General features: G+C 63.3%; 52 protein-coding genes, 2 tRNA genes and 3 pseudogenes (1 of these 57 running past the window's edge). 26 read left to right on the top strand and 31 right to left on the bottom strand.

Annotation, left to right across the window (positions count from 1 at the left end; all coding sequences use genetic code 11):
* On the top strand, positions 1–3,332 hold the final stretch of the coding sequence (locus AC5Y5C_RS17900; RefSeq protein WP_499974810.1) for a fatty acid synthase subunit beta domain-containing protein. 5,926 nt of this gene lie to the left of the window's left edge; the window shows 3,332 of its 9,258 coding nt (coding positions 5,927–9,258); the start codon falls outside the window, past its left edge; it ends in the stop codon at positions 3,330–3,332.
* Complete coding sequence (gene acpS, locus AC5Y5C_RS17895) at positions 3,329–3,733, top strand: holo-ACP synthase AcpS (protein WP_499974808.1); 405 nt, start codon at positions 3,329–3,331, stop codon at positions 3,731–3,733. Before AC5Y5C_RS17900 ends, acpS begins: the two co-directional genes overlap by 4 nt.
* Before the next feature lie 84 nt (positions 3,734–3,817).
* Here the strand turns inward: acpS and AC5Y5C_RS17890 are convergent, their stop codons facing one another.
* Positions 3,818–4,237, bottom strand: a complete 420-nt coding sequence (locus AC5Y5C_RS17890) for a hypothetical protein (RefSeq protein WP_499974806.1) — start codon at positions 4,235–4,237, stop codon at positions 3,818–3,820.
* Between the two features lie 54 nt (positions 4,238–4,291).
* Entirely contained in the window at positions 4,292–4,765 is a 474-nt protein-coding gene (gene bcp / locus AC5Y5C_RS17885; protein ID WP_499974804.1) for a thioredoxin-dependent thiol peroxidase, read from the bottom strand.
* Positions 4,766–4,848: 83 nt separating this feature from the next.
* Here bcp and AC5Y5C_RS17880 point away from each other — a divergent pair, with 83 nt between their 5' ends.
* On the top strand, positions 4,849–5,085 hold the full coding sequence (locus AC5Y5C_RS17880; RefSeq protein WP_078289077.1) for a DUF3618 domain-containing protein: 237 nt from the start codon (positions 4,849–4,851) through the stop codon (positions 5,083–5,085).
* A 13-nt stretch (positions 5,086–5,098) separates the two neighbouring features.
* On the opposite strand, the gene AC5Y5C_RS17875 is transcribed toward AC5Y5C_RS17880, so the two are convergent.
* Together AC5Y5C_RS17875 and AC5Y5C_RS17870 are read right to left on the bottom strand one after the other, a co-directional pair.
* Entirely contained in the window at positions 5,099–6,154 is a 1,056-nt protein-coding gene (locus AC5Y5C_RS17875) for an NAD(P)-dependent alcohol dehydrogenase (RefSeq protein ID WP_499974802.1), read from the bottom strand.
* Positions 6,155–6,252: 98 nt separating this feature from the next.
* Positions 6,253–7,083 carry a class I SAM-dependent methyltransferase gene (locus tag AC5Y5C_RS17870; RefSeq protein ID WP_499974797.1) on the bottom strand — a complete coding sequence of 277 codons (831 nt, stop codon included), beginning with the start codon at positions 7,081–7,083 and terminating at the stop codon, positions 6,253–6,255.
* A 53-nt stretch (positions 7,084–7,136) separates the two neighbouring features.
* Here AC5Y5C_RS17870 and AC5Y5C_RS17865 point away from each other — a divergent pair, with 53 nt between their 5' ends.
* Both AC5Y5C_RS17865 and AC5Y5C_RS17860 read left to right on the top strand, forming a co-directional pair.
* The gene (locus AC5Y5C_RS17865) at positions 7,137–7,763 is read left to right on the top strand and encodes a TetR/AcrR family transcriptional regulator (RefSeq protein WP_499974793.1); all 627 of its coding nucleotides are present in this window, start codon (positions 7,137–7,139) and stop codon (positions 7,761–7,763) included.
* A 101-nt stretch (positions 7,764–7,864) separates the two neighbouring features.
* Positions 7,865–8,263, top strand: coding sequence for a hypothetical protein (locus tag AC5Y5C_RS17860; RefSeq protein WP_499974789.1), 399 nt, complete (start codon positions 7,865–7,867; stop codon positions 8,261–8,263).
* Here AC5Y5C_RS17860 and AC5Y5C_RS17855 read toward each other — a convergent pair.
* Positions 8,260–11,163, bottom strand: coding sequence for an MMPL/RND family transporter (locus AC5Y5C_RS17855; protein ID WP_499974786.1), 2,904 nt, complete (start codon positions 11,161–11,163; stop codon positions 8,260–8,262). The two genes, AC5Y5C_RS17860 and AC5Y5C_RS17855, sit on opposite strands and share 4 nt — an antisense overlap.
* A 134-nt stretch (positions 11,164–11,297) precedes the next feature.
* Here AC5Y5C_RS17855 and AC5Y5C_RS17850 point away from each other — a divergent pair, with 134 nt between their 5' ends.
* Together AC5Y5C_RS17850 and AC5Y5C_RS17845 are read left to right on the top strand one after the other, a co-directional pair.
* Positions 11,298–12,521, top strand: coding sequence for a sensor histidine kinase (locus AC5Y5C_RS17850; protein ID WP_499974782.1), 1,224 nt, complete (start codon positions 11,298–11,300; stop codon positions 12,519–12,521).
* Positions 12,514–13,170 carry a response regulator gene (locus tag AC5Y5C_RS17845; protein WP_499974778.1) on the top strand — a complete coding sequence of 219 codons (657 nt, stop codon included), beginning with the start codon at positions 12,514–12,516 and terminating at the stop codon, positions 13,168–13,170. Before AC5Y5C_RS17850 ends, AC5Y5C_RS17845 begins: the two co-directional genes overlap by 8 nt.
* A 12-nt stretch (positions 13,171–13,182) precedes the next feature.
* Here AC5Y5C_RS17845 and AC5Y5C_RS17840 read toward each other — a convergent pair whose 3' ends face one another.
* From AC5Y5C_RS17840 to AC5Y5C_RS17830, 3 genes are read right to left on the bottom strand one after another with little or no spacing between them, the layout of a single operon-like run.
* On the bottom strand, positions 13,183–13,662 hold the full coding sequence (locus AC5Y5C_RS17840) for a DUF1003 domain-containing protein (protein WP_499974775.1): 480 nt from the start codon (positions 13,660–13,662) through the stop codon (positions 13,183–13,185).
* Positions 13,659–14,948 (bottom strand): magnesium transporter MgtE N-terminal domain-containing protein, encoded by a 1,290-nt coding sequence (locus AC5Y5C_RS17835; RefSeq protein ID WP_499974773.1) that lies wholly within the window; start codon positions 14,946–14,948, stop codon positions 13,659–13,661. The genes AC5Y5C_RS17840 and AC5Y5C_RS17835 overlap by 4 nt, the downstream gene beginning before the upstream one ends.
* Positions 14,949–15,008: 60 nt before the next feature.
* Positions 15,009–15,635: a TetR/AcrR family transcriptional regulator gene (locus tag AC5Y5C_RS17830; RefSeq protein WP_499974771.1), complete on the bottom strand. Its 627-nt coding sequence runs from the start codon at positions 15,633–15,635 to the stop codon at positions 15,009–15,011.
* A gap of 83 nt (positions 15,636–15,718) precedes the next feature.
* Here AC5Y5C_RS17830 and AC5Y5C_RS17825 point away from each other — a divergent pair, with 83 nt between their 5' ends.
* Entirely contained in the window at positions 15,719–16,576 is an 858-nt protein-coding gene (locus AC5Y5C_RS17825; RefSeq protein WP_499974769.1) for an SDR family oxidoreductase, read from the top strand.
* Complete coding sequence (locus tag AC5Y5C_RS17820; RefSeq protein ID WP_499974768.1) at positions 16,573–18,021, top strand: flavin-containing monooxygenase; 1,449 nt, start codon at positions 16,573–16,575, stop codon at positions 18,019–18,021. The genes AC5Y5C_RS17825 and AC5Y5C_RS17820 overlap by 4 nt, the downstream gene beginning before the upstream one ends.
* A 6-nt stretch (positions 18,022–18,027) precedes the next feature.
* Here AC5Y5C_RS17820 and AC5Y5C_RS17815 read toward each other — a convergent pair whose 3' ends face one another.
* Both AC5Y5C_RS17815 and AC5Y5C_RS17810 read right to left on the bottom strand, forming a co-directional pair.
* Positions 18,028–18,843, bottom strand: coding sequence for an aldo/keto reductase (locus tag AC5Y5C_RS17815; RefSeq protein WP_499975997.1), 816 nt, complete (start codon positions 18,841–18,843; stop codon positions 18,028–18,030).
* A 121-nt stretch (positions 18,844–18,964) separates the two neighbouring features.
* Positions 18,965–19,040, bottom strand: a tRNA-Lys gene (locus AC5Y5C_RS17810).
* A gap of 161 nt (positions 19,041–19,201) precedes the next feature.
* Between AC5Y5C_RS17810 and AC5Y5C_RS17805 the strand changes: the two genes are divergently transcribed.
* Complete coding sequence (locus AC5Y5C_RS17805; protein ID WP_499974766.1) at positions 19,202–20,422, top strand: L,D-transpeptidase; 1,221 nt, start codon at positions 19,202–19,204, stop codon at positions 20,420–20,422.
* A gap of 9 nt (positions 20,423–20,431) precedes the next feature.
* Here the strand turns inward: AC5Y5C_RS17805 and AC5Y5C_RS17800 are convergent, their stop codons facing one another.
* The gene (locus tag AC5Y5C_RS17800) at positions 20,432–21,319 is read right to left on the bottom strand and encodes a DivIVA domain-containing protein (protein ID WP_499974764.1); all 888 of its coding nucleotides are present in this window, start codon (positions 21,317–21,319) and stop codon (positions 20,432–20,434) included.
* A gap of 560 nt (positions 21,320–21,879) precedes the next feature.
* Between AC5Y5C_RS17800 and AC5Y5C_RS17795 the strand changes: the two genes are divergently transcribed.
* Positions 21,880–23,283: an FAD-binding oxidoreductase gene (locus AC5Y5C_RS17795; protein ID WP_499974762.1), complete on the top strand. Its 1,404-nt coding sequence runs from the start codon at positions 21,880–21,882 to the stop codon at positions 23,281–23,283.
* Positions 23,284–23,309: 26 nt separating this feature from the next.
* Here AC5Y5C_RS17795 and AC5Y5C_RS17790 read toward each other — a convergent pair.
* Both AC5Y5C_RS17790 and orn read right to left on the bottom strand, forming a co-directional pair.
* A tRNA-His gene (locus AC5Y5C_RS17790) sits at positions 23,310–23,382 on the bottom strand.
* A gap of 47 nt (positions 23,383–23,429) precedes the next feature.
* On the bottom strand, positions 23,430–24,056 hold the full coding sequence (gene orn, locus AC5Y5C_RS17785; protein WP_499974759.1) for an oligoribonuclease: 627 nt from the start codon (positions 24,054–24,056) through the stop codon (positions 23,430–23,432).
* A 127-nt stretch (positions 24,057–24,183) separates the two neighbouring features.
* Here orn and AC5Y5C_RS17780 point away from each other — a divergent pair, with 127 nt between their 5' ends.
* On the top strand, positions 24,184–25,710 hold the full coding sequence (locus tag AC5Y5C_RS17780) for a helicase HerA-like domain-containing protein (protein WP_499974756.1): 1,527 nt from the start codon (positions 24,184–24,186) through the stop codon (positions 25,708–25,710).
* 25 nt (positions 25,711–25,735) lie between these two features.
* Here the strand turns inward: AC5Y5C_RS17780 and AC5Y5C_RS17775 are convergent, their stop codons facing one another.
* Positions 25,736–26,686 (bottom strand): AurF N-oxygenase family protein, encoded by a 951-nt coding sequence (locus AC5Y5C_RS17775; RefSeq protein ID WP_499974752.1) that lies wholly within the window; start codon positions 26,684–26,686, stop codon positions 25,736–25,738.
* Positions 26,687–26,814: 128 nt separating this feature from the next.
* Between AC5Y5C_RS17775 and AC5Y5C_RS17770 the strand changes: the two genes are divergently transcribed.
* Complete coding sequence (locus tag AC5Y5C_RS17770) at positions 26,815–27,474, top strand: TetR/AcrR family transcriptional regulator (RefSeq protein ID WP_499975992.1); 660 nt, start codon at positions 26,815–26,817, stop codon at positions 27,472–27,474.
* Here AC5Y5C_RS17770 and cmrA read toward each other — a convergent pair.
* The gene (cmrA, locus tag AC5Y5C_RS17765) at positions 27,471–28,274 is read right to left on the bottom strand and encodes a mycolate reductase (RefSeq protein ID WP_499974750.1); all 804 of its coding nucleotides are present in this window, start codon (positions 28,272–28,274) and stop codon (positions 27,471–27,473) included. The genes AC5Y5C_RS17770 and cmrA overlap by 4 nt on opposite strands.
* Positions 28,275–28,416: 142 nt before the next feature.
* Between cmrA and AC5Y5C_RS17760 the strand changes: the two genes are divergently transcribed.
* Positions 28,417–29,736, top strand: a complete 1,320-nt coding sequence (locus AC5Y5C_RS17760; RefSeq protein ID WP_499975989.1) for an MFS transporter — start codon at positions 28,417–28,419, stop codon at positions 29,734–29,736.
* Here the strand turns inward: AC5Y5C_RS17760 and AC5Y5C_RS17755 are convergent.
* Positions 29,733–30,464 (bottom strand): MmpS family transport accessory protein, encoded by a 732-nt coding sequence (locus AC5Y5C_RS17755; protein WP_499974747.1) that lies wholly within the window; start codon positions 30,462–30,464, stop codon positions 29,733–29,735. The two genes, AC5Y5C_RS17760 and AC5Y5C_RS17755, sit on opposite strands and share 4 nt — an antisense overlap.
* Before the next feature lie 135 nt (positions 30,465–30,599).
* Here AC5Y5C_RS17755 and AC5Y5C_RS17750 point away from each other — a divergent pair, with 135 nt between their 5' ends.
* The gene (locus AC5Y5C_RS17750; RefSeq protein WP_499974746.1) at positions 30,600–31,979 is read left to right on the top strand and encodes a cation:dicarboxylate symporter family transporter; all 1,380 of its coding nucleotides are present in this window, start codon (positions 30,600–30,602) and stop codon (positions 31,977–31,979) included.
* A gap of 15 nt (positions 31,980–31,994) precedes the next feature.
* On the opposite strand, the gene AC5Y5C_RS17745 is transcribed toward AC5Y5C_RS17750, so the two are convergent.
* Complete coding sequence (locus tag AC5Y5C_RS17745; RefSeq protein ID WP_499974743.1) at positions 31,995–33,830, bottom strand: amino acid permease; 1,836 nt, start codon at positions 33,828–33,830, stop codon at positions 31,995–31,997.
* Between the two features lie 133 nt (positions 33,831–33,963).
* Between AC5Y5C_RS17745 and AC5Y5C_RS17740 the strand changes: the two genes are divergently transcribed.
* Positions 33,964–34,305 (top strand): DUF732 domain-containing protein, encoded by a 342-nt coding sequence (locus AC5Y5C_RS17740; RefSeq protein ID WP_078309429.1) that lies wholly within the window; start codon positions 33,964–33,966, stop codon positions 34,303–34,305.
* A gap of 37 nt (positions 34,306–34,342) precedes the next feature.
* Here the strand turns inward: AC5Y5C_RS17740 and cysC are convergent, their stop codons facing one another.
* From cysC to AC5Y5C_RS17705, 7 genes are all read right to left on the bottom strand, one after another.
* On the bottom strand, positions 34,343–36,220 hold the full coding sequence (gene cysC / locus AC5Y5C_RS17735; RefSeq protein ID WP_499974741.1) for an adenylyl-sulfate kinase: 1,878 nt from the start codon (positions 36,218–36,220) through the stop codon (positions 34,343–34,345).
* Positions 36,220–37,149: a sulfate adenylyltransferase subunit CysD gene (cysD, locus tag AC5Y5C_RS17730; RefSeq protein WP_499974739.1), complete on the bottom strand. Its 930-nt coding sequence runs from the start codon at positions 37,147–37,149 to the stop codon at positions 36,220–36,222. Before cysD ends, cysC begins: the two co-directional genes overlap by 1 nt.
* On the bottom strand, positions 37,146–37,949 hold the full coding sequence (gene stf0 / locus AC5Y5C_RS17725) for a trehalose 2-sulfotransferase (RefSeq protein ID WP_499974735.1): 804 nt from the start codon (positions 37,947–37,949) through the stop codon (positions 37,146–37,148). The genes cysD and stf0 overlap by 4 nt, the downstream gene beginning before the upstream one ends.
* A gap of 76 nt (positions 37,950–38,025) precedes the next feature.
* The gene (locus AC5Y5C_RS17720; RefSeq protein WP_499974732.1) at positions 38,026–39,387 is read right to left on the bottom strand and encodes a sulfatase family protein; all 1,362 of its coding nucleotides are present in this window, start codon (positions 39,385–39,387) and stop codon (positions 38,026–38,028) included.
* Between the two features lie 138 nt (positions 39,388–39,525).
* On the bottom strand, positions 39,526–40,725 hold the full coding sequence (locus AC5Y5C_RS17715) for an AAA family ATPase (protein WP_499974729.1): 1,200 nt from the start codon (positions 40,723–40,725) through the stop codon (positions 39,526–39,528).
* A 41-nt stretch (positions 40,726–40,766) separates the two neighbouring features.
* The gene (locus tag AC5Y5C_RS17710; RefSeq protein ID WP_499974727.1) at positions 40,767–43,121 is read right to left on the bottom strand and encodes a Tex family protein; all 2,355 of its coding nucleotides are present in this window, start codon (positions 43,119–43,121) and stop codon (positions 40,767–40,769) included.
* Between the two features lie 82 nt (positions 43,122–43,203).
* Positions 43,204–44,106 (bottom strand): hypothetical protein, encoded by a 903-nt coding sequence (locus AC5Y5C_RS17705; RefSeq protein WP_499974725.1) that lies wholly within the window; start codon positions 44,104–44,106, stop codon positions 43,204–43,206.
* A 95-nt stretch (positions 44,107–44,201) separates the two neighbouring features.
* On the opposite strand from AC5Y5C_RS17705, the gene AC5Y5C_RS17700 reads away from it, so the two are divergent.
* On the top strand, positions 44,202–44,795 hold the full coding sequence (locus AC5Y5C_RS17700) for a TetR/AcrR family transcriptional regulator (protein WP_499974723.1): 594 nt from the start codon (positions 44,202–44,204) through the stop codon (positions 44,793–44,795).
* 21 nt (positions 44,796–44,816) lie between these two features.
* Here AC5Y5C_RS17700 and AC5Y5C_RS17695 read toward each other — a convergent pair whose 3' ends face one another.
* Complete coding sequence (locus AC5Y5C_RS17695) at positions 44,817–45,161, bottom strand: DUF732 domain-containing protein (protein WP_078358951.1); 345 nt, start codon at positions 45,159–45,161, stop codon at positions 44,817–44,819.
* Between the two features lie 88 nt (positions 45,162–45,249).
* Positions 45,250–45,995, bottom strand: a pseudogene (locus AC5Y5C_RS17690) (SDR family NAD(P)-dependent oxidoreductase).
* Between the two features lie 192 nt (positions 45,996–46,187).
* Here AC5Y5C_RS17690 and AC5Y5C_RS17685 point away from each other — a divergent pair.
* The 5 genes and pseudogenes from AC5Y5C_RS17685 to AC5Y5C_RS17665 form a co-directional block, all read left to right on the top strand.
* The gene (locus tag AC5Y5C_RS17685) at positions 46,188–47,018 is read left to right on the top strand and encodes a helix-turn-helix domain-containing protein (protein WP_499974720.1); all 831 of its coding nucleotides are present in this window, start codon (positions 46,188–46,190) and stop codon (positions 47,016–47,018) included.
* Positions 47,019–47,091: 73 nt separating this feature from the next.
* A complete protein-coding gene (locus tag AC5Y5C_RS17680; RefSeq protein WP_499975986.1) occupies positions 47,092–47,985 on the top strand; it encodes an aldo/keto reductase in 894 nt (297 codons plus the stop codon).
* Between the two features lie 4 nt (positions 47,986–47,989).
* Positions 47,990–48,826 (top strand): LLM class F420-dependent oxidoreductase, encoded by an 837-nt coding sequence (locus AC5Y5C_RS17675; protein WP_499974717.1) that lies wholly within the window; start codon positions 47,990–47,992, stop codon positions 48,824–48,826.
* Positions 48,827–48,895: 69 nt separating this feature from the next.
* Positions 48,896–49,852 (top strand): GNAT family N-acetyltransferase, encoded by a 957-nt coding sequence (locus AC5Y5C_RS17670; protein ID WP_499974714.1) that lies wholly within the window; start codon positions 48,896–48,898, stop codon positions 49,850–49,852.
* A 201-nt stretch (positions 49,853–50,053) separates the two neighbouring features.
* Positions 50,054–50,250: pseudogene (locus tag AC5Y5C_RS17665) on the top strand (helix-turn-helix domain-containing protein); the annotation flags it as partial.
* A 519-nt stretch (positions 50,251–50,769) separates the two neighbouring features.
* Here AC5Y5C_RS17665 and AC5Y5C_RS17660 read toward each other — a convergent pair.
* Positions 50,770–51,414: a hypothetical protein gene (locus tag AC5Y5C_RS17660; protein ID WP_499974712.1), complete on the bottom strand. Its 645-nt coding sequence runs from the start codon at positions 51,412–51,414 to the stop codon at positions 50,770–50,772.
* Between the two features lie 85 nt (positions 51,415–51,499).
* Between AC5Y5C_RS17660 and AC5Y5C_RS17655 the strand changes: the two genes are divergently transcribed.
* Positions 51,500–51,922: an SMI1/KNR4 family protein gene (locus AC5Y5C_RS17655; protein ID WP_499974710.1), complete on the top strand. Its 423-nt coding sequence runs from the start codon at positions 51,500–51,502 to the stop codon at positions 51,920–51,922.
* Between the two features lie 194 nt (positions 51,923–52,116).
* Positions 52,117–52,290 (top strand): annotated as a pseudogene (locus AC5Y5C_RS17650) (helix-turn-helix domain-containing protein); the annotation flags it as partial.
* A gap of 59 nt (positions 52,291–52,349) precedes the next feature.
* Here AC5Y5C_RS17650 and AC5Y5C_RS17645 read toward each other — a convergent pair.
* The gene (locus tag AC5Y5C_RS17645; protein ID WP_499976122.1) at positions 52,350–52,700 is read right to left on the bottom strand and encodes a chymotrypsin family serine protease; all 351 of its coding nucleotides are present in this window, start codon (positions 52,698–52,700) and stop codon (positions 52,350–52,352) included.
* 198 nt (positions 52,701–52,898) lie between these two features.
* Here AC5Y5C_RS17645 and AC5Y5C_RS17640 point away from each other — a divergent pair, with 198 nt between their 5' ends.
* On the top strand, positions 52,899–53,639 hold the full coding sequence (locus AC5Y5C_RS17640) for a hypothetical protein (protein ID WP_499974706.1): 741 nt from the start codon (positions 52,899–52,901) through the stop codon (positions 53,637–53,639).
* A gap of 168 nt (positions 53,640–53,807) precedes the next feature.
* Here AC5Y5C_RS17640 and AC5Y5C_RS17635 read toward each other — a convergent pair whose 3' ends face one another.
* Positions 53,808–54,356, bottom strand: a complete 549-nt coding sequence (locus tag AC5Y5C_RS17635) for an LppU/SCO3897 family protein (RefSeq protein ID WP_499974705.1) — start codon at positions 54,354–54,356, stop codon at positions 53,808–53,810.
* A 376-nt stretch (positions 54,357–54,732) separates the two neighbouring features.
* Positions 54,733–55,833, bottom strand: a complete 1,101-nt coding sequence (locus tag AC5Y5C_RS17630; protein WP_499974702.1) for a phospholipase A2 — start codon at positions 55,831–55,833, stop codon at positions 54,733–54,735.
* 222 nt (positions 55,834–56,055) lie between these two features.
* On the opposite strand from AC5Y5C_RS17630, the gene AC5Y5C_RS17625 reads away from it, so the two are divergent.
* A complete protein-coding gene (locus AC5Y5C_RS17625; RefSeq protein WP_499974700.1) occupies positions 56,056–56,154 on the top strand; it encodes a helix-turn-helix domain-containing protein in 99 nt (32 codons plus the stop codon).
* Here AC5Y5C_RS17625 and AC5Y5C_RS17620 read toward each other — a convergent pair.
* Entirely contained in the window at positions 56,120–56,428 is a 309-nt protein-coding gene (locus tag AC5Y5C_RS17620) for a hypothetical protein (RefSeq protein WP_499976119.1), read from the bottom strand. The genes AC5Y5C_RS17625 and AC5Y5C_RS17620 overlap by 35 nt on opposite strands.
* Positions 56,429–56,618: the final 190 nt, after the last annotated feature.

Genomic DNA, 56,618 nt, shown 5'->3' with positions numbered 1-56,618 from the left:
GCGAATTCACCGACCAGATCACCGGGCGGGAAGGCGTTCTCGCCTCGGCCGCGCGTCTGGTGCTCGACCAGCTGGGTCTGTCGGCCCCGATCGTCACCCCGGACGGTGCTGCCGACACCGAGCTCGTCGAGCTGGTTTCCGCCGAATTGGGTTCGGACTGGCCGCGTTTGGTGGCGCCGACATTCGACGGCAAGAAGGCAGTGGTCTTCGACGACCGCTGGGCCAGCGCACGCGAGGATCTGGCGCGGTTGTGGATCACCGAGGAAGACGAGATCGACAGCCAGTGGGCACAGTTGGCAGGCCAGTTCGAGGGCGCCGGTCATGCCGTTGCCACGCAGGCCAATTGGTGGCAGGGCAAGTCGTTGGCGCAGGGCCGCAATGTGCATGCCTCGCTGTTCGGGCGGATCGCCGCCGGCGCCGAGAGCCCCGATCAGGGCAAGTGGGGCGACGAGGTCGCGGTGGTGACGGGTGCTTCCAAGGGCTCAATCGCCGCGGCGGTGGTCGCCGAGCTGCTGTCCGGTGGTGCGACGGTTGTCGCCACCACCTCGCGTCTTGACGAGGACCGGTTGGCGTTCTACCGCAACCTGTACCGGGAGAGCGCGCGGTTCGGCGCCAAGCTGTGGGTAGTGCCGGCCAACATGGCCTCGTACGCCGATATCGATGCACTGGTGCAGTGGGTGGGCACCGAGCAGTCGGAAAGCCTTGGGCCGATGTCGATCCACCTCAAGGACGCGCAGACCCCGACGCTGCTGTTCCCATTCGCCGCACCGAAGGTGGTCGGAGATCTGTCGGAGGCCGGTTCGCGCGCCGAGATGGAGATGAAGGTGCTGTTGTGGGCCGTGCAGCGGCTCATCGGCGGGCTGTCGGCGATCGGTGCCGAGCGCGATATCGCCTCACGTCTGCATGTGGTGCTGCCCGGTTCACCGAACCGCGGCATGTTCGGCGGTGACGGTGCGTACGGCGAGTCCAAGGCGGCTCTCGATGCGCTGGTCACACGCTGGAAGGCCGAGTCGTCGTGGGCATCGCGAGTCAGCCTGGCGCACGCACTGATCGGCTGGACCCGCGGCACCGGGCTGATGGGTCACAACGACGCCATCGTCACCGCCGTCGAGGAAGCGGGAGTCACCACGTACTCCACCGCGGACATGGCGTCCATGCTGTTGGCGCTGTGCTCGCCCGAAGCACGCGTGCAGGCCGCGCAGGCACCGGTCGAGAAGGATCTCACCGGGGGGCTGGCCGAGGTCGAACTCGACATGGCCGAGCTGGCCGCCAAGGCCCGCGAGGACATGGAGGCGAAGGCAAAGGCGGAGGCTGCCGCCGCCACCGATGAGGAGGACGATCCGAACCTCATCGCGGCACTGCCGTCTCCGCCACGCGGATACACCTCGTCGCTGCCTCCGGAATGGGCCGATCTCGACGTCGACCCGGCAGACCTGGTGGTCATCGTCGGCGGTGGTGAGCTGGGTCCCTTGGGCTCCTCGCGTACCCGCTACGAGATGGAGGTCGACGACGAACTGTCGGCGGCCGGCGTGCTCGAGCTCGCCTGGACCACCGGTCTGGTCAAGTGGGAGAACGATCCCGAAGCCGGCTGGTACGACACCGAATCCGGCGAACTGGTGCCGGAATCGGAGTTGGTGGAGCGGTACCACGACAAGGTGGTCGGCAACATCGGCGTCCGTGAGTTCGTCGACGATGGCGCGATCGACCCCGATCACGCCTCGCCGCTGCTGGTGTCGGTGTTCCTGGACAAGGACTTCACCTTCACGGTGTCTACCGAGGCCGAAGCCCGGCAGTTTGTGAAGTGGGACCCCGAGCACACCGTCATCGCGCCGGTGGCCGAGGGCAGCGACTGGCAGGTGACCCGCAGGGCGGGCACCGAGGTTCGCGTGCCGCGCAAGACCAAGCTGTCGCGGACGGTGGGTGCGCAGATCCCGACCGGTTTCGACCCGACCGTATGGGGCATCACCCCGGACATGGTCGGCTCCATCGACCGGGTGGCGCTGTGGAACATGATCGCGACGGTGGATGCGTTCCTGTCGGCGGGCTTCACCCCGACCGAATTGATGCGTTGGGTGCACCCGAGCCTGGTGGCCAACACACAGGGCACCGGCATGGGCGGCATGACATCGATGCAGACCATGTATCACGGAAACCTGTTGGGCCGTAACAAGCCGAACGACATCCTGCAGGAAGTGCTGCCGAACGTCGTCGCCGCGCACGTGGTTCAGTCATACGTCGGCTCTTACGGCTCGATGATCCACCCGGTGGCGGCATGCGCCACCGCGGCGGTCTCCGTTGAGGAAGGTGTCGACAAGATCCGCCTCGGCAAGGCGCATCTGGCGTTGGCCGGTGGTTTCGATGACCTGACGCTGGAGGCCATCATCGGCTTCGGTGACATGGCGGCGACCGCCGACACCGAGATGATGCGGGCCAAGGGCATTGCGGATAAGCGGTTCTCGCGTGCCAACGACCGTCGCCGCCTCGGCTTCGTCGAGGCCCAGGGTGGTGGCAGCCTGCTGTTGGCACGCGGTGACCTGGCGCTCAAGATGGGTCTGCCGGTGCTCGCGGTGGTCGCGTACGCACAGTCGTTCGGTGACGGTGTGCACACCTCGATCCCGGCTCCGGGCCTGGGGGCGCTGGCGGCCGGACGTGGTGGCAAGGATTCGGATCTGGCGCGTTCGCTGAACAAGCTGGGTGTCACCGCCGATGACATCGCCGTCATCTCCAAGCACGACACGTCCACGCTCGCCAACGATCCCAACGAGACCGAGCTGCATGAGCGGCTCGCATCCTCGCTGGGGCGCTCGGACGGTGCGCCGCTGTTCGTCATCTCGCAGAAGAACCTGACCGGCCACGCCAAGGGCGGTGCCGCGGTATTCCAGATGCTGGGCCTGTGCCAGGTGCTGCGCGACGGTGTCATTCCGCCGAACCGCAGTCTGGACTGTGTCGACGACGAGCTGGCCACCAGCCAGCACTTCGTGTGGGTGCGAGAGTCACTGCCGCTCAAGGAGAAGCTGCCGCTGAAGGCCGGTCTGGTGACGAGCCTGGGCTTCGGTCACGTGTCGGGTCTGGTGGCGCTTGTGCACCCGCAGGCGTTCATCGCCTCGCTGCGCCCCGAGGATCGTGACGACTACGAGAAGCGTTCGCGTGAGCGTGTTCTCGCCGGACAGCGTCGCCTGGCCTCGGCCATGGCCGGCGGTCGCCCGATGTACGAGCGGCCGGACGGACGTCGCTTCGACCACGACCACGACGAGTCGGAGAAGCGTCAGGAAGCATCGATGCTGCTGGATCCGGGCGCGCGCCTGAGTGAGGACGAGGTCTACCACCGGTGATTGTCGGTATCGGGATCGACCTGGTCACCATCTCTGAGTTCGGAGAGCAACTAGCGAGTCCCGGAACGGCTTTCGGGTCTGCGTTTACGCCGGGGGAGCGGCGCGACGCGGCCTCGAAGACTGGTGGTGAGGCGCGGTACTTGGCGGCCCGCTGGGCGGCCAAGGAGGCCGTCATCAAGGCGTGGTCGGGTTCGCGGTACTCGCAGCGGCCGGTGCTGCCCGAGAACATCCACCGCGATATCGAGGTCGTCACGGATACGTGGGGCCGCCCGCGTATTCGGCTTTCCGGGGCGATTGCCGAGTATCTGGCGGATATGACGATGCACGTCACCTTGACCCATGACGGCGACACCGCAGCGGCGTTCGTCGTGCTAGAACAGGACGCCCAGCCGCAGGACTAGCTCAGTGCGAGCAGGACCAGCATCGAGTGCGAGTCTGACGCGGAAATTCGGCGTTGTTCCCGCGCCACGCTCGCGCTCGACGGTCTATTCAGAGACCGCTATGGCGTTGAGATCCTGTTTCGTCACCAGATGGACATCAACTGCTTGCCGCCCGAGGACCGTTGCCTTCAGTAGCCGGTGCACACCATCGAGGATGATCATGCGCTCGGCCGGAAGATCGATTCGCACATGCAAGGGGAATTGCAGATCCGCGCCCATCGTCCGATCCCACTGGGCGCGATGGCGTTCTGGTGCGCGGGCGACCTCGTGAGGGGAGACCTGAAACGGCACTCCGTCAACAGACCAGAACGGCAGCTCCAGGTGCCACGCAAGGTTCTTGACGGGGACAGTCACGGTGCGCAGGTTGTTCAGCCCGTGCAATTGGCCGAGGTCCCAATGAATGTCAAGGATCACGCCACGCAATGCGCTGGGGAGCTGATCCCGTAGCGGGAATGAGTGGACCATCACTTCATCGTGCACATCGCAACAGTTCGCACGTCGAGCAACACGCGAGCGTCGCTAGATGCTCAGGTCACGCCGCAGCTTGGCGACGTGCCCGGTGGCCTTCACGTTGTACTGCGCCACCTCAATCGTGCCCTTTTCGTCCACGACGAAGGTCGATCGGATGACACCCTCGACAACCTTCCCGTACAACTTCTTCTCGCCGAAGGCGCCATACGCGGTCAGCGTCGTCTTATCAGGGTCGGACAGCAGTGGGAAGTTCACGCCGTCGCGCTCGCGGAACTTCGCCAGCTTCTCCGGCTTGTCGGGCGAGATCCCGATAACGTCGAGGCCCGCGCCGTTGAGCTCGGCGAGGCTGTCGCGGAAGTCGCAGGCCTGCTTGGTGCAGCCGGGCGTCATGGCCGCCGGATAGAAGTAGATGATCACCTTGCGACCCTTGTAAGAAGACAGCGATACCTTCTCGCCGTCGGCGTCCAGCAGGGTGAACGCCGGGGCCTTATCGCCAACTTCGAGCCGCTTGGTTTCCGCCATGACCGGTGCCTTTCTGTTGACCCGTACAGTTGTTGCCCTAGGGTAGTTGCTTGAGTGTCAAGCGCGGACGTGGAGGAGTGCAGGTGGCCAGGGATCCCGAGGCAATCAAGGCCGATATCGACAAGGCTCGCGACCAGCTCGCGGCGACAGTCGACACCCTGAGCGACCGCGCCAATCCGCAGCGCCTGGCCGAGGACGCCAAGGCGTCGGTGCTGGCGACGCTGAATAAGCCGGCCATCAAATTCACCATCCTCGGCGTCGGCGCAGTCGTTGCCGCGCTGGTGGCGCGCAAGGTGCTGCGCAAGTTCCGTCGCGACTGATTGCGCGCCTTACTCACGCCGCAAAGCTGGCTCCGTCGATCACGAACCGGTACCGCACATCGCTCTTGAGTACCCGTGCATAGGCCTCGTTGATCTGGGGCGCCTCGATCTTCTCGACCAGCGCTGCGATGCCCTTGGCCGCGCAGAAGTCGAGCATTTCCTGGGTTTCTGCGATTCCGCCGATTGGCGAACCCGCCCAGCGGCGGCGCCCGAAGACTAGCGGTGAGGGCTTGAAATTGATCGGGTCCTCCGGCAGACCCAGTTGAACCAGCGTTCCGTCTTTGTCCAGGAGCCACAGCAGGCCTTCGACGTCGATCCCATCGGAGACCGTGTTGAGGATCAGATCGAATGAGGACGCGAGCTTGGTGAAGGTGGCTGGGTCGCTGGTCGCGTGGTAATGGTCTGCGCCGAGGCTCAGGCCATCCTCCTGCTTGCGTAGCGACTGGCTCAGCACCGTCACTTCGGCGCCCAGCGCGTGGGCGATCTGGACACCCATATGGCCAAGGCCCCCAAGGCCGATGACGCCGACACGAGTGCCGGGGCCAGCCCCCCAATGGTGCAGCGGGGAGTACATGGTGATTCCGGCACACAGCAGCGGAGCGGCCTGATCGAGTGGGAGCGCGTCCGGAATTTTCAACGCGAATGCTTCATCCACCACGATGAGGTCGCTGTATCCGCCGTAGGTCGGCCGGCCGTCCTTGCCCACCGCGTTGTACGTGCCGATGAAGCCGCCCTCGCCGTTACAGAATTGCTCTTCGCCTGATTTGCAGTTGGCGCACTCGCCGCAGGAGCCGACCATGCAGCCGACACCGGCGCGGTCGCCCACCGTGAACTTCTCGACCTCGGAGCCGACCTGGGTCACCAGACCGGCGATCTCATGCCCAGGCACCACGGGGAAGCTCGCGGGTCCCCAATGGTTGCTTACCGTGTGGATGTCACTGTGGCAGATTCCGGCCCAAACGATATCGATGACGATGTCTTTCGGGCCGGGTTCGCGACGCTCGATCACAGTCGGGCCAAGTGGCTCCGTCGGCGAGAAAGCGGCGTAGGCGGGGATGGACAAAGTCACGAGGAACTCCTCAAATCATGGTCATTTGTGAATATGAGAAGCCTAGGAACTGGAGTGCACTCCAGGTCAAGTCGGGAGTGTGCGGCGTTGCTGGGGTCCTAGAACTCGAACCGCAGGATGCGTGCGGATCGTCTCATCGACGTGCTGTGCCGTGCCAGGCGCGACGAGATCCGCAGCCACGTCGGAAACAGTTCCACCTCAGGAGCATCCACCAGGCTGAACTCTTCGACGAACCGTAGCCGAGGGTTCCAGCGCTCAGGGGTACGTGGATCGTCGTAACCCTCAAACCCGCGCAACTGGTTGACCTTCTTGAACATCTTCTGCGGGAAGAGTTTTGAAATCCATACACCTACCACCATGCGGCCGTAGTCGTTGAATGCCAGTTGCCCGGTGGGGAAGTGGTCGGTGACGGCGCGCATGGTGGCGATGATTTGTTCCTTGGTCAGGAAGGCGAAGAACCCGTCGGCGACCACCATCGCCGGACGATCCGACGGTATCCCGGCGATCCACGCCGGGTCGGTAATAGACACCCCGATGGTGTGCTCACTTGCCCCCGGGGGCATGACCTCATCGCGCAGCCTCGCCATCCCGGGCAGGTCGATGTTGTACCAATCGACGGTGGCCGGCGGCTGGATGCGCCGATAGCCGTCGTCGAGGCCCGCGCCGAGATCGACCACCACCGCGTTGGGGTGCTCAGCGATAAATGTACGCACACGATCATCGAGAAGTTTTGCGCGCAAAGCGGATTGGCATACTACGGGAGCGAGCACCCCCAGTGCGTCGAAGTCGTAGTCGATCGCGGCGACGGCGGCCGTCGCGCCCGGGTTCGGCAGGATCGGTGGCTGCCAGCCGTCGTTGACGGCCCGAGCTTTCAGGGTGAGAAAGGCGGTCTCTTCCTCCGGGGTGATGCCGCTGGTGTCAATGCCCATGTACTCGACTATACAAGCGTGTAGTCAATTGTCCAGTCGTGTAGCATATGGCGATGGAGACCGCGGATCCTGACGACCTCACCGCCCGCGCCCGGATTCGGGATGCGGCATTGCATGAGTTCGGCGAGAAGGGATACGACGGCGCGACCGTCCGGGGCATTGCCGCGCGAGCAGGTGTGTCATCGGGGCTGTTGCGTCACCACTTCGGGTCCAAGCAGGAGCTGCGGGACGCATGCGACGAGTACCTCGTCAAGGCGATGCGGAACATCAACGAGCAGGTTCAGGCGAACGTGGAACGCGGTGACGTGCATTACGTTTCGGCCCGCATTCCGATCGGCCAATATCAGGACTACATCAGTAGAGCGCTCGTCGACGGCTCCGCCGGGCAGGTGTTCGACGAAATGGTCGCGATGACCGAGGGCTGGCTAGCCAGTGCCGACCACAACCGCGTGCTCCCGGCCGATGTTGACGTCAAGTCCCGCGCCACCGTCATCACCGCAATGGCCTTGGCGGTGCCGCTGCTCCAGCAACATGTCTCGCGGGGGCTCGGCGTTGATGTCAACTCGCCCGAGGGGGATCTGAAGATGGCAGCCACCCTCGTCGACGTGTACGCCAACCCTCTGTTGACCCCGGAGCAGGCACGATCGGCGCAGGAGGATCTCGCACGCAGAATGAGGTAGCTATACCTTATCGAGTAATATTCGCTGTATAGCGTCGCAAGTATGCCTTCACCTGGTTACTCTTAGTGTGTGCCAAGTTTCCGTGCACCGGCGGTATTCCGATGATTATTGTCGCTGGTCTGCGGGTAGGCGCGACGGCGGTGAAGGCAACGGCGGTGAAGGCAACGGCGATGCTGCTCTACATCGTCGGGTTCGCGTTCACGGTGTTCTTCGGGATCGACAGTGTGCGCCTTGCCGTGGTGCTTCTCGTCGGTATCGCAGCGACGCTCTTGCACTACTGGCCGGCCCGCGAGAAGTTCGACCGACTCTCGATCGCGGTTGTGCTTGGCCTGGTCATAGCCTTTGTCCTCGATGCATGGTCAACCTGGGTCGCCGACCATAGCTTTGGCCCCAATATCGGGATCGGCGCTGTGCGCTTGCTCGCCTGGTTCTTGTCGCTGGCCGGAATCCTGGCGTTTCCGCGCAGCCTCATCGACAGAGACGCGGCCCCCGACAGCTAGGCCCCCGTGCTCTCCAGCCGTGAGGGACGCGTCAGCAGGTACGTGAGCACACCGGACGTTCGGGGCGAGCGCGCCTTGGACCACCTCAACAACATCCCGTGCAGCAGCGGTGCCGGTGACCACCAGAACCACTTGCCGAGCAGCCCCGCGAGTCCCGGAACCACGAACGTCCGGACGATGAGCGTGTCGATGAGCAACCCGACACCAATGGCGGTGCCGGTCTGCATGATGGGTAGCGCGTCTCCGGAGAGCATGGCGAACATGGTGATTCCGAAGACGATTCCAGCGGTGGTGACCACACCGCCGGTACCGCCGAAGGCGCGAATCATCCCGGTGCGTAGCGCCGCCCCCTGGAGGAACACCTCCTCGCGCATGCGCATGGTGAAGAGAAGGTTGTAGTCGGCTCCCACGGCAACCAGGGCGATGAGGGCGATTGACGGCACGGCCCAGTGCAAGTCCCGCCCCAACAGGTCCTGCCAGATGAGGGTGCTGACTCCCATGGCCGATGCATATGAGACGACGACGGTGCCGATCACCACCGCGGCCGCCACCGGGCTGCGCAACATCACCAGTACGATGAGAAACACCAGTGCGAGCGCCACCGCCGCCAACAGTAAGAAGTCGTCGCTGACGTAACCGCGCAATTCGGCTGTGCCCGTGCCAAACCCGGTGACATTCACGGTGCTGCCGGCGAGGGTGCCCTCCTTGGTCGCCTCGCTGACCGCTTGCAGGATCTGTGGGGATCGTTGTGCGCCGTCCGCACCGAACACCTTGCCGTCACCAAACACCATCATGCGGGTCGAGCGGCCGTCCGGCGCGAAGTACAGCTGGGCCGCGCGCTGGAATCGTGGATCGTCCCAGGCGCGCTGCGGCAGGTAGAAGCCGCCCTCACCGCTGCTGCGGAAATCCTCCCGCACGGCGCGCAGATACTCGGTGAGCCCGGAGAACATGGTGCGTGTCTCGCCGACGGCGTTGGTGAGCTGTTCGGTGATCGAGCTCAGCTGTGCCACCGTTGCTTTCATATTCTGCACCGAGTTCACGGCACCCGAGAAAGACTTCTGCATGCCCTGTGCACCGGCGCCGAATGTGGCGGTGCTGTCGGTGAGCGAGGCGGTTGCCGTCAACATCGAGTCCATCGGTTCGACGGCCTTGAGCACCAGCGAACAAACCGCATCATTGGCGCAGTTGGGATTGCCCTTGGTGAAGTCGCGCAGCGGATCCATGTACTCCGAGACCTGAGACACGTTGTCCTGCAGAGTTTTCATCCCCGAATGCATGACGCCGATGCCGGAGTTCAGGTCGCCTATCCCGCTCACGCCGCCGGCGAGGCCCTTCTGCAGTTGGGAGATGGCCGCGGAGAACTGTTTGAGTGTCGTCGAGAGCTGATCGACCGCGCCCAAACGACGGCTCATTTGGGTGGTGCCATCGTCGAGCTGGTCGGCGATGATCCCGGCCTGATCGGTGAATGTCGCTTGTTCGGGGATGGAGCCGGCCGGCCGGGAGGCCGACTGCACCATCCGGATACCCGGAATTTCCATAAGCTTCTTGGTAACTCGCTCGACGGCGATTACTCCGGTCGGGCTTCGCAGATCGCGATCGGTTTCGATCGACACGATCTCCGGCAGCAGCCGGTTGGGCGGGAAGTGCCGATCCATCGCCTGATACCCGCGGTTGGCCTGTGTGGAAAGCGGCTGCGCGGCAAGCTCGTCGAAACCGAGCCGGAGGCCCGCTACCGGAAGGGCGCAGATGATGAGGACAAGCGCCGAACCTGCCAGCACCGGCCCAGGCCAGCGTGCCACCACGGTGCCAACCCGACGCCACCGCCGACCCGGTTGCCCGCGCACGGGACGCGGTTGCGCTAGGCCGCGACGGCCGGCCAATCCAATCAACGCGGGCAGCAACGTCAAGGACGCCAGCATGCCCGTGAGAATTCCTATTGCACAGGGAAGTCCGGCGCTGCGCAACATGCCAACCTGCGCGAAGAGCAGGCAGGACAGCGCCGCCGCGATGGTCAATCCGGATGCCGCGATCACCGGGGCCACACTGCGGTTGGCCAGCACGAGAGCTTCCTCGTGCTCGATTCCCGACCGGCGTTGTTCGTGATAGCGACCGAGCAGGAAGATTCCGTAGTCGGTGGCGGCGCCGAGCACGAGCGCCGCCAGCAGCGCCACTGAGAAGATCGATACCTCGATGAGGTCGCGTTCACCGAGATACGCCACGATCGCGCGCGCCACCGCAAGTCCGAGGCCCACAGTGATCAGCGGGATGGCGGCGGTGACTGGCGACCGGTACACGGCGAGTAGCAGCAGGGCGATGAGCAGCACCGTGACGGCGGTAATCATCAGCATTTGTTGGTCGATGGCGGTGAGCTCGTCGGCGATGGTGGCGCCCGGGCCGGTGACCCATGCCTGCACTCCCGGTGGTGCGGGCTCGTCGGCAACGATCTTGCGCGCCGCGGACAGCGCGTCGTTGGCTTTCGCCGCACCGAGCTCACCCTTGACCCGCAGCATCGTGTAGACGGCCCGGCCATCCCCGCTCACCGCCCCCTCGGCAGTGAATGGGTCGGACCACAGGTCCATCGCCGAGTCCAGATGGGCGGTATCGGCGCGCAGCTTGCCCAGCAGCCGTGCGTGGTACTGCTCTTCGGCCGGCCCCAACTTGCGCGTGCTTTCCAGGACCAGGTAATTGAGGTTTCCGCCGTCACCGTCCTTGAACTGCTGGCCCATCTGCGCGCTGGCGGCGTTGACGGGCGCATCGTGGGGCAAAAAGCCGCGCGCATGATTGTGTGCGGTGGTTTCGACCTGCGGCACAAGGAGATTGCCCGCACCAGCGGCGAGCATCCAGAGCCCGATGACGATAACCGCGTAGCGGTTGGAGAACCGTGCGATGGAGTCCCACATAGCAGTTGAAGTTACGGAGAAGCCGCGGCGCCGTCGTCGTGCTGTGGGCGAGACTTGCCCTCCTACCGTGGTAGGACACGCGGATCCGCGCCGAGCATGATGTGTACGGGGCGGACCGCCTCTACGCTGGCACTATGGATTGGCTCCGTGAGATAACCGAGCGCCGCCGGTCCTTGGTGCCGTACGAGTTTCCCTGGACGGTGCCTGTTGTCATGTACGGCAGCACGTTGCTCATCGTGGGGTGCGCTGTCGCGCAAAGAGGTTTCACCCAGCCCTGGCTGCTGGCGCTGGCGAGCCTGGCGGCCCTGGCGCCGATCCTGGTCTTCGTCTTCGGCGGCTACAAGCTGAACACATTTCTGACCGTGGCCTGCAGCCTGGCTGGGGTGGCGCTGTTTCTCAGCTGGCCTCCGAATGTCGTGGATGCGGCACCCTTCCTGCTGATGTTCATGATCGGGGAGATCGGTGCACTCGCATCGGTGCGCGCCGGGCTGTTGGCCTGCGGCGCCTCGATCGTGCTGCTGGTGGTGGCTGAGCAGTTGCACCACCTGGGTACTTTTTCGCTCTACAACGTGTTCTTCGTGGTCTGTGGTTGGTTGATCGGCCACATCCTGCAGCTGCAACAAAGGCTGCTTCTCCAGGAACGCGCACAGCAGTCCCGCATGCAGGAGCAGGCCGCCTCCGATGAACGGCGTCGCATTGCGCGTGAAATCCACGATGTGATAGCGCATTCCCTGTCTGTGACCATGCTGCATCTGACCGGCGCGAGACGGGCGTTGCAGGAGGACCATGACGTGGATGATGCCGTCGCGGGTTTGGTTGATGCAGAACGTCTTGGGCGTCAGGCGATGTCGGATATACGGGGCACGGTCGGACTCCTGAGCGCCGGTCCCGGTGGCATCGAGCCGCTGCGGTTGACCCCCGAACCCGGTATCGCCGATATCCCCGACTTGGTCGCAGACTTCACCGCCGCGGGAATGGCGGTGCAGTCACGTATCGACGACCCCGGTGAGTCCGTGAGTGCGGGTGTTGGTCTGGCGCTCTACCGGGTGGCACAGGAATCACTAGCCAACATCGCCAAACATTCCCCCGAATCATCGGCCGCCGTGCACCTCGATATCAACGGGTCTGCGGCGACGCTGACCGTGAGTAACGACGTGGCCCGGGCGATTCGTCCGGATTCCGGCGCCGGCGGTGGGTTGTTGGGTATGCGTCAACGGATCGAGGTGCTGGGCGGTGAGTTCCGCGCCGGGCGAGAGGGAGGCGGTTGGACGGTGTCCGCGACGGTGCCCTTGCAGTCCACCGGGGCGTCGTGCCGTCAACGCCGCAAGGCAGGGAAAGTCGGGTGGCGCCATGACTGACACCGAAGTGGGCGTGCTGCTGGTCGACGATCAGGAGCTGGTACGCACGGGGTTGCGCCGGATTCTGCGTCGCAAGGACGGATTCTCGATTGTGGGGGAGTGTGCCGACGGCAGCGAGGTAGCGGCGGCGGTGACACAGGTGCGGCCCGACGTGGTTGTCATGGACCTGCGTATGAAGCGGATGAGCGGTATCGAGGCAATTCGATTACTTCATGTCGCTGATGGGCCGCCGGCATTGGCACTCACCACATTTGACGATGACGAGCTGCTCTCCGGGGCCCTTCGCGCCGGCGCTGCGGGCTTCATCCTCAAGGATTCCCCTGCCGAGGAGCTGGTCCGCGCCGTACATGCCGTCGCCCGTGGCGAGGCATATCTGGATCCGGCAGTGACATCGCGTGTGCTCAGTGCCTATCGGCGTGCGCCGGCTACCGCTTCCGGTCATGCTGAGGGGAAGCTCACCGTCCGGGAGCTGGATGTGTTGGCGCTCATCGCTTCCGGCGCCACCAACTCCGAAATCGCCGGGCAGCTGGTGATTTCCGAGGTCACGGTCAAGAGTCACATCGGACGCATCTTCGTCAAACTCGATCTACGAGATCGGGCCGCGGCCATTGTGTATGCCTATGACAACGGCATCGTGACACCCAAATAGGGTTTACTCGTTTTACTTCTCGCGAAGCGCCGCGATGGCCTCGTGGAGCTCTTCAAGCTCGCGCCGCAGGTAGTCGCGGGTGGTGACCTCGCCCACCGCGAGCCGCAGTGCCGCCAGCTCCCGCGCCAGGTATTCGGTATCGGCCTTGGTCTGTTCGGCCCGCCGCCTGTCTTCTTCCAGCGACACCCGGTCGCGATTCTCTTGGCGGTTCTGGGCCAACAGAATCAGTGGCGCGGCGTAGGCAGCCTGGGTGGAGAACGCGAGGTTCAGAAGAATGAACGGGTACGGATCCCATTGCAGGGTCACCGCGGAGAGATTCAGGATGATCCACACGATGACGAACACCGTCTGCATGGCGAGGTAGCGTCCCGTGCCCAGGAACCGGGCGATGTTCTCGCTGACCCTGCCGACCGCTTCGACATCGAGTCCGAGGGACAGCCCGCGGGATGTGCGCGGGGTATCGAGCCGTTGTCGTGCCGAGGTGTCGCTCACGCGCGGTCACCTCCGGACACGCTCTCAGGTTCGTCGGCACGCCAGCCGTCGGGCATCAGGTGATCCAGCACGTCGTCGACCGTAACGGCGCCGAGCAAGTGGTTCTCCCTGTCGATCACGGGCCCGCACACCAGGTTGTAGGCGGCGAAATAGCGAGTTACCTCGGCCAACGGCGCCTCGGCATCCAGATATGGAAGGTCGGTGTCGAGAATGCCGCCGACGATCGCATAGGGGGGTTCACGCAGCAGCCGCTGCAGGTGCACACATCCGAGGTAGCGGCCGGTGGGCGTCGCGGTGGGTGGCCTGACCACGAATACCAAAGAGGACAGCGCCGGCGTCAGATCCGGATCGCGCACGCGGGCAAGGGCTTCGGCAACCGTGGTATTCGGGCTCAGGATCACCGGCTCCGGGGTCATCATGCCGCCGGCGGTGTTGGGGGAGTGGGTGAGCAGCCGCCGGACGGGTTCGGAATCCTCCGGATCCATGAGCGCCAGAAGTGATTCGGCCTCTGCGGGTGGCAGTTCCCCCAGCAGGTCGGCGGCGTCGTCGGGGTCCATGGCCTCCAGCACGTCCGCGGCGCGTTCATCTTCCAGCTTGGTCAGCACATCGGCCTGATCATCCTCGGGAAGCTCCTGGAGGATGTCGGCCAGCCGTTCGTCGTCGAACGCGCCCAATACCTCGTCGCGTCGCTTGGGCGGTAGTTCACGGATGGCATCGGCCACCTCGACCGGCCGCATGCCCTCGAACTGCAGCATCAGCTGCGCGACACCCTGCCCGGGCAGGTTCAGCGCGGACGGTGTCAACCCGTGGATGTGATTCCATCCGGTGACCTGCACGCCGCTGCGCCGCCCCAGCCGCCGCGGGCTCCGTACGGCCACGCGGGTGACCACCCAGTCGCGGGTGCGTGTCTGTTCGAGGCCCAGGTCCACGACGGTGAGATCGACACCATGGAACTGATCGAGCTCCGGATCATCGGTGCGCACGGTGGTATCAAGAACCTGTCCGAGCACCAACGCCTCGCTGGGGCGTTGTTCGAAACGGCGTAGTGAGACGTTTCCGGTGTTCAGCGTCACCGATCCGGGCTCGATGGCGGTGACGCGCAGCATGGGTACGAAGATCCTTCGGCGCGTGAGCATTTCGACGACAAGACCGATGACCCGCGGCTGTTTTCGGGTAACGCCGATCGCGATCACGACATCGCGCACCCGTCCGATCGACTCGCCGTCCGGGCCGAGAACCACCAGGCCTGAGAGCCTGGCTGCGAACACCTTGCTCACTGCGGCCATGACAGCAAGGTTAGGGGGTCGGCCTGCCGGTGCCCTCCGGCGGTGTCGCGAGTTGGATGGTTAGGAGCCGATTCCGCCGTACATGAGAGCGATGATGGCGGCCGAGAATCGCTCGCTGTCCTGCACCTCGCCGCCCCGTGAGGCGTGCAAGCCGGTGGCCAGAATCATCCCGGTGACCGCTCGGGCCGTGTACTCCGTATCGAGATCGGCTCGCAGATAGCCTTTTTCAACCCCGTGGCGCAGGTAGGCCTCGGTCAGTTGATCACTTGTGGAGAGCATGCCGAAGACGCGCTCGCGGAGCTCATTGTCGACAGAGCCCGCCTCCAGCAGAAGCAGCGGCAACTGGGGGTTGTCCCGGAACAGGTCCGCCAGGGCGGCACCGATGCGCACCGACTGCTGGCGGTACTGCTCGATATCGTCGGCGAGCCCCGCGGCGTTCTCCGCGCTGATCGCGCGAAAGATCTGCCCGGTGACGTCGTCGATGACATGCTCGATGATGTCCCGCTTGCTCTTGAAGTACCGGTAGAAGGTCCCATGGCCGATCCCGATCCGCCCGGCGATATCCGCGACACCCGTCGCGTGGTACCCGTGCTCGGCGAAGCAGGCAAAGGCGGCGTCCAGAATCTCTTGGCGCATCTCGAGTTTCTTGCGCTCGGCGCGACTGAGTGTGGACGGGCTGGACGTCATAAGCGGCGATCCTACCGACCTTGACACTCATGGAGAATGACATATCATTCCGAAACTGACAAGCCATTCTGCTGGAGGTTGATGTGAGTCGTTATCCGAAGATTGAGCTACCCGGCGCGGTGGTCGTCATCACCGGTGGAGCCAGGGGAATCGGTGCCGCCACCGCGCGCCTCTTCGCTGATAAAGGTGCCGAGGTCTGGATCGGTGATGTCGATGATGTGATTGCCAAAGAGACCGCGAGCACGATCCCGCGTGCGCAGGCGGGCGCCCTCGATGTCACCAAGCCCGAGTCCTGGGCCCTGTTTCTTGATCGGGTGCGTGCCGAGTCCGGCCCTGTCGACATCCTGATCAACAACGCCGGCGTCATGCCGCTGGGCGGATTCGTCGAGGAGAACGAGCGCACCACCGATCTGATTCTCGATGTGAACGTGCGTGGCCCGCTCAACGGCGCGCGGGCCGCGTTGCCGGAGATGGTGGCGCGCGGACGCGGACACATCGTCAACGTGGCGTCGATGGCCGGCAAGCTCGCCGTTCCCGGCATGGTTACCTACAACGCGTCCAAGTTCGGTGCGGTGGGACTTTCGGTGGCTCTACGCAAGGAGTACGGCGACAGCGGCGTCAGCATCAGCTCCGTACTGCCGAGCGCGGTTCGGACCGAGCTGGCCTCCGGCGCGCCGCTGGGCAAGGGCATGCCGACCGTCGACCCGGAGGACGTGGCCGCCGCGATCGTGCGCAGCGTCGACACCCGCCGTGCGCAGATCTCGGTGCCGGGCTGGCTCGCGTTCGTGTGGGGACTGGTGGATCTGTTTGTGCCCGAACCGGTTGAGCGACTTGGCCGCCGACTCATCGATGATCGCCGGGCATTGACGTCGCTGGATCTGAACGCTCGTGGTGCCTACATCGAGCGCATCGAGCGTCAGAGCCAGGAGCACCAGAAGTGAGCGACCGGCGCCAGCCCAAGGTCGTCGTCGTCGGCGCCGGCATGGCCGGAATCGCGGTGGGACACAAGCTTAAAGAAGCTGGCTTCGACGATTTCACCATCCTGGAGAAGGGTGATGACGTCGGCGGTGTCTGGTACTGGAACCGCTATCCGGGACTGACCTGCGACGTGCCCTCGCAGGCCTACCAATACCCGTTCGCGCCACGGACGGACTGGCCGCGGCTCTTCGCCACGGGTGGAGAGATCCAGGCATACCACCGCCAGGTCGCCGAGGATCTCGGTGTGATGTCGCATATTCGGTGCGGGCGGGAAGTCACGGCGGCGGAGTTCACCGGCGCGGGCTGGCGGGTCACCACTGCGGTGGGGGAGACGCTGGAGTGCGATTTCCTGATCGCTGCCACCGGCGTGCTGCACCACCCGAACATTCCTGACATTCCCGGCCTTGACAGCTTCCAGGGCAAGGTGGTGCACACCGCGCGCTGGGATGATTCGGTGGTGCTGGAAGGCAAACGCGTCGCCGCCATCGGAACGGGTTCCACCGGCGTGCAGGTGGTTTCGGCGATGCAACCCATCGTCAAACAGGTGACGTCATTCATCCGCACCCCGCAATGGGTGCTGTGGGCGCCGATGTCGATGCGGCAGCCGAAGTTCGTCGCCAAGGTGCTGGAGGCCCTGCCCACCGAACGCATTGTGCGGTTCAGCGCGCTGACGGGCACCGATGCCCTGGTGAACATCGTGACCAGGCCCAGTTGGGGGCGCCGTCTGGTGCAGCAGTATGCGCGGGCGTGCCTGCACTTGATTCGCGACAAGGAGTTGCGTCGCAAACTCACCCCGGACTATGAGCCGCTGTGTAAGCGGCAGGTCTTGTCGGGGTCGTTCCATCGTGCTGTCCAGAAGCCGAATGTCGAGATCGTCACCGACCGCATCGACAGAATCACGCCCACCGGAATCGTGACGACGGACGGTGTCGAACGCGATTTCGACGTGATTGTGCTGGCCACCGGATTCCAGGCGCACAATTACATGCGCCCCATGAATCTCGTTGGCAAGGACGGATATTCCATCGACGAGGCGTGGGAGAAGGGCCCCAAGGCCTACCGGATGACCGCCATCCCCGGCTTCCCGAACTTCTTCACCGTGCTGGGCCCCAACTCGCCGACCGGATCGATCTGGCTTCAGCACACGGCCGAGCGCACCGCTGAATACATCATCAGCTGGCTGCACCGCTTCGCCCGTGGCGAGATCACCACGGTGGAAGTGAGCCGAGAGGCCACCGATGACTTCAACGACCAGGCGCGCGAGGCGATGAAACCCACGGTGTGGGCCACTGGCTGCAACTCCTGGTATCTCACCGAAGACGGATCTGTGGATCTGTGGCCCTTTGATCGAAAGACCATGGAGCGCATGCTCGCATCGCCCGAGGAGAGCCACTACATCGTGCGGTGATGCGCGTTAGCGCAGGTTGAACGTCGCGGGATCCGGTCCGATGCGGCCGTCGGCGACATCGAGCCCGGTGATGCGCTCTACCTCGTCGGCGGCGAGTTCGAATCCGAGCACCTCGAAGTTGGCCGCGATGCGCGCCGGTGTCACCGATTTGGGGATGACAACGTTGCCCAGCTGAAGATGCCAGCGCAGGATCACTTGGGCAGCGCTTACCCCGTGGGTCTCGGCGATGGCGCCGATCGTCGGGTCATCCAGGATGGTGCCCTGACCGAGCGGCGACCACGCCTCGGTGGCAATGCCGTACTCGTCATGGAAGGCGCGCAGCTCGGCCTGGGTGAACCGGGGATGCAGCTCGATCTGGTTGAGGGCAGGCACTTCTCCGGTCTCGTCGATCAGTCGCTTCAGATCCTCGACGGTGAAATTGCTGACCCCGATGGCCTTGGCGCGGCCGTCGGCCTGAATGCGCTGCAAGGCCTTGAAGCTCGCCACGTATTCGTCGAGCTCAGGAACCGGCCAGTGGATGAGATACAGGTCCACGTAATCGGTGCCCAGGCGCGCCAGAGAGGCGTCAAACGCACGCAGCGTGCTGTCATAGCCCTGGTCGGAGTTCCACAGCTTCGTGGTCAGGAAGATATCGCCACGAGGAACCCCGGACTCTGCGATGGCGGCACCAGTGCCCTCTTCGTTCTCATACACCTTCGCGGTGTCGATGCTGCGATATCCGACCTGCAGGGCGGTCGCGACGGCCTCCTGGGCGTCATCACTGGGCACCTGCCAGACCCCGAAGCCCAGCTGGGGAATCGTGGTACCGGAATTGAGGGTCACATGGGGGACTACGTGGGGAACCGTCACGGTCAACCCAACACGGGCCGTCGCCGAGTATTCCCCGGGATCCGCCGGTAACAGAAACGCCTCGCTCCCAATCTTGGGAACGAGGCGTCTCTGATGGTGCGCCGTCAGGGGCTCGAACCCCGGACCCGCTGATTAAGAGTCAGCTGCTCTACCAACTGAGCTAACGGCGCGTGAACGTGCGTGGAAGACCTTAGCAGCCTCGGCGCCCGTAACGAAAATTGTCACCTCGGCGATAGCCCGGTCGCGTTGATTTGAGGTCGTCGCCGACCATCGCGAACCCGTACAATCATGGCTGAATTGGCATGCATCAAGATTCAATAGGGAGCAAAGCATGACCCAGGGTCGTCCACGCCTTCTGGTTGGCGCGCGTCGGCGGTGGGCAACCGTACTTGTTCTCCCGCTCGTAGCAATGGCTGTGCTGGCTGGATGCTCGGGCACCGCGTCCCAGGAACCGCCGAAAGTCATTGACAAGGCAACGCCTTACGCCGATCTGCTGGTGCCCAAGTTGGCGATGTCGGTGAAGGACGGAGCCGTCGGTGTTCCGGTCGATGCGCCGGTGACCGTGACCGCGGGCGAGGGTGTGCTCGGAACCGTCACCATGGTCAACTCCGATGGCAAAGAGATCGCCGGCGAGGTCGGTCCGGACGGTGTCAGTTGGTCGACCACCGAACCGCTCGGTTATGACAAGCAGTACACCCTGACCGCCGATGCCCGAGGCCTCGGCGGTGTGGCCCGCACCAATGCGACGTTCCGCACCCATTCGCCAGACAACATGACGATGCCGTACGTCATGCCGGGCGACGGTGAGGTGGTCGGCATCGGTCAGACGGTCGCCATCCGGTTCGACGAGAGCATTCCGAATCGGGCCGCCGCAGAGAAGGCCATCAAGATCACCACCAGTCCGCCCGTCGAGGGCGCGTTCTATTGGTTGAACAACCGTGAAGTGCGTTGGCGCCCAGAGGCGTTCTGGGAGCCCGGAACATCGGTTGACGTCAAGGTCAACACCTATGGGGTGGACCTGGGCAACGGCGTCTTCGGGCAGGACAACGTGACATCCCGTTTTTCCATCGGCGATGCGATCATCAGCCGCGTCGATGACAACAACAAAGTCGTCAACGTCGAGCGCAACGGCGAGATCATCAAGACGATGCCGACCTCGATGGGTAAGGACAAGGCGCCCACCAACAACGGCACCTACATCATCGGCGAGCGGTTCAAGGATCTGATCATGGATTCCTCGACCTACGGCGTCGCGGTCAATTCGCCCGACGGATACCGCACCAAGGTGCAGTACGCCACCCAGATGTCCTACAGCGGGATCTACGTACACGCCGCACCGTGGTCGGTCGGTGCGCAGGGACGCACCAACACCAGCCACGGCTGCTTGAACGTCAGCACCGCGAACGCAAAGTGGTTCTACGAGAACACCAAACGTGGCGACATTGTGATCGTTTCCAACACCGTCGGCCCCGTGCTACCCGGTACCGAGGGCCTGGGTGACTGGAATATCCCGTGGTCGCAGTGGAAGGCCGGAAACACCCGGCAGCAGTAGCCGGGGGTATTACCCCTCGATGACCTTCTGGTCGAGCACTCGCTTGGACGGCACCATGATGATCGACTTGGAGTTGTCGCGGTCGCGGTAGGCGGACTCCAAGATCGACGGGATGCTTTCGAGTTTTCCGTGCACGCTCATCAGCTGCTCCAGGATCGAGATGCGCTGCTGACCAACCTCTTCCACCGAGCGGCGAGCCTGGTCTAGGCGGCGCTCGATCTGCTCGTCGGCCAGACGCAGGCGGCGATCTGCCTCATCTCTGGCATCGGCGAGGCGCTTCTCGCACTCGGCCTGGGTGCTGCGCCGCTGTTCGTCGACGGCCGATTGGGTGTCGGTGCGCAGCTTGGTTAGCTCTTCGTCCAGTTCCTTCTCGGCCTTTTCACGCCGCTTTGCCTCCGCCGAGCGCAGCCGCTCGGACTCGCTCACCGCTTGGGCGACAATCTGATTGGCTTCCTCGCGTGCACGCGCCATGACCTCGGTGTACTCGGTCTCCAGCGCGCTCTGCCGGGCCGCCATATCGGCGAGCATTTCTTTGTGCTTGGTGCGCATGGCTTCGGCGTCGGACTTGGCTGCGGCGACCAGGGCGGCCGACTCGGTGCGTGCCTCGCTCTGCATCTCGGAGACCTCGTCGACGGCGATGCGAAGCATCTTGGCCATCCGGTCGGTCATCGCGTGTGCCGACGGGGAGGTGTCGTTGAGGTTCGATACCTCGTCCTTGAGGGAGGCGACCTGCTTGGTGGTTTCCTCGAGACGAGCCTTGAGCGTCTCCACGTCGTTCAGTCCGGACTGATGCATGATCGTCAGCCGGCTGATGTACTCGTTGACCTCAATCGGGTCGTACCCGTTACGAGTGCGAGTGAAATTCCGAGTGGACTCGTTAGCGGTTGTCACGGTCACTGGTACCCCTTGAAACAGGTGTGGAAGTAATGGGAGGGCGTTAGCCCGCGAAGAGTATGACATGCGTTACCAGTTTCCGTATACCGATGTTGGTAAAGACTGGATCGTGACGTAACCAGATTGGCAACTGTTGATATGCCTGGTCATAGCGCCAATATTGATCAGCGTGTTCAGGTGTTGTCGATGCCAGCATGCGCAACATAGATTCCCCAACGCCGAGCCCGTCAATGGTGGTGGTTTGCTATGCAATTTTGACAACGGTCACTGCCGATACGTACTTTTCGGGGCTGCTGGTTTGCCGTAGATCGCGTCGTGAAACGTATTACCTACAGCGGGCGTTTCCTGAAACCGATCTTGATCGCTCGATCCCAGGTAGCGATTGCCTGAATTGCCTGATCGCGGCGTTGTGATGCTGGGGTATACGACGGCAGTACCTGGTGTCGGGTGTTCCTCCGTGCATGGGTGTGTTGACGGCCCTGTTTTTGTTTTGTTCTGTGCGGGTTGGTGGCCTGCCATGATCGATGTGTTTTATAGGTTTCAACCCCGGTGAGGGGGATCCGATGCAAGCAGCTCGTGCCCTAAGACGTATCACTCGGTCCGATAGTGAGTTCGAGGTGCTATGCCGCGGATGGAACCGGCGATTTCACGCAGACCCTCTGGAGATCGTGTTTCCGGCCAACACCGACGAGGTGGCTGTGGCTCTGCTGGATGCGCAAGAGCGGGGAATACCGTTCCGGGTCCGCTCGGGTGGACATTCAGTGGACGGCTTCTCCGGGATTGCGGACGGCATCGTTATCGACCTCGGAGATCTACATACCGTTGACGTCAGCTCTGACGGCACGCAAGCCAGGGTGGGGCCGGGCGCGCATCTTCACCATGTCTATGAAGTGCTCGGTCGGATCGACCGGGTAATACCGGGCGGGGTTGGTCATTCGGTTGGTATGGGAGGCTTGATCACCGGCGGGGGACTGGGCGGACTGACTCGCTGGCTGGGGGCCCTTGCTCACAACGTAATCTCGTTCGACCTGGTAGACGCACAAGGACAGATCCACAGTGTGACGCCGGACAGTCACCCGGACCTGTACTGGGCCTGTCTTGGTGCCGGTGGAGGCAATTTCGGCGTCCTCACCGACTTCACGCTGCGGATGACACCGCTATCTGATGCTGTCTGGTACCGATTGTCGTGGCCATGGAGTCAGTTCGAGGACGTTTATGCGGCGTGGCAGCAGTGGGCTCCGGCCGCCGATAGTCGCCTGACGCCGCTGCTGGTGATGTGGCCGGCAACGACAACGAACCGCATCGATGTGGCCGGCATCTTTCCGGGTACGCCCGAACAGCTCGAAGATCTGTTGTGTCCCCTACGTGAGGTGGTACCGGCGCCGAGTGAAAAGCAAATAGCACCAACCACATTCGTCGCCGCTATGGCGGCGTTACTGCAGAAGATCGGCGGTGAGTCCTTTGACGTCGGCACGCGAGCGGTGACCGCGTCGCCGTTCTTTGACCAACCGCTCGACCGGAACCTCATGGGCATACTTCGCGACTGGCATACCAAAGCGCCCGCCAACTCATTTGTTTGGTGTCTTCCCGGTGGCGGAGAACTTGCAGCTGCCGCCGAGCGGGGAACTCAGTCGTTCGCCCACGGACATATGCAGCAGCTGATGCTCATCCGATCCGACTGGAGTGACGTGCGCGACGACGATGCCTGCATTTCATGGGTCAGCGGCCTCTACGATCTGGTGCAGCCGTATGCCAGTGGTGCCTACCTCAACTGGACCAACACCGACATCGAATCACGGCCGTACCGGCTGTACCGCGACAGCTATGCGAGATTGGTTCAGATCAAACACCGTTACGATCCCAACAGCATCTTTGACTTCGCGCACGCAATCCCGGCCTCGATACCCCGTGCGCACGCCCATCGGCTCCGATTGCCAGACGAAACAAACATCACCCCACCCGCATAGCCGCGGATGGGGTGATGTCTCAGCTGGGTGGCTGACGGGACTCGAACCCGCGACAGCCAGGATCACAACCTGGTGCTCTACCAACTGAACTACAGCCACCATTACCGCGTGAAGCGGCGTGAAAGATCTTAACCGGTGAGGGCGCCTTAGGCCGAATCGGTATCCGCGGTGTTATCCAGGTTCGCCACGATCGCGACAAGGTCACTGGTAGAGGGCCCGGGGTCGGGAACGAAGGCGGCGCGCCGGTAGTAGCGCAGCTCGCGGATCGACTCCTTGATGTCGGCGAGTGCCCGGTGGGCCAGCCCCTTGTCGGGCTGGCCGAAGTAGATCCGCGGGTACCAGCGGCGGCACAGCTCCTTGATGGAGCTGACGTCGATCATCCGGTAATGCAGGAAGCTGTCGAGCTCCGGCATATCCCGTGCGATGAATCCGCGGTCGGTGGCAATGGAGTTCCCGGCCAGGGGAGCCACCTTGGCAGAGGGCACGTGCTGGCGGATGTAGTCGAGTACCAGCGCCTCGGCCTCTTCCAGGGTGACCGTCGACGCGCGGACCTCATTGGTGAGCCCGGACTTGGCATGCATGTCCTTGACCACCGGAGGCATTGCGGCCAGGGCCGCGTCGTCGGCGTGAATGACGAGGTCAACGCCCTCGCCGAGGATGTTGAGGTCGCCGTCGGTGACGAGGGCGGCGATCTCGATCAGTTTGTCTGAACCGAGGTCGAGCCCGGTCATTTCACAGTCGATCCAGACCAGTTCATCGCGTGGGGCACTCACAGTCTGACCACAGTAGCGGTACGTGTGATCCGCGAGTGTGACGTCAGCACGGAATTTCGCGAGCAATCCCGTGCCGACGCCACACTGAGCGATGACGGAGTCGCTTCGGGGCATTAGGGTCGTGGCCATGGCCGAGCAGACCACCGCGGGAGCCACGCCCGCACAGCAGATCGCCGCCGGATACGCCACCACAGGTCAGGCACTTGAACTGGGGTCGGTCGTGGTGGACGGCACCGTCGACCCGGCGGCGCGTATCCGCATTCCGTTGGCGACCCTCAACCGGCACGGCCTCATCGCCGGCGCGACCGGTACGGGCAAGACCAAGACCCTTCAGGTGATCGCCGAGCAGCTCAGCGCCGCGGGAGTGCCTGTGGTCATGGCTGACGTCAAGGGCGACCTGTCCGGCATCTCCAAGCCCGGCGAGGCCAGCGACAAGACGGCGGCTCGTGCCAAGGACACCGGTGACGACTGGGCGGCCTCGGGCTTCCCGGCGGAGTTCGTCTCCCTCGGCACCACCGGGATCGGTGTGCCCATCCGTGCCACCATCCGCAGCTTTGGCCCCATCCTGTTGTCAAAGGTGCTGGGGCTCAACGCGACCCAGGAATCCACGCTGGGGCTGATCTTCCACTGGGCAGACCAACAGCAGCTACCACTGCAGGATCTGAAGGATCTGCGCGCGGTCATCACGTACCTGACCAGCGATGAGGGCAAGGCGGACCTGAAGAACCTCGGTGGCGTATCGGCGGCGACGGCGGGCGTGATCCTGCGAGCGCTGATCAATCTGGAGGCCGACGGCGGCGACACATTCTTCGGCGAACCCGAAATCGATCCGAACGATCTGATGCGTACGTCCGGAGACAAGGGCATTATCACGCTTGTCGAGCTAGGGGCGCAGGCTGCGCGGCCGGTTCTGTTCTCCACTTTCCTGATGTGGATTCTGTCCAACCTGTTCACGAAGCTGCCCGAGGTCGGCGACATTGACAAGCCGAAGCTCGTGTTCATCTTCGACGAAGCGCACCTGCTGTTCGCCGACGCGTCGAAGGCGTTCCTGGAGCAGGTGGAGCAGACGGTCAAGCTCATCCGGTCCAAGGGTGTCGGCGTCTTCTTCTGCACCCAGCTGCCCACTGACGTGCCCAACAACGTGCTCTCGCAGCTGGGTGCGCGCATTCAGCACGCGCTGCGTGCCTTCACGCCCGAGGACCAGCAGGCCCTTGCCAAGACCGTCAAGACCTATCCTAAGACCGATGTGTACGACATGGGCACGGCGCTGACCTCGCTGGGCATCGGCGAGGCGATCGTCACGGTGCTCTCTGAGAGGGGCGCGCCGACGCCGGTGGCGTGGACCCGGATGCGTGCGCCGCGTTCGCTGATGGCCGCCATCGGCGACGACGCCATCAAGGCCGCCGCCGCGTCCAGCCCCCTCCAATCCAAATACGGCCAGACGGTCGATTCGCGATCCGCCTTCGAGGTTCTCGCCGAGAAGGCAGCCCAGGCAGAGCAGGACGCCGCCGTCGGGCAGGCTCCCGCCAAGAAGGGCGCCAAACCGGTACCTGAGAAGCCCAGCTGGTGGCGGCGTCTGCTCAGCAACAGGAGCTTTCAGAGCTTCCTCAGCGCGCTGGGCAAGCAGCTCATCCGGAATATGGGTAAGAAGTAAGATCGCGCGTAATCGCCGCTGAGACCTAGGCGTCTGCCGTCCGTTTCGACTGTGGCACAAAGCCTTCGGGCAGCATTCGGGATCGCTGCCAGAGGTACTCCACCAGTCGGCCTTCGAGCATGTTGGCCTCATCCATGACGCGGACCAGACGCTCGCCGAAGAACCTCAGATTCGCGTGGTAGTGCGGATTGCGTAGTGCCGTCCACGCGGAGCGCATGGGTGGAAGTCCGGCGTCGCGGTATACGGCCGGTTGCACCATGACCAGTGGCACCACCGCCGCACCGGCGGCAACGATCAACCGCTCCACGGCCATTCGGGCGCGCCCGGTGCGTGCGACGGCACGGTTCAGCGCCACGCGCGCGTAGCTGATGTGCCGGGCCTCCTCCACGACATGGATTTTCGCGATCGCCCGGGTGCGGGGCTGGAGCGTCTCGTCGTTCATGGTCTGACGCTGCAACCGGTCCAGTATTTCCTCGACCATGAGCATCATCGAGAAGATTGTTGCGGACAGCGGGGCGAGCGCGGTGATGCCCACCAACGCCCGCGCAATCATCGGCGGGTCATAGCTGCGATCGCTCAGTGTGTTGATCTGGCGGCCGAACATCACCGAGTGGCGGCACTCGTCGGCGACCTCGGTCAGCGCGTATTGCGCTGTCGCGCTGCGGGGATCGCTGACCGAGGCCAGCTTGAGCATGGGGTGCATCAGCGCGCTCTCGGCAAGAATGCCCCAGCTGGCCAGGGCCGATGCCTCCAGGCGCCCGAGCCGGATCTTCTCGTCCTCGCTCATCCGTTCGAAGATCTTCGTGCCGTACAGCGAGATGTATTTGTCGGGCACATAGCGCAGGCCCGGAACGTCGGGCGCGTCCCAATCGACGTCCACCTCCGGGTTGTAGGAACGCTCGACCGACGAACGCAGGAGCCGCACGGCCGTGCGTTCGATAGGTGAGTCGCTCTGGGTGATGGGCGTTTGTGACATGACATGCCTTCCGCTGTTCAGTCCGCCAATTCAGTAGATGGTACTGAAAAGTACCGGGTACTTAGAGTAGCGTCAATGGCATGGTAGATCGCGGTGATGCCCGGCGTGAACGCTGGGCGCAGCACAAGGTGCGGGTGCGCCGGAAGTTCGTCGCCGCGGCAGTGGTCGCGATCGAGAGAAATGGACCGTCGGCCACGGTGGAGGATGTCGTCCGGGTGGCCCACTCCGCTAAACCCAAGCTGTACAGGCATTTTGAAGACCGCAACGATCTCTTTGACTCGGTGGCGCAGGCCATGGTGGCGGCCGTACGGCGGCAGTTGACCGCGGCTGTGGACATGCGCATCCCGCCGCGACAGTCCGCGCAGCGCGCCGCATCCCACTTCCTCGAGCTGGTGCGGCGGTTCCCGCAATCGACGCGCTTCCTTTTCGAGCACCAGATGGTGAGTGTGCGCGGAAAGCCGGCCCCGGCCCTGCGCGACGACGGTGCGATCGCCGAACTCGCTGCGGTGATCTCGTCGTTTCTCGAGCGCGTCAACGTGCACCCGGCCGGTGCCGATCAACTGGCCGCCGCCTTGATCGGCACGGCCGCGACGACGGCGTTATGGCAAGTAGCTCGGGGTGCCACACCTGACGAGACCGCCGGCGAACGCCTGGCCGAGACGTTGTGGGCCTCTGTCGATGTGTTCCTGCGGTCGAAGGGTGTCATCATCGACCCGCAGCGAGCGCTCGATCCGGGAAAGCTTGAGACGGCCCGCGCGGCGTTACTGGACTTGCGGGGTGACGTTTAGTCGCCGAGCTTCTTGTAGAAGCTGCCCACGATCGGGGCGACGATGGCGCGCGGTGCGTAGCCCGCGGCCACCGACATCGCTTTCGACGTGATGCCGGGAACGACGCGCATCTTGTTGCGTTCCAATGCATTCAGTGAGACGCGTGCGGTGTATTCCCCGTTGATCCACAGGAAGTCCGGAACCACCTTGTCGACGATCGACGCTTCGGCGGGATCGGGTTCGACGGTGCGCACCGGTCCGGGTGCCAGCAGCGTGACATGCACCCCGGTGCCCTTGAGCTCACCACGCAGCGACTCGGAAAAGGTGTTCGCGAATGCCTTGGTCGCCGCGTACGTGGCGTTGTTGGGAATAGGGGAGTTGCCGGCCGCCGATCCCGAGATCAGAATGCCGCCGGCTCCACGCTCAAGCATGCCGGGAAGCACTGCCAACGTAAGGTCATGCACCGCAACCGCGTTGAGCTGCACCTGCTTGCGTTCGCCTTCGGGGTCCAGGCCGCGTATCGGCCCGAACGTCGCGGTGCCCGCGTTGTTGCACAGGATCGAGATGTTGCGCTCGGACAGCTCCTTGCAGAGCGCATCACGCGCGCCGGGGTCGGCGAGGTCCACCGCGCGCACCTCGACGGTTACGCCGGTCTTCTCGGCCAGGGCGTTCGCGAGGTCGGTGAGGATCTCACCCCGACGGGCGGTGATGATGAGGCTGTGTCCGCGGGCGGCAAGCTCTTCGGCGAGCGCCGCTCCGATCCCTTGCGAGGCTCCGGTGACGACGGCGCGGGCATCGGGACTAGGTGCGGGTATCGGCATGGGGCAATCGTAAAGGTTTGCGATGAGCGCTTGCGCGAAGAGTATCGGGTGGCATAAGCGCGCCAGGTTACGCTGGTCGGTAATGAGCATGCCTGGGGTCGAGGAGCCTGTGGGGCGTCAAGACCCAGGACCCGGCCGACAATTGGACACCCCCGTCTCACGCGGGCGGATAGCTGCCTGGGCGGCGTTCGATTGGGGGTCTGCGGCCTTCAACACCGTCATCGTCATGTTCATTTTTACGCCGTATCTGACCGGCAGAGTCGGCGCGGGGATGCCCGACGGTGTCCCGCAGGGCCTGCTCGGCTGGATGATGGGTCTGGGCGGTGTCCTTGTTTTCCTGCTCGCACCGGTGATCGGTGTGTGGGCCGACACCCCGCGGCGGCGCCGTGTCGCGCTGGGCACCCTCACGGCGCTGGTGGTGCTCGTGGCCACCGCGATGAGCCTGGTACGCGAGGACAACCGCTACCTTTGGCTGGGTCTCGGTTTGTATTGCGCGGGTTCGGTCTTTAACGAGCTGGCCCAGGTTCCGTACAACGCGATGATGCACGGGCTCACCACACCCGCCAACGCCTCGCGGGTCTCCGGGCTCGGCCTGGCGGCCGCCTACATCGGCGGCGTCGTCGTCCTCCTGGTGTGCTACCTGGGTTTCATTTCCGGGGACGGTCCGACCCGCGGGTTCTTTCAGATACCCGCGGCCGGCGGATTCGACGTGCGCGTCTCGGTCTTGTTGGCGGCGGCGTGGTTCGCGGTGTTCGCGCTGCCGCTGGTCTTATCCCGGCCGGTAGCTGATCCGTGGGCCCCACCGCCCAGCTCGCCCGGACTGCTGGGGGTGTACCGGGAGTTGTGGCGCGACCTGGTCGAGCAATGGCACATGGACCGGCGCATCATCTATTTCCTGATGGCGAGCGCGATCTTCCGCGACGGCATGGTCGCGATGTTCGCGCTGACTCCGGTGATCGCCAATGGCGTCTTCCACTTATCCGGCGCGGACATCACCTTGTTCGGTGTCGCCGGGAATGTGATGGCGGCAACCGGCGCGGTCGTGGGCGGGTTGATCGACACCCGTTTGGGTTCCAAGGGAATCATCGTCGGCTCGCTCACCGCGATCGTCACCCTCGGCATCGTGATGATGTGCCTGTCGGGTCAGTCCGCGTTCTGGATCTGTGGGCTTGCCATCGCGGCGTTCGTCGGCCCACCGCAGTCCGCCGCCAGAACGTTGGTGCTGCGCATGGCGCCGGCCGGTCGGGAGGCATTCGTCTTCGGTCTCTACACCATGACCGGACGGGCAGTCTCCTTCGCGGGCCCGTGGCTGTTCGCTACGTTTGCGTTGCTGTTCCACGCCACCCGCGCGGGAATCGCCGGGCCCGTGTTGATGATCGCGCTGGGACTGATGGCCGTGATCTTCGTCCAGGTTCCCCGGTATCACCCGGTTACCGGCGAAAAGGTCAGCGGCTCAAGCTAGCCCATACCGCTGCAGGTAGCCATCTTCCCCGATGTGGTGCTCTTCTGCGCTCCGTTGACGAGCAGGATGCAGGACACATCGTGCGAGAAGTCGGCAGCGATCACCACGGCGTTGGTCACCTGCTGGGCGTTCAGCTTGACTTCTTTGCGCCACGGCAGTTTGACGTTGAACTCCATCTGCAGGGAACCGCTGGCGTCGAAGTAGGTGACATTCAGGGCGGGGCCGCGGCCGGCCACCTCGTAGACGACCGTCTCGGTGGCGGCCTGGCTTCCCTGCGTCGGGGGGTTCACCGGGATCGGCGGAATGGTGAAACTCGGGATCGGTGGGAGGCTCGGTGCACTGGGTGCGGTGGTCGTCGACGTCCGGGTGGAGGGGGTAGCGACAACCGTTGGGGGCCGGTCGTCTTCGCGTTGAATCAGGACGACGAGGGTGGCGATCAGCGCGATGATGACGACCAGAGCGCCCACACCGACGACCCACAGCCAGAACGTGTTCGATCGGCGTGGAGGCTCGGGATCCTGTGGGGGAGGGCCGTACGACCCGTATTGCTGCGGCAGCACGGCTGTTTGGTTCGGCTGGGAAGTGCTGGCGAGCGCGGGATACTCGAATGCCTGCGAGGCGTAGGCAGGGTCATCGGGGTAATCCAGCGGCTGGCTGGACTGCGACCACGGACTGTATGACGCGGAGCCGCCCGAGGCGGCCGCGTCGTCGCGGCGGTTGCTGTCCATGGGCGCCAGGGTACCCGCCAAGGCATCAATGCAGGTGAAACCCGGTCGGCCGTGTTTTCGGCGGTTCGTCGCCGGACGGGGGCAAATGGTGGGGTTGGGCTGTGATGCCGGTCACGGTACGGCACGATAGGGGCCATGACAGCGACCGAATCAACGGCCTCCGAGAGCGCTTCACCGAAGAAACATAAGGACCGCACGCATTGGCTCTATATCGCGGTCATCGTCGCGGTGGTGCTCGGTGTGGTCGTCGGCATGCTGTGGCCGGGGTTCGGAAAATCGGTGGGCGTGCTCGGGGAGATTTTCGTCAGCCTCATCAAGATGATGATCAGCCCGGTGATCTTCTGCACGATCGTGCTGGGTATCGGATCGGTGCGTAAGGCCGCCAGTGTGGGCCGGGTGGGCGGATTGGCGTTCGTGTACTTCCTGGCGATGTCGACCGTCGCCTTGGCGATCGGGCTTGTCGTCGGCAATCTGCTCGCGCCCGGCACCGGATTGCATCTGTCCGGTGCCACCCAGGGGGCGGGCGCCAAGTACGCCGACCAGGCTCATGCCGCAGGTGGAACCTGGCATTTCGTCAAATCTATTGTGCCCGAGACGATGTTCTCGGCACTGACCTCAGGTAGCGTGCTGCAGACGCTGTTCATCGCGTTGCTGGTCGGCTTCGCCGTGCAGGCGCTCGGATCTACCGGTGAGTCGATCGTGCGCGGTATCGGGATGCTCCAAAAGCTGGTCTTCAAGGTCCTCATCATGGTGTTGTGGCTGGCACCCATCGGCGCCTTCGGTGCCATTGCCAATGTGGTCGGCCAGACCGGCTGGGACGCCGTAAAGGAGCTGGGCACACTCATGCTCGGCTTCTACACGACGTGCGTGATCTTTATCTTCGGTGTGCTGGGGGCGTTGCTGTGGGCCGTGGCCCGGGTGTCGATCTTCAAGCTGGTGCGCTACCTGGCACGCGAATATCTGCTGATCGTCTCTACCTCGTCCTCGGAATCAGCACTGCCGCGGTTGATCGCGAAGATGACCCACCTCGGTGTCGAGAAGTCGACGGTGGGAATCGTTGTCCCGACCGGCTACTCGTTCAATCTGGACGGGACGGCGATCTATCTGACGATGGCCTCACTGTTCGTCGCCGACGCGATGGGAAAGCCACTATCGATCGGTGAACAGATCTCGCTGCTGGTGTTCATGATCATCGCCTCCAAGGGCGCGGCCGGGGTGACCGGTGCTGGAATGGCCACGCTGGCAGGTGGATTACAAAGCCACCGGCCGGATTTGGTCGACGGTGTCGGCATCATTGTCGGCATCGACCGGTTCATGTCCGAGGCGCGTGCGCTGACCAACTTCTCCGGCAACGCGGTGGCCACGCTGCTCATCGGAACGTGGACCAAGACGACGAACCGGGACCAGATCAAGGCGGTGCTCTCGGGTGCCGATCCATTCGACGAAACCACCATGCTCGACGATCACGCCGATGACGCTGCGGCCGAGAAGATACCCGTGCAGGCGGCCACCTGACGGCGGCGTGCGCCGTCAGTCCATCCGGTAGGGGTAATTGGCGACGATCGCGTCGGTGCGGTCAATGAGGCTGGCTGTCAGAACAATTCCGGTCTGGTTGTGCAGGATCTGGTGCCAGCGCCGCTTGGTCTTGATTTCGGTGATGAGCACGGTCACCTGGCGACCGTCGCACTGACGTTTCTTCACGTACTCCACCAGCGGGGTCACCAGGGAGCGGTGCGCGGTCGGTAACACGATGAGCTCGAGTCCGGGATTCCACTGATCCCAGCGCTTGATCATCGTGTGTGCCTTCTGATCGGTACGACTGATGGTGACGGGCACCACCTCGCCGCCGAGGTGCAGCGCCGCCTCCAACAGCTGGACCGTTCGCTTGTTGATGTCGTCGATCGGCACGATCACCAGGGGTGTTTGGTCAGGGGGATTGGGCGTCAAGGCGGGCAATTCATCCAGTGCCAGTTCGCTTTTGACGGCTCGATAGTAGTTCTCGGTACGCGCGAAAAGCAGAATCAGCAGCGGGATGACGATGAGCAGCAGCCACGCGCCCTCGGTGAACTTGCTGACGAAGAACACGACCATGGCGACGGCTGACAGTGTCGCGCCGAACCCGTTGAGTGCGGCCTTCCAGTGCCAGCCGGACGTGCGGGCGCCGAACCAGTGCTTGACCAAGCCGGTCTGGCTGATGGTGAATCCGATGAACACCCCGATCGCGAACAGCGGCAGTAGCCGGTGCGTATCGGCGCCGCTGGCGAAGAGAATCAGAGCCGAGAAGGCTGCCAGCGCCGCGACGCCATACCGGTAGACCGGCTTCTCCGCCCGTAACCCGAACAGGTGGGGCATCCGGTCGTCCTTGGCGAGCAGGCTCATCAGTACCGGCAGCCCGCCGAAGCTGGTGTTGGCGGCGAAGCCGAGGATGAGCGCCACTGTCACATTGGTGATGTAGAACGGCAATCCGGTGCCGAAGGCCCCGGCGGAGAGCTGCGCCAGAATGGTGACGTCGCCGCGGGGAACCACATGGTGGGATTTGATGAGGATGCTGAGGCCGACCAGCATGACGCCCAACAGGATCCCCAACGCAACCTCGGTGCGTTGAGCCCGCTTGACGGCGGGAGTCTTGAACGCCGGGACGCCGTTCGCGATGGCTTCCACGCCCGTCAGTGACGAGCACCCGGCCGCGAAGGCCTTCAGAACCAGGATGATTCCGAGTGCGCTGACGGGCTCGACCGGGCCGAGGTCCCTGCCGATGACGGCCACCGGGCCAGGGTGGGCGAGCCCGAAGATGATGACCGCCAGGATGCACACGATGAACAGGAATGTCGGCAGCATGAGCACCTTGGCCGACTCGCTGATGCCGATGAGGTTGAGGATTGTCAGGATCGCCAGGCCGATCAGCGTGATGGACAGCAGATGTGGGGCCAGGGTGGGAAAGGCGCTCGCCAGGCTCGCCGCACCGGCGGCCAGACTCACCGCGACCGTCAGCACGTAGTCGACGACCAGACTCGCGGCGGCCAGCAGGCTCGCACCGCGCCCGAGGTCTTTCTTGGCGACGGCGTAGGAGCCCCCGCCTTCGGGATGCACCGCGATGACCTGGCGGTAGGAGAACACCAACACGATGAGCAGCACCGTGATCGCGATGGCCACCGGCAGGGTGAAGGCGATGGCACCGGCCCCGCCGGCGATCAGGGCGAGGACGATGGCCTCCGGGCCATAGGCCACCGAGGACAGCGCGTCCAGGGACAGCGCCGCCAGCCCGCCGACCGAGCTCAGTTTGTGCGCGTCGTCCTTGAGTGCGCGGCGCAGGCGAGGGTCGGCGACGCGAGGCGGTACAGGAGGGGAAGGAGGCGCAGAAACCACCGGGGGAGAGTAGGCCGGGACGTAGCTGTTTTCGTGGTTCTTTACATGATCTTGAGGTTGCGGCAGTGGTGTCAATCACGATGACATCGGTGAACCTATGTCCCCTGAGGTCAACGGATGTAGACTCACCGGCATGAAGGGACTCAGTCTTACTGCGATGATCGCGATGGGTGCGGGTGCTGCCGCAATCGCCATGGCCTCCCCGGCACATGCCGATGACGTCAGCTTCAACGAGACACTGCACTCATATGGCATCTACGCGCCGCCGGACAAGACTGCCTACCTCGGCAAGATTGCCTGCCACCGCCTGGACACCGGCCTGGACAAGGACGCCTACCAGGCGACCAATTTCCTGACCAAGAACCTCGACCGCACCACCTCCACCGAGCAGAAGTGGCAGTTCCTGTCCGCTTCGATCGACGAGTACTGCCCCGAGCAGCGTCCCGTCCTGGAGCGCGCAGCCAGCCACACCTAGGCCTGTTCGGTCTAGGCCGGTTCGTTCTTCACCGCGCTCAGCGAGCGCGGTGAAGAACGTCGAGAACCTGAGCCACGAGTGCGTCGATATCGGCACCGGTGGTGTCGAGGACGAGCTCAGGATTTTCCGGGGCCTCATAGGGCGCCTCTACACCCGTCAAACCCTTCAACTCGCCCGCGCGAGCGCGTGCGTACAGACCTTTGGGGTCTCGTTTCTCGCATTCGGCCAGCGGGGTGGCGATGTACACCTCGATGAACGGCAGCTTGGCTGCGGCGTTGATGCTGCGTGCGGTCTCTCGATCGGAGCGCAGCGGCGATACCAGCGATGCCAGCGCGACCACCCCGGCATCAGCGAAGAGCCGTGCCAGGTGCGACACCCGGCGGATGTTCTCGGCGCGGTCACCCGGAGAAAACCCGAGGTCATCGGAAAGCCCATGGCGCAGATTGTCGCCATCGAGTAGATACGCGACCTGTCCGGACTCCACGAGTGCCCGTTCCACCGCCACCGCGATGGTCGACTTGCCGGAGGCAGGCAGGCCGGTGAACCAGATGATGGCACCGCGCTGAGTAGTGCTGTCCCAACGGTATTCGCGGTCCAGGGCCGAGGGATGCCAGCGGATATCGGTGCGTGAGTGCGTCTCCGGCTTGACTTCACGCGCCTCGGTGATGGTCCCGGCGCCGACGGTGTCGTTGGAGGCCTCGTCGATCAGGATAAATGCGCCGCTGTCTTTGCTGTCGGCGTAGGAGTCGGCCACCACGACCGAGCTGGTGCGCAGGGTCACCGAGCCGATGTCGTTGAGCGCCAGCTCAACCGGGCCATCCAGCTCGTCGAGCGTTTCTGGATCCAGCCGGGTATGCAGAGCCTGAACGGTGGCCCGCACCGTCCGGGTGCCCTGCTTGAGCGCGAGCCGGTCGCCCGCCCGCAACGGGCCGTTGGTGAACCAGCAGACCGTAGCATCCAGCTCGCGGGCCAGCACCGGTAGCGCCGCGTCCTCTGCGCCGCTTACCAGTACGTCGCCGCGGCCCACGTCGATGTCGTCGGCCAATTCGATCGATACCGAAAGCGGGGCCACACCGGTGGAACGGTTTTCATCCAGAGTGTCAACGACCGTCACGGTCGACCGGGTGCCCGACGGCAGGTTCACCACCGGATCTCCGACGCTGAGGGTGCCACCCGCCAGCCGGCCGGTGTAGCGGCGACGCTGATCAGCAGTCGGGCGCGAGACCCACTGGACGGGCAGGCGGAGCTTGGCGGCCTCGGGCTGCGGGGGCGAAAGCTCAACGTTCTCAAGGTATTCGAGCAGGGTCGGCCCGCTGTACCACGCTGTGTTCTCGGAGCGGTGCACCACATTGTCGCCAAGCTTGGCGGCTATCGGTATGACCGTGATGTCCACCTTGCCGAGCCGGTCGGCCAACAGATGTAGCTCGCGTTCGACCTCCGCGAACCGCTGCGCATCGAAGTCGACCAGATCGATCTTGTTGACCGCGGCCACGAAATGCTTGATACCCAACAACTTTGCGATACGCGCGTGGCGGCGGGTCTGGCGCAGCACCCCCGCCCGTGCGTCGACCAGAAGGATCGCGACATGCGCATTGGAGGCGCCGGTGAACATATTGCGGGTGTAACGCTCGTGCCCCGGGGTGTCGGCCAGGATGTAACTGCGGCTCTCGGTGGAGAAAAAGCGGTAGGCGACATCGATCGTGATGCCCTGCTCGCGTTCGGCGCGCAGACCGTCCGAAAGTGCGGCGAGGTCGGCGTTCCCCTCGTCGTCGGTGACGGCCTCCAGATGGTCGACCGGCAGGCTGTCGGTGTCATGGAGCAGTCGCCCGATGAGCGTGCTCTTGCCGTCGTCCACCGACCCGGCCGTGGCGATACGCAGTAGTTGGCGGGTGTCCACCGCGGTCTGGGTGCTCATCAGAAGTAGCCCTCTCGTTTGCGGTCTTCCATGGCGGCCACGGATGTGCGGTCATCGGCGCGGGTCTCGCCGCGTTCGGACACGGTGGCCACGGAGATCTCCGCGATCACCCCTTCGATCTCGGTGGCCTGCGAGCGGACCGCGCCGGTGATGGTCATGTCGCCCACAGTGCGGTAGCGCACCCATTCGGTGGCGGCGGTTTCGTCGCCGCTCGCGGTGGTGTACTCGGACGTGGCCAGCAGGATGCCATCACGCTCGAACACCTCACGTTGATGTGCGTAGTAGATCGAGGGCAGCTCAAGGTTCTCCAGCTGGATGTAGCGCCAGATGTCCAGCTCGGTCCAGTTGCTCAAGGGAAAGACACGAACCTGTTCGCCCTTGCGGATGCGTCCGTTGTACAGCGACCAGGGTTCGGGCCGTTGTGCCCGCGGATCCCACTGCCCGAACTCGTCCCGGAAGCTCAGGATGCGCTCCTTGGCGCGGGCGCGTTCCTCGTCGCGCCGCGCACCGCCGAATGCCGCGTCGAAACCGCCCGCCTCCAACGCGTCCAGCAGGGTGCGGGTCTGCTGGCGGTTGCGCGAGGCGCCCGGGCCGGGGTCGGCGACCCGTCCGGCATCGATCGTCTCCTGCACGGAGGCGACGATCAGTTTGTGTCCGTGCCCGGTGGTTCGGCGGTCACGGAACTCGATCACCTCGGGGAAATTGTGTCCGGTGTCGACGTGCAGCACCGGGAAGGGCAACGGTGCGGGCCGGAAGGCCTTCTCTGCCAACCTCAGCAAGACGATCGAGTCCTTGCCGGCCGAGAACAGCAGCACCGGGCGCTGCAGCTCGGCGGCCACCTCGCGGATGATGTGCACGGCCTCGGCTTCCAACAGACGAAGCTCGTTGACCTGCAGTGGGTTTTCCAGTGTCGTCGCGGTGTCACTCATAGCGGCAGCCCCTCTCTTTCCGCATCGGTCCGATATCGGTCCACCCAATCGTCGGACCGCTGATCTGCCTGACGTTCCAGCGCCGGCGGCGGCGCAAGTCGCGGATCTTGCCCCAGTGCCTCCAGAACGGTGGCGACCACCTCGGTCAGGTTGCGCCACAGGTAGGGATACGAGACATCGATGGGCTGAATATTCTCCTCGGCGAACCAGCGGCGCCACGCCGCCTCCTGCGCCTGCAGCAGCGTAATGACATGGGCGATGGCCCCGGCGTGATATTCGGCGCGGGCATCGCGCACCGGATCCGGACGTCCGCGCCACACTCGGGTCTGCACCGCGCGCCAGAACGAAACCGCCTGGGACACAACGTCTGGCCGGTACACGTGCACCAGCACTGGATCGCTACCGACAACATCACGTATGCCGGCGAGCAATCCTTCACCGGAACGATCGGGAAGATCCTGTGTGCGGTCCAGCAGCAGCGGGGTCTGATTCCACATGAGCTTGCCGCCCCAGATTCCGTTCGGGGTGCGCCCCACGGTCCGGATGTAATCGCGCCAGATGCTCGCGGGCGCCAGGTCGGGCTTGCCCACGTCCAAGGGATCGAGCAGACGCAGGATCGACTCGTCCTGCACGTCGGCGAACCATTCCCGCGGCTGCGGAGACATGCTCGTGGTGGGCAGGTACTGGAAGAACTCCTGCGGTTCGCCGGCCACGCCGGTCGCTCGCAGGGATTCCACCAGCAGGGTGCTGCCACTGCGCTGCGATGCGAGCACCAGATATGCGGTGGGATGGTCGGGCATGCGCAGTAGCCTAACCGCAATTGTTTTGTATTCGACTAATTGGGTTCGCCGTGAATTGCAATCACAGCGAACATAACTATTGTTCGATACCGCGCTCGTCGGCGATGGCGGAACGGTTGGCTCCGGGCCTGCCGTGGATGCGTAGGAATGTCTCGGTGTAACGCTCGGAAATGCGTGTGCCCGCAAAATCGGAGGGAATGACGTCGAGAGTCTTCTCTCGCCAATCGTTGAGGCGCAGCGCCAGATCGTCGGCGATGGCCCGGGACTCCTCGTTGGTTTCGAGTCCCAGCAGGTTGTGCGCCTCTCCCGGGTCGGTGACGAGGTCGTAGAGCTCGCGATGCGGGCGCGGGTTGGTGATGTGTGTGGCGACGGCCCGGCCCGGTGGGCTATCGGCAATGTCCCATGGCAGGTCTAGGGCCGGCCTAGGCGCATAATTCTCTATATAGCTGTAATTCTTTGTCCGAATAGCCCGAATCGGATCGAAAGAATCGTGATATGTCTTCGTGGTGAATACCTCGGAGCGCACTTGTTCCAATTCGCCCGACGGTTTCACGATATTGCCGGCGTGTGAAACTCCCTGGATCTCTTCGGGAATATCGACACCGAGTAAGTCCAATAGTGTGGGTAGCAGATCGACACCGCTGAAGAGCTCGTCGTACCGCAGCGATTCGGTGGTGCGGCCCCGTGGGGGTCGCACAATCAATGCGATACCGGTGCCCGCGTCGTACAGAGTGGACTTGGCCCGTGGCAACGCCGGACCGTGGTCGGTCACGAAGACGACCCAGGTGTTCTCATCGAGGCCCGTCTCGGTCAGCACGTCCAGTAATTCACCGACTTTGGCGTCGGCCACCGTGATCGAGCCGTAAAACTCGGCGAGGTCCTCGCGCACCTCGGGGGTGTCGGGGAGATAGCCCGGGACGTTCACCGTGTTGGCGTCGGACGGTTCATAACGCTCCCGCGGAAAGGGGCGATGCGTCTCGAAGAATCCAGCGGTGAGCAAAAACGGCGATTCAGGGGAATTACGCAACCAGCGGGTCGCGTGTTCCACCACGTATTCGCAATACGAGTTGGATACGTCGTACTCGTCGAATCCCAGGGTGGCCGGATATGCCGTTTCATGCTGCATTCCGAACAGTGCTGTGTGCCAGCCCGATCCGGACAGAATGTGGGGGAGCGTACGCACGCCGGCACGGTATTCCCAGCCATGGTGGGCCAGGCCGATAAGGCCATTGCTCTGCGGGTATCGCCCGGTGAAAAGCGAACCACGTGACGGTGAGCACAGCGGTGCCGTCGCATGTGCCCGGGTGAACAGGATGCCCTCGGCGGCCAGCTGGTCCAGGTGTGGACTGGACACGTCGGGATGCCCGTAGACGCCCAGGTAGCGGCCGAGATCATGCCAATGCACGATCAGAACGTTGTCTTGTGACGCTTCGGTCACTGCGCTCCCTTCCTGAGGTCCGACGGTCCAGCCAACAGTGTGCATCCGCTGTCTGGCAACCCTTCGGCTCACCACAAGCAACTAACTCTCAGCGTGCGCCCCGAAATCCCACGATATGACTGAGCAGGCTACGGACGCTTAGCGAGAACCCCAATGCCACGACGGCGCTTTGAGCGGGTCGAGCCCCACGACCTGCGTCTCGCCCCAGTCCTTGACAAGTTCGAGGCGCATCGCCGAACCCGCATCGTCGAAGCTGTCCTCGTCGCCGGCGAGGATCTCGCGCAATGGCCGTGCGGAAAGATGATCCACCAGAGTGTTGGCGTGGGTGATCACGACCACCTGGGTTTTCGCGGCCGCCGCGCGTATGAGCGTCGCCAGCGGAGCGATGAGATCAGGATGCAGCGAGGTTTCCGGCTCGTTGAGGACCATCAGCGGCGGCGGTTCGGGACTCAGCAGCGCCGCCGCCCACAACAGGAAACGTGGGGTGCCATCTGACAACTCGGCGGCGCGCAGTGGCCGCAGCATGCCGGACTGCTGAACCCGAAGGTCGAAAATTCCCTCTCGCACGTCCACGGCCACCGCGGCGCCGTCGAAGGCAGCCGCGACGGCCTTGTCCAAGGTGTCGTTGCGGGTCTCGATGATTGTCTGGATGGCAGCGGCTAAATCGCTGCCGTCATTCGATAGCACCGTTGTGCGCGTGCCGATCTGGGGTTGGCGTGCCGGAGCCAGCATGTCGACGCGGAATCCGTCGTAGAACCGCCAGCCACGCAGCGTGTCCCGAACCGCGCCCAATTCCGGGAACCTACCCGGGAATTCGGAGAGCACACTGCGGTACGACGGTAGCGAGCGACTGAAACCCTCGAATCCGCGTCCCGAATCGGCACGTGCCTCAACCACGGGACGGGTCCGTCGGACCAAGGTCGCGCTAGGGCGAAGCGATGGTCCGGTGAACACCACCTCACGCTTGATCTCCGGGTCACGACCGAAGGCGGAATCGCTGGGAATCGGCAGGCCAAGGTCTACTAGATAGCCAAAACCCGTTGACACATAGCCTAATTCGATCGATACGGGTCGCGTGCGGACCGTAGGCTGAACCGTGCCGGTGCGTCGTGCGCCTTTGAGGTTTTCCGGCCCGGCCCACATTGCCGATTGCAGTCCGCCCTGCCGCGCCAGTGAGCCGATGATCTCGCCCCGGCCGCAATCGGCCAATAGCTGCAGCGCACGGTACAGCGAGGACTTTCCGGTGCCGTTGGCGCCGGTGACGACGGTGAGTTGGGCAAGCGGGAGTACAAGATCGCGCAGTGATCGGTATCCCCGGATGGCGATGGTGGTGAGCACGGCGCCACGTTAATCAGTGGCACCGACAATCCAGGGCGCGTTTACCGCCCGAAGCCCGCATTACGCAATGCGTCCGCCATCGAACCGGTCGCCCGGCTCTCCTGCTGACGACCGGAATTCTTGCCGCGGTTCTGGTTTGGCCGTCCCTGATTCTTGTTGTCGCGTCGAGGTGCGCTTGCGTTGGCTCCCTCGGGGCGCTTGCCCTGCTGCGGATCGTCGGTGAGGCGCAGGCTCAACCCGATGCGCTGACGCGGAATGTCGACGTCGGTGACCTTGACCCGCACCACCTGGCCGGACTTGACCACCTCATGGGGGTCGGACACGTACCGGTCCGACATCGCCGAGACGTGCACGAGGCCATCCTGATGCACGCCGACATCAACAAACGCACCGAAGGCGGCGACGTTGGTCACCACACCCTCGAGCACCATGCCGACCTTCAGGTCCGACACCTTTTCGACGCCCGCGGCGAAGGTGGCCGTGGTGAACGCGGGCCGTGGGTCACGTCCTGGCTTCTCCAGTTCGCCGAGAATGTCTGTCACGGTGGGAATTCCGAAGCGGTCGTCGGCGAAGTCGGCAGGTTTGAGCGAGCGCAGTGAGCGCTCATTGCCGATCAGCTCGGCGAGGGTGACACCCGAACGGTCCAGTATCTTGCGCACCACCGGGTAGGACTCGGGATGCACCCCGGACGCGTCGAGTGGATCGTCGCCTTCACGGATGCGCAGGAATCCGGCGCACTGCTCAAAGGCCTTGGGGCCCAACCGGGGAACTTCCAGCAGTCCCTTGCGGCTACGGAAGGCGCCCACCTTCTCGCGGTGGGCAACGATCGACTCGGCCAAGGATTCCGTCACCCCGGATACCCGTGCAAGCAGCGGCACCGAGGCTGTGTTCAGATCGACACCGACAGCGTTCACGGCATCTTCGACGACCACGTTGAGACTGCGCGCGAGCGTGCCGGGGGTGACATCGTGCTGGTACTGCCCAACACCGATCGATTTGGGTTCGATCTTCACCAATTCGGCCAACGGATCCTGCAGGCGTCGCGCGATCGAGACCGCACCGCGCAGCGTGACGTCGAGGTCGGGAAGTTCGTGGGCGGCGTACGCGGAGGCCGAATAGACCGACGCGCCCGCCTCACTGACCATCGCCTTCGTGGGGGCCTTGGCGCCGGCGGCCTTGATGTCGGCGATGAGCTCGGCCGCCAGGGCATCGGTTTCGCGTGACGCGGTTCCGTTGCCCACGGCGATCAGCTCGACACCATGGCGCGCGACGAACGCCGCGAGGGTGGCTTTGGCCTCGTCCCACTTCTTCTGCGGCTGGTGCGGGTAGACCGCGCAGGTGTCGACCACCTTGCCGGTGCCGTCCACCACGGCCACCTTGACGCCCGTCCGGAACCCGGGGTCCAGGCCCAGCGTGGGGCGGGTGCCGGCGGGGGCCGCCAGCAGCAGATCCTTGAGGTTGCGGGCGAAGACTCCGACGGCGTCTTCCTCGGCGCGTTGACGCAGCTTCAGGCGGGCATCGACAGAGGCGGAGAACATGAGCTTGGCGCGCCAGGCCACCCGGACGGTGCCGGCCAGCCACGGTGTGGCCGGGGTCTTCGCGGTCAGATTGACTCCGAGTGATTGCGCGACCATGGCCTCATACGGCGCGTCCTCACCGCCGTCGAAGTTGAGGGCGAGCACCTGCTCCTTCTCGCCGCGCATGACGGCCAGCACCCGGTGCGAGGGCATGGTCTCCAGGGACTCCGAGAACTCGAAGTAGTCACGGTACTTCTGTGCGGCTTCGCTTTTCGCCGCATCCTCCGACCACGGGGCGGTCCGTAGGGAGCCGTCGGCCCAGAACTTGGTGCGGGTGGCGCCGACGAGTTCGGCGTCCTCGGCGGCGCGCTCGATGAGGATGTGGCGCGCGCCGTCGAGTGCGGCGTTGGCATCGGCGACATCTTCGGTGAGGAACTCGGCGGCCACCTCGTCGGGCACCAGGTTCGGGTCCGCCAGCAGCCGGTCGGCCAGCGGTGCCAGCCCGGCCTCACGAGCGATCTGTGCCTTGGTGCGTCGCTTGGGCTTGTACGGCAGGTAGATGTCCTCGACACGCGCCTTGGTGTCGGCAGAGAGCAGCGACGCCTTGAGGTCGTCGGTGAGCTTGCCCTGCTCCTCGATGGAGGACAGCACCGCGGCGCGACGCTCGTCGAGTTCCCGCAGGTACCGCAGCCTTTCCTCAAGACTGCGCAGCTGGCCGTCATCCAGGCTGCCGGTGACTTCCTTGCGGTATCGCGCGATGAACGGGACCGTCGCACCCTCGTCGAGCAGCCGAACTGCCGCCGTGACCTGGGCCTCAGCGACCTCCAGTTCCGCAGCGAGGCGGGAATTTACAGATTTCACGGTCACGCTCTGAGTCACGCCGAGGGACCCTACCCAATGCGGGGGACAGAGTTGGGGAGCGGATCGCGTGGTTTGGGCAATATATGACAGAAGGGCTACGTCAGCTGCGCTGATGCTGCTCCAGCAAGGCTGCGGAGAACCGATACAAAGACAGCAGTGAGATGAATCCGAACATGAACAGGATGACGCTGCCGACGGACTCGTTCACGGGGTTGAGGAATAACCCGAAGGCGTATGCCCCGATGACCACGATGGGTGCGGCGTCGACCCAGCTGAGTGGACGCTGTTCTGATCGCGCCAGCGCGTCCTTGCCCAGGAAGGGGAGGAGTACGAATGAGATGATGAGCGTGATGAGGAAGCCCCAGATCGCCCACCCGATGGGCAGGGCCGGATCGCCGAAGAACGAGTCCTGCGGGGCGAGCGCCCTGGACTTGCCGACCCATTCGTAGATGCCGAACTTCGTGCAGAAACCGTTGGCCAAGAAGGCAATCCAGGCGTGCAGCATGCCGTAGAGCACACAATGCCAGACGACCTGCCATGGCCGTAGGGTGCGTGGGTTCACCACGATCTTCCCGTCGAGTATCACGTTGATGATGACGTAGATGGGCCACAGCAGTGCGACCATGCCGACGGGAACAAGCAGGGGAACGCTGCCGATGTGCGGCCCCATCATCGGTATGTCGCCGTAGCGCAGATCTCCCCAGATGAATCCGCCGAAGCTGATGTTGGCCTGCTCGAATGCCCACTCCATGGCGGAGGCGATGACGAAGTAGGCCGAGGCGAGTTTCACGCCGAGGTGTTTGAGCATGTGTCCGAAAACCGCGATGACCAGTGCCAGCGAGGTAATGGTCTGGGCGGCTACGGGCAGGCCCGCCCCGCCGGTCGAGATGCCCGACCACAGCGTCATGACGACCCACACCACACAGGCGATGCCGAGGGCCACGTCGATGGGACTTGCCTTCCGCGCTTCGTTGTTCGTGCGGTTCTCGGTCTTCGTGCTCACGGGCGGCAGTCCCTTCCATCGCTGAGAACGCTCGTGGAATAGAAAATTATTCTAGAACAATTCTCTAGTCAAGGCCGGTTCAGTATTGTTCGGTGGTGCCCACTGCCTCGAACGCCGGTGTCGCCCGCCGGCGCGCGATCCTCGACGCAGCGCTCACGCCGTTTTTGAGGAGCGGGGTGGCGGGGGCCACGGTCGAGGCGCTGCACCGCGAATCCGGCGCCAGCGTGGGCAGCATCTATCACTTCTTTGGGAGCAAGGAAGGCGTCGCCGCCGAGCTGTACCTGCAAACGCTGCGCGATTACTACGATGCGTATCTTGATGTGCTGCAAGAAAGTTCAAGCGTGCGCAGTGGGATCGAGGGCGCCGTTCGCTTTCATCTGGAGTGGGTTGTCGCCCATGAGATGCGGGCTCGGTTCCTGTTTCACTGCCGCGAGTTCGAGGTGATCGACGAGTCCCGCGCGACGATTGCCGCGCTGAACGAGGACTTTTATGGCAAGGCGAGTGCGTGGCTGCAACCGCACGTGGACAAGCGGCTCATCAAACCCCTGCCGCCCAGGCTGTGTCAGGCCGTGTGGATGGGGCCGTGCGTCGAGTACGCCCGGCTGTGGCTGGCCCGGTCGGCCGAGTTCGACATGCTGGCCGCTGCGCCGGTTCTAGGACGTGCGGCGTGGGATGCGGTGAAGGCGTGATCAGTACCGGCGCGTGAGCGATTATGCCGGTCGGGGTGGTGCGAGGTTCAGCGCGTTCGGGCATAGCTCGCTTTGCAGAATGTCGAGGTACACGTTGGGGGCAGGCGCGGGAGCGACGCCGGAGCCCACGGGAAACTGCGAGCCCACCTCTTCGGGCGGGACGCCGTTGCGCAGATCGCGGCACGCTTGGTGTCCGGCCTGGATCACGTACGGCTCGGCATCCTTGTGGATGAAGACCCCGGCGTTGCGAAGACTGTCCAGGAACGTGTGGTCATTCGCATGGGCAATACCGGCGCCGAACGGGCCACCCACTGACATGCCGGCGGCAGCGATCCCGACGATGACCCTGGTGCGGAGCTTGTCCATGGTTGTTTCCTTCCAGCCATCAGCATTATTGCCATGGGACGCGCCCGGCAACGGCGAATTGCGAACTGGACAGGGGTGTGCGGAGGTTTTAGTTCAGGCCGCCGCCGATGACCAGGATCTCTCCGGTGATCCACGAAGCGCGGTCCGAGGCCAGGAATGTCACCGCGGGTGCGATGTCCTCGGGTATACCGATCCGGCCAAGGGGGTCAGGTTCTCGATCTCGGTGCGGAACTCGCGGCTTGAGAAGGCACTGGACTGCATGCCGTCGGTCACGGTCAACCCGGGATTGACCGAGTTCACCCGGATGCCGCGTGGACCCAGCTCCTTGGAGAGCGTGCCAGTGATCGTGTCCACGGCCCCCTTCGAGGCGGTGTACACCAGCGAGTTGGCTGGCGTGAAGCTGGTGACACTTGACCCGATGTTGACGATGCTCGAGCCGCGGTCAAGGACGCCGAGTGCTTCGGTGATCGTGATCGCCAGGCCGAAGACGTTGAGGCTGAACTGGCGTTGAAGTTCGTCCGCGGTCACCGATTCAATCGCGCCCATGTCGTACACCCCGGCGTTGTTGACCAGGATGTCGAGCGCGTCGAGCCGAGTGCTGAGCTCGGCGAACAGTCCTTTGACGCTGGCCGGGTCGGAGATGTCAGCCTGGATGGCAAAGGCCCGGCCTCCGGCGTCATGAATCGACTTCACGACGTGGTCAGCACCGCTCTTGCTTGATGAGTAGTGGACTGCCACGTGCGCTCCCGCTGACGCCAGGTCGCGTGCGATGGCCGCGCCGATTCCCTTCGACGCGCCCGTAACAAGCGCCGTCTTGCCTGCCAAAATGCCCATCAAGTGTCCTCTTTCCTTTTACTGCAACATGTTTCGTGCATATCTCGTTGCTTCTTCAGCGTAGATTTGCGCGCGCCGTCGTGGCAGGGTGCGCTATTCCTACCTGGGCATCCCTTGCGGCTGAGGCAATGTGCGGCTGGGTGGGTGTATTACACCCTGGTTGAGGTGAGTTGCCGTGAGTATGTTGAGGACATGGATCGGCGAAATGAGTTGGGCGACTTCCTGAAGGCGCGCCGTGCTCTGGTGTCGCCGGTGCAGGCAGGGCTGCCGCAGGATGAGCCGCGCCGTGTTTTAGGCTTGCGTCGGCAAGAGGTTGCCGCACTGGCCGGGGTGAGTGCCGACTACTACAGCAGGCTTGAACAGGGCCGTGAGCGACATCCCTCAGACCAGGTATTGCGGGCGATTTCCCGTGCACTGCAGCTGGATACGCATGCGGCTGAACATCTGGCCGGCCTTGCCAGGCCGTCTGGGGCGGCACCCGCCGTCGGCGACCAGCGCGAAGCCAGCGAGGGGACCATGAGGATCGTCAACAATGTGGTGCACGCCCCGGCGTTGGTCATCAGCCCGGCGCTGGACATTCTGGCGATGAACGCCCACGCGCAGGCCCTTTACGGTGACTTCGCCCGGGCGGACAACTTGGCCTACATGGTTTTCCTCGACCCTGTGGCCGGTCAGTTCTATGCCGAGTGGGATGACATCGCGCGGGATACCGCCCGAAATCTGCGCGCGATGTCGGTGTCGTTTCGCGACGTCCCGCGCGTAGCAGAAGTTGTGGGTGAGTTGACGATTCAGAGCGATGTCTTCACGTTCGTGTGGATGCAGCATGATGTCCGGCCGCGCACGAGCGGGACCAAGCGCTTCCGCCACAGCCAGATCGGCGAGATCAGCCTTCAGTACGACACCTTTGCCGTCGGTGGGGCGCCCGGGCAGCAGCTGCTCATCTACTCGGGTGACCCCGGCAGTCCCGATGCCGATGGGCTTGAGCTGCTGGCCCGGCTTGCGCTGGACCAGCAGCCCGAATAGTAGGAACCACATCCAAATCCATATGAGGCGAACAATTGTCGTCGCCTCTTGAGTTCAGATTGCGCAGGATAGAATCGTGACATCAACACAGCCCGTTGGAGCAGGAACGCTTACTCTCGGCGGCGACATCACCGTCAATCGGATCGGCTACGGCACGATGCAGTTGACCGGCCCGGGCGTGTGGGGCCCGCCGCGGGATCCAGCATCCGCGGTGCGGTTGCTCAAACGCGTGGTTGAGCTGGGAGTGAATTTCCTGGACACCGCGGATGCGTATGGCCCGCAGACCGTCGAAGACTTGATCAGCGAGGCACTGCACCCGTATTCCCGTGATCTCGTGATCGCCACCAAAGTAGGTATCGCGCGCACCGGCCCGGCGGAGTGGGGCTGGATTCCGTTGGGGCGGCCCGAATACTTGCGCCAGCAGACGGAAATGAGCCTGCGGCGCCTGAAGCTGGAGCGCATTGATCTGCTCCAGCTGCATCGAGTCGATCCGGCTGTTCCTTTCGAAGACCAGATCGGTGAACTCAAGCTGTTGCGAGACGAAGGCAAGATCAGGCACATCGGACTTTCGGAGGTCTCAGTGGACCAGCTGCGCGCGGCACGGCAGATCGTGTCCGTCGCATCAGTGCAGAACCTGTTCAACCTCGCCGATCGGTCGGCAGCTGACGTGGTGGACTACGCCACGGCCCACGGCATTGCCTTCATCCCGTACTTCCCATTGGCTACTGGAGGACTGGAAGGCGTCGGCGGTCCTTTGGATGTCATCGCGCATGCGCACGGCAGCACCCCGGCACAGATTGCCTTGGCATGGCTACTTCGTCGCTCTCCGATTCTGCTGCCGATCCCGGGAACATCGTCGGAAGCGCACCTCGCGCAGAATGTTTCCGCCGGGGACATCGTGCTCAGTGACGCCGAGTTTGAGGCGCTTTCCGCGGCGGTGCCGCTGCCCGACGACAAAGACGTTTAGCTTCATGCGGATTGGCATTTTCACTGCGCTTACCGACGAAGGCCTGGAGCCCGGCGAGCTAGCGGTCGAGATCGAGATGCGCGGGTTCGAATCCCTTTTCGTGCCGGAGCACACGCACATACCGGTGACGATCGAAGCCATCCATGCCGGATGGGATGAGATACCCCGCGACTACTGCCGAAGCCTCGATCCGTTCGTAGCGTTGTCCTTCGCGGCAGCTGCGACGAGGGACCTTCGTATCGGTACCGCGGTGGCGCTGCTGGTCCAGCGAGACCCGATCACGTTCGCCAAGGAAGCTGCGACCCTGGACAGGGCGTCGGGCGGGCGGCTAGAGCTAGGGATTGGCGTTGGATGGCTTCGCGAAGAGATACGAAATCACGGCACCGACCCGCGCACGCGGGTGGCATTACAGAGCGAGCGTATCCAAGCGGTCAAGACGATCTGGACAGAAGAGCAGGCCGAATTCCACGGCAAGTACGTGGCGTTCGACCCGATCCGTTCCTGGCCCAAGCCTGTTCAAAAACCGCACCCGCCGGTGTGGCTAGGGGGCTGGGGCCCGTCCACCCACGAACGGGTGCTCGACCACGCCGACGGCTGGATGGCGCCGACAATGCTTGGGGTGGAAGAGCTTCAGAAGGGGATCGGCGAACTCAATCTGCTGGCAGCGCACAAAGGCACGCCGCCGGTTCCTGTGATAGCGACCATCCTGGAGCCGCAGCCTGGAGATATCGAACGCCATGCGGACCTCGGGGTGCATCGTGTGCTGCTAGGCCTGCTGCCGGTGGAGTCTCGCGACGCTACGTTGCGCAAGCTGGACCGGTTGGCTGCATTGATGGCGTGAGAATGTCACGTGCATCGGCTTGCATGTGGTTCCGTCAATAGCTGATCGGACGTGACGGCGATGACTACCATGCGAACAGACTCAGCCAGTCGAGCCAGGGCGGTGTACATCGTGGGTGTCGATGCCGCCGATCTCGCAGAGTTGGAGTTCTTTGGAGGCAATCCAGTCAGTGCGCTTGTTCCGCTGGCCGACTGGTTCCTGCTCCTCGGCTCGGGTGGTGGTGAGATTCTTCATGCCGGAGAGAACGGGGATTCGGTGGTCGCGCACGTGGTGCCCGGCATGGTTGTCGGTGAGATAGCGCTCCTGCGCGGGACCGCCCGGACGGCGACCGTCGTCGCGACCGAACCGCTTCGAGGCTGGGCGGGTAGCAGTGATGCTTTTACTGCGATGCTTGAAATCCCCGGCGTGTCAGAGGCATTGGTGTGGACGGCGCGTCAGCGCCTAGCCACCTTCGTCACCCCGATTCCCGTGCGGCTGCGCGACGGCACCGAGTTCTACCTGCGGCCTATCCTGCCCGGTGACAGGCGGCGACTGGCGAGGATGTCACGGCGCACGGTGTATCGCCGGTTTCTGGGAGTCCCCAGTAAGCGGATGATCACGTACCTGTTTGAGGTGGACTACCTCGACCATTTCGCCTGGGCCCTCACCGATGGGCCCGACGGCCTTGAGGATCTTGTCGTGGCCGATGCTCGATTCATCCGCCATCTCGACGAACCCGAGAGCGCCGAGCTGGCCCTCACGGTCGGTGACGACTACCAGGGCCGCGGGATCGGAACACTGCTGATGGAGGCGCTATCGGTATCGGCGCGTGCGGACGGTATACGCCGATTCACGGCCTCGGTGCTCTCGGAGAACTACGCGATGCGCACCATTCTGAACCGGTTAGGTGCGCGCTGGGAATCGGATGGGCCGGGAGTGGTCACTACGGTCATCGATGTTCCCCATATGCGGGAACTCGGTCTTTCTTCGCAGATATCCCGGCAGGTCCATGTCGCGACACGACAGGTGATTCAAACGTTGTGTTGACGATCTGTAAGCGCCCCCGGCAGTTCCCCGTCAGGTGTTTTATGGCCTTGCGCCCGTGGCTGGACTTGCGGTGATCTGCCTCATGGTCGATGGTGTCCATAAGCTCCAGTCTTGGTGGGCGGCCAGTGGCGGCGCGGTGCTCTTTGCCCTGTTCGTTGTGGGCGCTCTGTTGGCCTCTGCGCGTGAGGGATGAGCACCTCAGGATCGCAAACCGGTACAGCCGCCCGTGAGGCACGCAAAGCACGCGGCCTACTGTCGGGAGGCCTAAGGCCCTTAGCGCCGAACAGGCAGCCTTAGCGGCCCGTATGCATGCCTCGGGGGAATCGGCAACCACGATTGCTAAGGCTGTGGGTGTTAGCAGGCCGACCGTGTATCGAGTTTTGGCCGAGCAGGATTAGTTCGTACAGCAATCGCGATACCGTCGTTGTCATTTACACTTTGCTGTATGCGACGTGTCCTGAAACTTATATGGGGAGATCTCTGGACGCTCAATGCAACCCTGTTTGTCGCGGTCGCGATTCTGTTCGTTGGTTTTGTTGCTGACAGGCAATGGTGGTGGGTAGCACTCTCATGCCTAATGCTCGGGGGCTTGAGCTGGTCAGCGGCCTGTGGCTGGCGCTCCCGAGGTAGCGGAATCTGACGATCGTGATGAACAAACGTGTCGCAGTCATCTTGTTTCTCGTCGCCTGGTTCGCTCTGCCCACGTTTGTCATGCTCCTGAACCAGCTTGATCCCCCCTGGTTTCAGGTGGGTTGCGCGGCCGTACTGTCATTTATCGGCGTATGGATTTGGGCGATGGTTCGAGCTACCCGCAGTCGATGATTCACGTTCCAAGATGATCGACCGCTCGAACTCTGCGCGCTGAGGATTGACAGCAGCAGCGTGTTCATGGGGGTGTCTCTGTCGTTCTGTCAAGCTCATCGAGCGGTTGGGGCTGTGTCTTGGTGGTCTGCCTTTATGGCTTCGAATGAGGCCAGCAGGGCGTATCCGGGGTAGTCGGGGTGGCGTGGGTATTTCCCTCGGAAGTAGGTGTTCCAGTAGCTGTGCGCCCGTTGGCGGGTGAGTGTGAGGAACTGGGGGTTCTCGGCGACGAAACGCCCGTACTGGGCGGTGCGGGGTTGGTCTGGGTCGGAGAGGTAGTGGCATATGTCGTCGATGATTTCGGGTACGTACTCGCCGAGGAGTTGAATCACGAACGGCGCAACCCAGGGTTGCCGGGCATGGATGATGGTGCGGAGCCATTGTTGGCGCACGAATCCGTCGTGGTGACGGGTGTACAAGCAGCCCAGGATCGTTCGCCGCACCGGCGGCATCGCGACGTGGTCTGGTCCTGGGTTGTCGTGATAGATGCGAGAGGGAATCTCGATGGCCTCTCCGCCCACGGTTAGGTGGTACTGGCGTCGGTTGGAGCCGATCGAGTGTGGGGATAGCCTCGACCCTTCGGGCTTGGTGAGCGAACTCGTGGGCAGCACCGCCAAGGCAGCGACCACGTCGGTGCGGATTGACTTGGGGAACGCCGCCTCCAGGCGTGCGGTGTCGTTGGAGGCGTCTTCTGCTGTCATGGATAGCCAGGGTAGAGAACCGGCGCACGGTCTGTCTGTGATCGTTAAGCGCCAGTTGATGCTGGGAGAGAGAATTGAGTAGTGCATGGACCTTGACCAGGAAGAGTTGACTCCTTGGACGCAGACACAGCTCGATGTCGTATTGCAGGATGTGGGTTCACTGCCGTCCGACTATCGGAACTTCGTCCTCAGCGTCGGAACCGGTGACATCAGGTTGCATCTGTTCCTGGGTACCGATGCGGTTGCAGATAAATTCCTTGACGCCACGGACATCGTGGGACGCGGCGGGGGTTTTGACGGCTGGATTCCTGACACCTACATTCCGGTAGTACGCGGTAACGGCGGCGCTCTGGCGATCCGTCTATCGGATGGAAAAGTCTTCTTCGCCGACTATGACAAGGGCGCTGCAATGGGCCTGGATGACGAGTCAAGCGAAGAAATCATGCGTGAGTACGCGCAATCCTGGTCGGAAATTCTTCAGCAGATCCCGTCCTGGAAACTCATATAGCAGTGGGGCCTTCGTCATCCTCCCCACAACCAGACCCGTCGGCACCACCAACCCGATTGGTATTCGCCAACATACGAATACGACCTATCAGGGCCTACACCAAATCCCTGGTAGCGACAACGGATACCCCTCGACGAGCAGCTTGTCAGTGCCCGTAACTGTTGCATTTGCGCGCACTCAGCCTGGCCGAACTAGAGCTAGAACTAGAACTGGGCAAGGAACGCCGCACAGCGGCCCGTGAGGCCCGCGAAGCGCGGGGCCTGCATGTTGGCCGACCCAAGGCTCTTAGCGCCGAACAGTCTGCCCTAGCGGCCCGGATGCACGCCTCGGGCGAGTCGGCCACCACCATTGCCAAGGCGGTAGGTGTTGGGTTAATCGGTGAGCCAGACTTTGAACCGTTTTCCCCAGCGGGGGGAGTTTTGGCGTATCAGGTCAACGACGGGCCCGATGGTTGTGCCTGGCTGCCTTCGTTGCCGCCGCCAGATTCTTGGTCACCGCTAGAGCCCATCTCGACCAGGGTTGGTCCTTTGGTGTACCAGGGGCACCCGGAGTCGCCGGGGAGCTGGACCACGGTAGAAGCGATCAGGTCCAGGTCTGCCCGGTCGGTCACGTACTTGACGTTGGTGACCTTCCCGGTGGTCTTCTGAGAACGCTTCCCGTACTTAGTGACCCAATCACCTTCGGTAACGCTTCCGAGTCCGGTAAAAAACACATCGAGGTCGAAACTTTTGTACAGCTGAATGAGCTTCCGTTGGTCCAACTCCCTGCTTGGCCGCACCCGAGGGCCCCTTAGGTCGAGGACATCGCCTAAGCGCCGCATGCACGCCTTGAGTGGTATCCGGTGTGTCGGCTATCGCGTTGTCAGTGCCGCCGGGTATTAGTTGTCTTGCTGTAGCTGGTGTAGCTGTGGCAGGAAGTCGCCTACGCGGGGGCGGTAACCGCCTTTACCGACCGCGAGCGACGGAGACGAGTCGACATGCCAGAGTGGGTCGGGTGGGTAGCGTGGGTGCTGCTGTTCTTTCTCGGTGTCGGGCTAGCGTTAGCCGGGGCGGTGCTCCTATTCAAAGGGAACGTTCTCGATAAGGCGCACCCAACTGAGATAACTTGGGGGGACCACAAATTCAGCACTACCAATATCGGTATCGGAGCAATAGGTATCGGCGTTATTCTTGCGGCGGGAATGTACCTGTTCAAACCCGATGTAGCCATCAAAAGTGATGCTCAGTCAGTCGCCCCTGCAACCGTGACAGTTACCAGACCCATGCGGGCGTCCGAGCCGACCCTGACCGTTCCTGGTGTTTCTACGTCCACAACCGCGACACCCTCAGCGTCCGCGTTACCTGATAGCTCCTGTGGTGCACCCTCCGGGCCGTGGTGGGTTGAATCAGACGGCCTACGTATCGTCGTCACCGATGTCACCTACTCAGTGCCCAGAAAGTTGCAGTTCACGTTACGTGTCGAGAATAACGACAGCGACTCAGTCAATATAGACTCGCATAACGTTCTTGTCGTGGATAGCAACGGCAAGCAATACGAAACTGAGGGATTAGGTTTCCTCGGGATAAACGTTATGGGCGGGCAAGTGGTCCCAGCCAAAATGGACCTAGCGACCCAATTGCAAGGATCTCCAGCCACCGTCGAACTCCGATTCAACCTCAGCCACAGAATGGACGGTTACAAAACCTTCGCACTCTGTGTCCCTGTGCCACCGCAGTAACGGCCCATAGCTCGCAAGCCACCACGTACCCCCTGGGGGTGACCCCTTAACTTGGCTAGTGCACGCCTCACTCGGCCAGCGCCCGCTCTCTCTCCGGTGACCAGGGCACGCCTAACAGGCTTTAGGTCTGTGGTGCGTTGAAACGGATGCGGGGCGTGGCGCTGGGAGCTATTTCTGAATTTGTGTGCAGATCGTGAACCGGCGCACAGGGTGTGCATAGCCGCCATTGGGGCATGCAGCGACGGAGTTAACGTCTAAGAGAACTTTCGTGGGACGCTCAGCAAGGCTTTCAGTGCATGTGACACGCTTGGCATACCAAGTCTCCTGTCCAATGGACATACATCCATTGGCAACCCAGTCGAAATCTAGGCACAGAGTTTGTTGCGAATCCCTATTCCAACGACGATATCGTTGATCCGAATCTGCGGGGCACTGGTCGCGAGTCATCTTGATAGCAACAATACGGTAATTGCTTTCTGCTGTTCCGCATTGTGCTTCTTTGGCTTTAATGCTGTTTCTGTTGGGTCCGGATAGAGCTATGCAGCTGCCAACAGCGCCAAACTCTGTGACGGTGGTATCACCAGATAGCTCATTGGGTATTTCTACAAAACTAGTATCGGGTTCCGTGCTTTGATTTTGACTGCAGGCAGTGGTGAATGCGACAGTCGAAAGAATAATCGCAGCCCATGATTCCAATCTCACCTTAGTTAGCCCCATCTGAGCAACTTTGCAAATGTATTAGCTGGCACAGCTAGAAGTCCTGCAACTGTCATCAGCCAAGAAAAGAATCCTAGAGCGATGATGCCAATATATAGGCCGCCGTTCCATTTACTTCCCAGGAAAATCGTAGTCCACAAGTCAATGGCGAATGCAGAAAGCAGTAGCAGAGTCGCGACAATCTCCTGCGATGTTGGCCGATGGCCGCTCGGGTACAGGCCCACTGCGAGCGTCCCAAGCGCCACCAGGAATGGTATCGCGAGCCTTGGCCAGTCAACGTGAACGTAGAAAGTTAGGAAGATAGTAGCGATATAGAGCAGGAGTACTAGGTACTTCAACATTGATGGTCGCATTCGAAATAACCCCTGGTTTAGTTTCAGTTTTCACGGAGGTGAAACAAGGTGACCATGGACCAATAGAAACCTGCAGTTCTATGGCACAGCCAATTTGATGCACCAGTATGGAGAGTATCGCAGACGGCCCGCAGATCATCTTTGAAACGATCATTGCAGGGCCCCAGACCCAGCCCCGCTGGACGTGCGCGTTCGTAACACATGTCGTGCCTCGCACACGCTGGCGCAAAGTCCGTCGTTCCCCACTTACTGGGTGAACTTGTGCAATAGTCATGGAGTGCCGAGTCTTCTTTTGGAGTAATCTTGCTTTGCGGGTCATAAATATAGCCGCACGGCATGTTCATGGGCATTTTTGCCGACACCATGAGCGAATACTCTTCGCAGTTTCTATTGAACTGTCTAGGCGTGACCCTGTCGCAATCACTGCACGCGCCATCGGCCTGGAATATCGGATCCAAGCTAGGGCCGTCGAGTAATGAACCACCGCCTCCAATGAACTGCGCAAGACACCGCTGGAACTCATCTTCCTGGTCCATCTGCTGGTTGGTATCGTCCTGCTCGTTCTTCGGCTGCTCGGGTTGCTGGGTCTGCGTGGGTGCCTCACTCGGCTGCTGCTCTTGGGGTTGTTGGCCCTGCTGGGGGGACTGTTGTTGCGGTGCTTGGTAGTTAGGGTTCGGTTGACCGGGGCCTTGGGTGTGCCCGGGGGCGGTCGAGTAATTAGGCGGTTGCGTGCCGTGTGCGGGTTGGTCCCAGCCCTGTTGGGGTTGTTGTGCGCCTTGCTGACCTGGAACTTGTTGTGCACCAGGTGATCCCGTGTTGTAGATGCTCACCCCGCCGTTTTGATCAAGCGGTGGCTGGTTGATACCGCCCCGGTAATCGGGCTGCTGTGGTGGTAGTCCGGGCGGCTGGAACGCGCCCCCGTTCATCCCATCGGGACCTCCGGGGCCTCCGGTGGGGCCTCCAGTGGGATCAGCTGCCACAGTCGCCACGGTCGAGAATCCGCTACCGGCCATGGTGTGGTCGCTGGCGATCTTCGCTCCACCGATGGCGAGTGCCGTAATAGCAACCACAGCCGATACCCTGCGCAAACCTGGCGACATACGCCAACGATCGCTCATAACCACGTGTTGAAGACCCTCCCGCTCCTCGCCCCGCGCGTGTTGCGCATGTAGCTGATGCGTGGATCATGACAGACCATACCAGGGTATGTCCACCATATAGTGTTTGCTGGATCGAGGAGGAGGCTTAGGTTTTGACACGTTAGCTGTGAGTAACCTGCTGCCACCTGGCAATATACTGAAGCGAATGTCAGGCCCGGAGCGGCGAACCTACGGCAGGGGGATATCGTGTTAGCGCGCCGGATTTACGGTAACGGGGAACCGGCCACCGCCATTGCCAAGGCGGTAGGGGTTAGCCGCGCCACGGTGTACCAGGTGGGTTCTTAGGTTTGGGGTGGTGTGTCGTGGGTTCGTAGTCGAAGACGAGTTCACCGGAGGGCAGCGCCCGCAGCGTCTCTTGCGGTTCAGATGGTGGTACATCAGGCATTGGGGGAATGGGTGTGGTGTAGGGCAGTTGCCGTATGCGGTCGGCGCATTCGTTTTCGATGACTTGGATCGCGGCTTTCATGCGTTCTAGGCGCTGCTGATAAGCCTCGGCTTGATCCTTGCGGATGTAGCTCTTGGTTCGTTCCTGGCTCTGTGTGTCCACCCAGCGTGCCATGCCTTTGTCCACGCACCAGCATCCCGCCGCGTCGCTGTCTAGCGGCTCGGGGGGCGTTTCATGTGGCCGTGGGTCGCGGTGCCAACGATCCTCAACGCCTCCCCGCAGTCCCCGCTTCATGTGCGCACAATAACCATTGCGGACTGACCACGATATGGGTGGCACGGAAATCCGTATCTACCAGCGCCCT

Source organism: Mycobacterium sp. NGS15, assembly GCF_059813245.1.
This window is presented reverse-complemented; position numbering and strand designations above follow the sequence as displayed.

Coding starts and splice junctions, on each gene's coding strand:
- AC5Y5C_RS17890 (WP_499974806.1), bottom strand. CDS start 4,237: ATGGTCCACTCATTCCCGCTACGGGATCAGCTCCCCAGCGCATTGCGT.
- bcp (WP_499974804.1), bottom strand. CDS start 4,765: ATGGCGGAAACCAAGCGGCTCGAAGTTGGCGATAAGGCCCCGGCGTTC.
- AC5Y5C_RS17870 (WP_499974797.1), bottom strand. CDS start 7,083: ATGGGCATTGACACCAGCGGCATCACCCCGGAGGAAGAGACCGCCTTT.
- AC5Y5C_RS17865 (WP_499974793.1), top strand. CDS start 7,137: ATGGAGACCGCGGATCCTGACGACCTCACCGCCCGCGCCCGGATTCGG.
- AC5Y5C_RS17860 (WP_499974789.1), top strand. CDS start 7,865: ATGATTATTGTCGCTGGTCTGCGGGTAGGCGCGACGGCGGTGAAGGCA.
- AC5Y5C_RS17855 (WP_499974786.1), bottom strand. CDS start 11,163: ATGTGGGACTCCATCGCACGGTTCTCCAACCGCTACGCGGTTATCGTC.
- AC5Y5C_RS17850 (WP_499974782.1), top strand. CDS start 11,298: ATGGATTGGCTCCGTGAGATAACCGAGCGCCGCCGGTCCTTGGTGCCG.
- AC5Y5C_RS17845 (WP_499974778.1), top strand. CDS start 12,514: ATGACTGACACCGAAGTGGGCGTGCTGCTGGTCGACGATCAGGAGCTG.
- AC5Y5C_RS17835 (WP_499974773.1), bottom strand. CDS start 14,948: ATGGCCGCAGTGAGCAAGGTGTTCGCAGCCAGGCTCTCAGGCCTGGTG.
- AC5Y5C_RS17830 (WP_499974771.1), bottom strand. CDS start 15,635: ATGACGTCCAGCCCGTCCACACTCAGTCGCGCCGAGCGCAAGAAACTC.
- AC5Y5C_RS17805 (WP_499974766.1), top strand. CDS start 19,202: ATGACCCAGGGTCGTCCACGCCTTCTGGTTGGCGCGCGTCGGCGGTGG.
- AC5Y5C_RS17795 (WP_499974762.1), top strand. CDS start 21,880: ATGCAAGCAGCTCGTGCCCTAAGACGTATCACTCGGTCCGATAGTGAG.
- AC5Y5C_RS17780 (WP_499974756.1), top strand. CDS start 24,184: ATGGCCGAGCAGACCACCGCGGGAGCCACGCCCGCACAGCAGATCGCC.
- AC5Y5C_RS17775 (WP_499974752.1), bottom strand. CDS start 26,686: ATGTCACAAACGCCCATCACCCAGAGCGACTCACCTATCGAACGCACG.
- cmrA (WP_499974750.1), bottom strand. CDS start 28,274: ATGCCGATACCCGCACCTAGTCCCGATGCCCGCGCCGTCGTCACCGGA.
- AC5Y5C_RS17755 (WP_499974747.1), bottom strand. CDS start 30,464: ATGGACAGCAACCGCCGCGACGACGCGGCCGCCTCGGGCGGCTCCGCG.
- AC5Y5C_RS17750 (WP_499974746.1), top strand. CDS start 30,600: ATGACAGCGACCGAATCAACGGCCTCCGAGAGCGCTTCACCGAAGAAA.
- AC5Y5C_RS17740 (WP_078309429.1), top strand. CDS start 33,964: ATGAAGGGACTCAGTCTTACTGCGATGATCGCGATGGGTGCGGGTGCT.
- cysC (WP_499974741.1), bottom strand. CDS start 36,220: ATGAGCACCCAGACCGCGGTGGACACCCGCCAACTACTGCGTATCGCC.
- cysD (WP_499974739.1), bottom strand. CDS start 37,149: ATGAGTGACACCGCGACGACACTGGAAAACCCACTGCAGGTCAACGAG.
- stf0 (WP_499974735.1), bottom strand. CDS start 37,949: ATGCCCGACCATCCCACCGCATATCTGGTGCTCGCATCGCAGCGCAGT.
- AC5Y5C_RS17695 (WP_078358951.1), bottom strand. CDS start 45,161: ATGGACAAGCTCCGCACCAGGGTCATCGTCGGGATCGCTGCCGCCGGC.
- AC5Y5C_RS17685 (WP_499974720.1), top strand. CDS start 46,188: ATGGATCGGCGAAATGAGTTGGGCGACTTCCTGAAGGCGCGCCGTGCT.
- AC5Y5C_RS17675 (WP_499974717.1), top strand. CDS start 47,990: ATGCGGATTGGCATTTTCACTGCGCTTACCGACGAAGGCCTGGAGCCC.
- AC5Y5C_RS17670 (WP_499974714.1), top strand. CDS start 48,896: ATGCGAACAGACTCAGCCAGTCGAGCCAGGGCGGTGTACATCGTGGGT.
- AC5Y5C_RS17660 (WP_499974712.1), bottom strand. CDS start 51,414: ATGACAGCAGAAGACGCCTCCAACGACACCGCACGCCTGGAGGCGGCG.
- AC5Y5C_RS17655 (WP_499974710.1), top strand. CDS start 51,500: ATGGACCTTGACCAGGAAGAGTTGACTCCTTGGACGCAGACACAGCTC.
- AC5Y5C_RS17640 (WP_499974706.1), top strand. CDS start 52,899: ATGCCAGAGTGGGTCGGGTGGGTAGCGTGGGTGCTGCTGTTCTTTCTC.
- AC5Y5C_RS17635 (WP_499974705.1), bottom strand. CDS start 54,356: ATGGGGCTAACTAAGGTGAGATTGGAATCATGGGCTGCGATTATTCTT.
- AC5Y5C_RS17620 (WP_499976119.1), bottom strand. CDS start 56,428: ATGGCACGCTGGGTGGACACACAGAGCCAGGAACGAACCAAGAGCTAC.